The sequence below is a fragment of the Neptunicoccus cionae genome, assembly GCF_002860325.1.
Taxonomy (GTDB): domain Bacteria; phylum Pseudomonadota; class Alphaproteobacteria; order Rhodobacterales; family Rhodobacteraceae; genus Amylibacter; species Amylibacter lutimaris.
Genome location: NZ_PKOJ01000004.1, coordinates 115,344 through 172,180 on the forward strand (window position 1 = coordinate 115,344; position 56,837 = coordinate 172,180).

57 protein-coding genes (2 of these 57 cut by a window edge) are annotated in these 56,837 nt (G+C 57.4%); 32 read left to right on the forward strand and 25 right to left on the reverse strand.

The window, feature by feature from the left end; genetic code table 11:
• Both C0U40_RS11260 and C0U40_RS11265 read right to left on the reverse strand, forming a co-directional pair.
• Positions 1–528, reverse strand: the 5' portion of a protein-coding gene (locus C0U40_RS11260) for a thiamine pyrophosphate-dependent dehydrogenase E1 component subunit alpha (RefSeq protein WP_219619784.1). 468 nt of this gene lie to the left of the window's left edge; only the first 528 of its 996 coding nucleotides appear in the window; the start codon lies at positions 526–528; its stop codon lies off the left edge, out of view.
• Entirely contained in the window at positions 525–1,304 is a 780-nt protein-coding gene (locus C0U40_RS11265) for an IclR family transcriptional regulator (RefSeq protein WP_101655888.1), read from the reverse strand. The genes C0U40_RS11260 and C0U40_RS11265 overlap by 4 nt, the downstream gene beginning before the upstream one ends.
• Positions 1,305–1,396: 92 nt before the next feature.
• Between C0U40_RS11265 and C0U40_RS11270 the strand changes: the two genes are divergently transcribed.
• Complete coding sequence (locus C0U40_RS11270; RefSeq protein WP_101655889.1) at positions 1,397–2,188, forward strand: hypothetical protein; 792 nt, start codon at positions 1,397–1,399, stop codon at positions 2,186–2,188.
• Here C0U40_RS11270 and C0U40_RS11275 read toward each other — a convergent pair.
• Genes C0U40_RS11275 through C0U40_RS11300 form a run of 6 tightly spaced genes read right to left on the reverse strand, consistent with a single transcriptional unit; the run spans position 2,185 to position 7,532 of the window.
• Positions 2,185–2,964 carry an aldolase/citrate lyase family protein gene (locus C0U40_RS11275; RefSeq protein ID WP_101655890.1) on the reverse strand — a complete coding sequence of 260 codons (780 nt, stop codon included), beginning with the start codon at positions 2,962–2,964 and terminating at the stop codon, positions 2,185–2,187. The genes C0U40_RS11270 and C0U40_RS11275 overlap by 4 nt on opposite strands.
• 10 nt (positions 2,965–2,974) lie before the next feature.
• A complete protein-coding gene (gene hpaH / locus C0U40_RS11280; protein ID WP_101655891.1) occupies positions 2,975–3,775 on the reverse strand; it encodes a 2-oxo-hept-4-ene-1,7-dioate hydratase in 801 nt (266 codons plus the stop codon).
• Positions 3,772–4,626 (reverse strand): fumarylacetoacetate hydrolase family protein, encoded by an 855-nt coding sequence (locus C0U40_RS11285; RefSeq protein ID WP_101655892.1) that lies wholly within the window; start codon positions 4,624–4,626, stop codon positions 3,772–3,774. The genes hpaH and C0U40_RS11285 overlap by 4 nt, the downstream gene beginning before the upstream one ends.
• A gap of 11 nt (positions 4,627–4,637) precedes the next feature.
• Positions 4,638–5,621 carry a 3,4-dihydroxyphenylacetate 2,3-dioxygenase gene (gene hpaD, locus C0U40_RS11290; RefSeq protein WP_101655893.1) on the reverse strand — a complete coding sequence of 328 codons (984 nt, stop codon included), beginning with the start codon at positions 5,619–5,621 and terminating at the stop codon, positions 4,638–4,640.
• A complete protein-coding gene (gene hpaE, locus C0U40_RS11295; protein ID WP_101655894.1) occupies positions 5,621–7,132 on the reverse strand; it encodes a 5-carboxymethyl-2-hydroxymuconate semialdehyde dehydrogenase in 1,512 nt (503 codons plus the stop codon). The genes hpaD and hpaE overlap by 1 nt, the downstream gene beginning before the upstream one ends.
• Before the next feature lie 10 nt (positions 7,133–7,142).
• On the reverse strand, positions 7,143–7,532 hold the full coding sequence (locus C0U40_RS11300; protein ID WP_101655895.1) for a 5-carboxymethyl-2-hydroxymuconate Delta-isomerase: 390 nt from the start codon (positions 7,530–7,532) through the stop codon (positions 7,143–7,145).
• Positions 7,533–8,187: 655 nt separating this feature from the next.
• On the opposite strand from C0U40_RS11300, the gene C0U40_RS11310 reads away from it, so the two are divergent.
• The 4 genes from C0U40_RS11310 (at position 8,188) to arsJ (ending at position 12,537) form a co-directional block, all read left to right on the forward strand.
• Complete coding sequence (locus C0U40_RS11310; protein ID WP_101655897.1) at positions 8,188–9,612, forward strand: multicopper oxidase family protein; 1,425 nt, start codon at positions 8,188–8,190, stop codon at positions 9,610–9,612.
• Between the two features lie 63 nt (positions 9,613–9,675).
• Positions 9,676–10,155 (forward strand): DUF411 domain-containing protein, encoded by a 480-nt coding sequence (locus C0U40_RS11315; RefSeq protein WP_101655898.1) that lies wholly within the window; start codon positions 9,676–9,678, stop codon positions 10,153–10,155.
• A gap of 121 nt (positions 10,156–10,276) precedes the next feature.
• On the forward strand, positions 10,277–11,275 hold the full coding sequence (locus C0U40_RS11320; RefSeq protein WP_101655899.1) for an ArsJ-associated glyceraldehyde-3-phosphate dehydrogenase: 999 nt from the start codon (positions 10,277–10,279) through the stop codon (positions 11,273–11,275).
• Positions 11,272–12,537, forward strand: coding sequence for an organoarsenical effux MFS transporter ArsJ (arsJ, locus tag C0U40_RS11325; protein ID WP_101655900.1), 1,266 nt, complete (start codon positions 11,272–11,274; stop codon positions 12,535–12,537). Before C0U40_RS11320 ends, arsJ begins: the two co-directional genes overlap by 4 nt.
• 21 nt (positions 12,538–12,558) lie before the next feature.
• Here arsJ and C0U40_RS11330 read toward each other — a convergent pair whose 3' ends face one another.
• Together C0U40_RS11330 and C0U40_RS11335 are read right to left on the reverse strand one after the other, a co-directional pair.
• On the reverse strand, positions 12,559–13,344 hold the full coding sequence (locus tag C0U40_RS11330; protein WP_101655901.1) for a 2-keto-4-pentenoate hydratase: 786 nt from the start codon (positions 13,342–13,344) through the stop codon (positions 12,559–12,561).
• Positions 13,341–14,120, reverse strand: a complete 780-nt coding sequence (locus tag C0U40_RS11335; protein ID WP_101655902.1) for a hydroxypyruvate isomerase family protein — start codon at positions 14,118–14,120, stop codon at positions 13,341–13,343. The genes C0U40_RS11330 and C0U40_RS11335 overlap by 4 nt, the downstream gene beginning before the upstream one ends.
• 98 nt (positions 14,121–14,218) lie before the next feature.
• Here C0U40_RS11335 and ilvD point away from each other — a divergent pair, with 98 nt between their 5' ends.
• The 6 genes from ilvD to C0U40_RS11365 all read left to right on the forward strand — a co-directional run bounded on the left by ilvD (position 14,219) and on the right by C0U40_RS11365 (position 20,350).
• On the forward strand, positions 14,219–15,943 hold the full coding sequence (gene ilvD, locus C0U40_RS11340) for a dihydroxy-acid dehydratase (RefSeq protein ID WP_101655903.1): 1,725 nt from the start codon (positions 14,219–14,221) through the stop codon (positions 15,941–15,943).
• A complete protein-coding gene (locus C0U40_RS11345; RefSeq protein WP_180957679.1) occupies positions 15,943–16,830 on the forward strand; it encodes an NAD(P)-dependent oxidoreductase in 888 nt (295 codons plus the stop codon). Before ilvD ends, C0U40_RS11345 begins: the two co-directional genes overlap by 1 nt.
• Positions 16,831–16,897: 67 nt before the next feature.
• Positions 16,898–17,944, forward strand: coding sequence for a TRAP transporter substrate-binding protein (locus C0U40_RS11350; RefSeq protein WP_101655905.1), 1,047 nt, complete (start codon positions 16,898–16,900; stop codon positions 17,942–17,944).
• A gap of 62 nt (positions 17,945–18,006) precedes the next feature.
• Positions 18,007–18,519 carry a TRAP transporter small permease gene (locus tag C0U40_RS11355; RefSeq protein ID WP_101655906.1) on the forward strand — a complete coding sequence of 171 codons (513 nt, stop codon included), beginning with the start codon at positions 18,007–18,009 and terminating at the stop codon, positions 18,517–18,519.
• Positions 18,519–19,820 (forward strand): TRAP transporter large permease, encoded by a 1,302-nt coding sequence (locus C0U40_RS11360; RefSeq protein ID WP_101655907.1) that lies wholly within the window; start codon positions 18,519–18,521, stop codon positions 19,818–19,820. Before C0U40_RS11355 ends, C0U40_RS11360 begins: the two co-directional genes overlap by 1 nt.
• A gap of 2 nt (positions 19,821–19,822) precedes the next feature.
• Positions 19,823–20,350, forward strand: coding sequence for a MarR family winged helix-turn-helix transcriptional regulator (locus tag C0U40_RS11365; RefSeq protein WP_101655908.1), 528 nt, complete (start codon positions 19,823–19,825; stop codon positions 20,348–20,350).
• 42 nt (positions 20,351–20,392) lie between these two features.
• Here C0U40_RS11365 and C0U40_RS11370 read toward each other — a convergent pair whose 3' ends face one another.
• The 6 genes from C0U40_RS11370 to C0U40_RS11395 all read right to left on the reverse strand — a co-directional run bounded on the left by C0U40_RS11370 (position 20,393) and on the right by C0U40_RS11395 (position 27,333).
• Positions 20,393–21,520, reverse strand: coding sequence for a RuBisCO large subunit C-terminal-like domain-containing protein (locus tag C0U40_RS11370; protein ID WP_101655909.1), 1,128 nt, complete (start codon positions 21,518–21,520; stop codon positions 20,393–20,395).
• Positions 21,520–22,524 carry a transketolase family protein gene (locus tag C0U40_RS11375; protein ID WP_101655910.1) on the reverse strand — a complete coding sequence of 335 codons (1,005 nt, stop codon included), beginning with the start codon at positions 22,522–22,524 and terminating at the stop codon, positions 21,520–21,522. Before C0U40_RS11375 ends, C0U40_RS11370 begins: the two co-directional genes overlap by 1 nt.
• A gap of 14 nt (positions 22,525–22,538) precedes the next feature.
• Positions 22,539–23,465: a transketolase gene (locus C0U40_RS11380; RefSeq protein WP_101656123.1), complete on the reverse strand. Its 927-nt coding sequence runs from the start codon at positions 23,463–23,465 to the stop codon at positions 22,539–22,541.
• Between the two features lie 276 nt (positions 23,466–23,741).
• On the reverse strand, positions 23,742–24,782 hold the full coding sequence (locus C0U40_RS11385; protein ID WP_101655911.1) for a substrate-binding domain-containing protein: 1,041 nt from the start codon (positions 24,780–24,782) through the stop codon (positions 23,742–23,744).
• Between the two features lie 23 nt (positions 24,783–24,805).
• Positions 24,806–25,822, reverse strand: coding sequence for an ABC transporter permease (locus C0U40_RS11390; RefSeq protein ID WP_101655912.1), 1,017 nt, complete (start codon positions 25,820–25,822; stop codon positions 24,806–24,808).
• Between the two features lie 2 nt (positions 25,823–25,824).
• Positions 25,825–27,333: a sugar ABC transporter ATP-binding protein gene (locus C0U40_RS11395; protein ID WP_101655913.1), complete on the reverse strand. Its 1,509-nt coding sequence runs from the start codon at positions 27,331–27,333 to the stop codon at positions 25,825–25,827.
• Between the two features lie 148 nt (positions 27,334–27,481).
• On the opposite strand from C0U40_RS11395, the gene mtnK reads away from it, so the two are divergent.
• The 4 genes from mtnK to C0U40_RS11415 are packed head-to-tail and all read left to right on the forward strand — an operon-like array spanning position 27,482 to position 31,486.
• Positions 27,482–28,738, forward strand: a complete 1,257-nt coding sequence (gene mtnK / locus C0U40_RS11400) for an S-methyl-5-thioribose kinase (RefSeq protein ID WP_101655914.1) — start codon at positions 27,482–27,484, stop codon at positions 28,736–28,738.
• A complete protein-coding gene (gene mtnA / locus C0U40_RS11405; RefSeq protein ID WP_101655915.1) occupies positions 28,735–29,832 on the forward strand; it encodes an S-methyl-5-thioribose-1-phosphate isomerase in 1,098 nt (365 codons plus the stop codon). The genes mtnK and mtnA overlap by 4 nt, the downstream gene beginning before the upstream one ends.
• 2 nt (positions 29,833–29,834) lie before the next feature.
• The gene (locus tag C0U40_RS11410; protein WP_101655916.1) at positions 29,835–30,830 is read left to right on the forward strand and encodes a sugar-binding transcriptional regulator; all 996 of its coding nucleotides are present in this window, start codon (positions 29,835–29,837) and stop codon (positions 30,828–30,830) included.
• Positions 30,827–31,486: a class II aldolase/adducin family protein gene (locus C0U40_RS11415; RefSeq protein WP_101655917.1), complete on the forward strand. Its 660-nt coding sequence runs from the start codon at positions 30,827–30,829 to the stop codon at positions 31,484–31,486. The genes C0U40_RS11410 and C0U40_RS11415 overlap by 4 nt, the downstream gene beginning before the upstream one ends.
• Positions 31,487–31,502: 16 nt before the next feature.
• Here C0U40_RS11415 and C0U40_RS11420 read toward each other — a convergent pair whose 3' ends face one another.
• Entirely contained in the window at positions 31,503–32,576 is a 1,074-nt protein-coding gene (locus C0U40_RS11420) for a serine hydrolase domain-containing protein (RefSeq protein WP_101655918.1), read from the reverse strand.
• 325 nt (positions 32,577–32,901) lie between these two features.
• Between C0U40_RS11420 and dctP the strand changes: the two genes are divergently transcribed.
• The 6 genes from dctP (at position 32,902) to C0U40_RS11450 (ending at position 38,940) form a co-directional block, all read left to right on the forward strand.
• A complete protein-coding gene (gene dctP, locus C0U40_RS11425; RefSeq protein WP_101655919.1) occupies positions 32,902–33,912 on the forward strand; it encodes a TRAP transporter substrate-binding protein DctP in 1,011 nt (336 codons plus the stop codon).
• 10 nt (positions 33,913–33,922) lie between these two features.
• Complete coding sequence (locus tag C0U40_RS11430; RefSeq protein WP_286134926.1) at positions 33,923–34,456, forward strand: TRAP transporter small permease; 534 nt, start codon at positions 33,923–33,925, stop codon at positions 34,454–34,456.
• Complete coding sequence (locus tag C0U40_RS11435; protein WP_101655921.1) at positions 34,456–35,748, forward strand: TRAP transporter large permease; 1,293 nt, start codon at positions 34,456–34,458, stop codon at positions 35,746–35,748. The genes C0U40_RS11430 and C0U40_RS11435 overlap by 1 nt, the downstream gene beginning before the upstream one ends.
• A 12-nt stretch (positions 35,749–35,760) precedes the next feature.
• A complete protein-coding gene (locus C0U40_RS11440; protein WP_101655922.1) occupies positions 35,761–36,165 on the forward strand; it encodes an OsmC family protein in 405 nt (134 codons plus the stop codon).
• A gap of 35 nt (positions 36,166–36,200) precedes the next feature.
• A complete protein-coding gene (locus tag C0U40_RS11445) occupies positions 36,201–37,385 on the forward strand; it encodes a cytochrome P450 (protein ID WP_101655923.1) in 1,185 nt (394 codons plus the stop codon).
• Positions 37,386–37,503: 118 nt separating this feature from the next.
• Entirely contained in the window at positions 37,504–38,940 is a 1,437-nt protein-coding gene (locus tag C0U40_RS11450) for an aminotransferase class V-fold PLP-dependent enzyme (protein ID WP_101655924.1), read from the forward strand.
• Here the strand turns inward: C0U40_RS11450 and C0U40_RS11455 are convergent.
• Both C0U40_RS11455 and C0U40_RS11460 read right to left on the reverse strand, forming a co-directional pair.
• A complete protein-coding gene (locus C0U40_RS11455) occupies positions 38,937–39,386 on the reverse strand; it encodes an Lrp/AsnC family transcriptional regulator (protein WP_101655925.1) in 450 nt (149 codons plus the stop codon). The two genes, C0U40_RS11450 and C0U40_RS11455, sit on opposite strands and share 4 nt — an antisense overlap.
• A 129-nt stretch (positions 39,387–39,515) precedes the next feature.
• Entirely contained in the window at positions 39,516–40,661 is a 1,146-nt protein-coding gene (locus C0U40_RS11460) for a metal ABC transporter solute-binding protein, Zn/Mn family (protein ID WP_101656124.1), read from the reverse strand.
• A gap of 56 nt (positions 40,662–40,717) precedes the next feature.
• Between C0U40_RS11460 and C0U40_RS11465 the strand changes: the two genes are divergently transcribed.
• The 3 genes from C0U40_RS11465 to C0U40_RS11475 are packed head-to-tail and all read left to right on the forward strand — an operon-like array spanning position 40,718 to position 42,803.
• On the forward strand, positions 40,718–41,236 hold the full coding sequence (locus tag C0U40_RS11465; RefSeq protein ID WP_101655926.1) for a Fur family transcriptional regulator: 519 nt from the start codon (positions 40,718–40,720) through the stop codon (positions 41,234–41,236).
• Positions 41,233–42,012 carry an ATP-binding cassette domain-containing protein gene (locus C0U40_RS11470; protein ID WP_101655927.1) on the forward strand — a complete coding sequence of 260 codons (780 nt, stop codon included), beginning with the start codon at positions 41,233–41,235 and terminating at the stop codon, positions 42,010–42,012. Before C0U40_RS11465 ends, C0U40_RS11470 begins: the two co-directional genes overlap by 4 nt.
• Entirely contained in the window at positions 42,012–42,803 is a 792-nt protein-coding gene (locus C0U40_RS11475) for a metal ABC transporter permease (RefSeq protein WP_101655928.1), read from the forward strand. Before C0U40_RS11470 ends, C0U40_RS11475 begins: the two co-directional genes overlap by 1 nt.
• A gap of 16 nt (positions 42,804–42,819) precedes the next feature.
• Here C0U40_RS11475 and C0U40_RS11480 read toward each other — a convergent pair whose 3' ends face one another.
• Positions 42,820–43,668, reverse strand: a complete 849-nt coding sequence (locus C0U40_RS11480; RefSeq protein ID WP_101655929.1) for an IclR family transcriptional regulator — start codon at positions 43,666–43,668, stop codon at positions 42,820–42,822.
• On the reverse strand, positions 43,665–44,879 hold the full coding sequence (locus C0U40_RS11485; RefSeq protein ID WP_101655930.1) for a CaiB/BaiF CoA transferase family protein: 1,215 nt from the start codon (positions 44,877–44,879) through the stop codon (positions 43,665–43,667). The genes C0U40_RS11480 and C0U40_RS11485 overlap by 4 nt, the downstream gene beginning before the upstream one ends.
• A gap of 93 nt (positions 44,880–44,972) precedes the next feature.
• Here C0U40_RS11485 and C0U40_RS11490 point away from each other — a divergent pair, with 93 nt between their 5' ends.
• The 8 genes from C0U40_RS11490 (at position 44,973) to C0U40_RS11525 (ending at position 54,481) form a co-directional block, all read left to right on the forward strand.
• Positions 44,973–46,244 (forward strand): acyl-CoA dehydrogenase family protein, encoded by a 1,272-nt coding sequence (locus tag C0U40_RS11490; RefSeq protein WP_101655931.1) that lies wholly within the window; start codon positions 44,973–44,975, stop codon positions 46,242–46,244.
• Positions 46,245–46,246: 2 nt separating this feature from the next.
• A complete protein-coding gene (locus C0U40_RS11495) occupies positions 46,247–48,166 on the forward strand; it encodes a TRAP transporter permease (RefSeq protein WP_180957681.1) in 1,920 nt (639 codons plus the stop codon).
• A gap of 14 nt (positions 48,167–48,180) precedes the next feature.
• Entirely contained in the window at positions 48,181–49,206 is a 1,026-nt protein-coding gene (locus C0U40_RS11500; RefSeq protein WP_101655933.1) for a TAXI family TRAP transporter solute-binding subunit, read from the forward strand.
• An 84-nt stretch (positions 49,207–49,290) separates the two neighbouring features.
• Positions 49,291–50,469 carry an acyl-CoA dehydrogenase family protein gene (locus C0U40_RS11505; protein WP_101655934.1) on the forward strand — a complete coding sequence of 393 codons (1,179 nt, stop codon included), beginning with the start codon at positions 49,291–49,293 and terminating at the stop codon, positions 50,467–50,469.
• Positions 50,470–50,479: 10 nt separating this feature from the next.
• On the forward strand, positions 50,480–51,526 hold the full coding sequence (locus C0U40_RS11510) for an acyl-CoA dehydrogenase family protein (RefSeq protein ID WP_180957682.1): 1,047 nt from the start codon (positions 50,480–50,482) through the stop codon (positions 51,524–51,526).
• A gap of 2 nt (positions 51,527–51,528) precedes the next feature.
• Complete coding sequence (locus tag C0U40_RS11515; protein WP_101655936.1) at positions 51,529–52,329, forward strand: oxepin-CoA hydrolase, alternative type; 801 nt, start codon at positions 51,529–51,531, stop codon at positions 52,327–52,329.
• Positions 52,330–52,341: 12 nt separating this feature from the next.
• Positions 52,342–53,511: an acyl-CoA dehydrogenase family protein gene (locus C0U40_RS11520; RefSeq protein ID WP_101655937.1), complete on the forward strand. Its 1,170-nt coding sequence runs from the start codon at positions 52,342–52,344 to the stop codon at positions 53,509–53,511.
• 43 nt (positions 53,512–53,554) lie between these two features.
• Positions 53,555–54,481, forward strand: coding sequence for an AEC family transporter (locus C0U40_RS11525; protein WP_101655938.1), 927 nt, complete (start codon positions 53,555–53,557; stop codon positions 54,479–54,481).
• Here the strand turns inward: C0U40_RS11525 and C0U40_RS11530 are convergent.
• From C0U40_RS11530 to C0U40_RS11545, 4 genes are all read right to left on the reverse strand, one after another.
• A complete protein-coding gene (locus C0U40_RS11530) occupies positions 54,478–55,017 on the reverse strand; it encodes a carboxymuconolactone decarboxylase family protein (RefSeq protein WP_101655939.1) in 540 nt (179 codons plus the stop codon). The two genes, C0U40_RS11525 and C0U40_RS11530, sit on opposite strands and share 4 nt — an antisense overlap.
• Positions 55,018–55,088: 71 nt before the next feature.
• Positions 55,089–56,042 (reverse strand): ornithine cyclodeaminase family protein, encoded by a 954-nt coding sequence (locus C0U40_RS11535; RefSeq protein WP_101655940.1) that lies wholly within the window; start codon positions 56,040–56,042, stop codon positions 55,089–55,091.
• On the reverse strand, positions 56,042–56,539 hold the full coding sequence (locus C0U40_RS11540) for a TRAP transporter small permease (RefSeq protein ID WP_101655941.1): 498 nt from the start codon (positions 56,537–56,539) through the stop codon (positions 56,042–56,044). Before C0U40_RS11540 ends, C0U40_RS11535 begins: the two co-directional genes overlap by 1 nt.
• Positions 56,536–56,837: the 3' end of a TRAP transporter substrate-binding protein gene (locus C0U40_RS11545; protein WP_101655942.1), read on the reverse strand. 679 nt of this gene lie beyond the right edge of the window; only the last 302 of its 981 coding nucleotides appear in the window; its start codon lies off the right edge, out of view; the stop codon is at positions 56,536–56,538. The genes C0U40_RS11540 and C0U40_RS11545 overlap by 4 nt, the downstream gene beginning before the upstream one ends.

Here is a 56,837-nt window from a genome sequence, read left to right on the forward strand (position 1 = left end):
CTCACAGACAAACAGGATCGGCAGTTGGAACACCCCCGCCCAGTTCACGCCTTCCAGAAACGGCCCCCGATTAGAGGCCCCGTCCCCGAAGAAGCAGACCACGATCTGATCCCCGCCAAGCAGTTTGATCCCGTGGGCCGCCCCCGCCGCGATGGTGATATTGGCGCCGACCACACCGTTTGCGCCCAGCATCCGCACCCCGAAATCCGCGATATGCATGGAACCGCCCTTGCCGCCACAACAGCCGCCTTCACGGCCCAGCAGTTCCTTCATCATCGCATCTGCCTGCGCACCTTTGGCCAGCGTATGGCCGTGGCCGCGGTGGGTGGACAGGATGTAATCGTCGCGCCGCAGGTTTTCGATAATCCCTGTCGCCACCGCCTCTTGTCCGATGGACAGATGGATCGCCCCAAGTACCAGTTCCTCGTCTATTGCAGCGCGGCGGGCGGTTTCCTCAAAGGCGCGTATGCGCTCCATCATGTGCAGACGCCGCAGCCCTGCGTCCTGATCGAAATTTGACAGGTTCAAAATAACCCCTCCTGATCCAATATCGTAAATTTATCGGACAACACCTCTACCTCGCGGCGCAGCAACGGGATCAATTCCCCCTCAATACGCGCCGTGCTCATCCGTTCGTTAATTGCGCCGATGCCAAATGCCGCACAAATCCGCCCGCTTTTGGTAACAATCGGCAGGCCGACCGCGCTCATGCCCGGGACCGGAATGGACGGGTTCAGCGCATAGCCTCTGGTGTGGAAATCTTCAGCAAGCTGTTCGGCTTTTTCAGGTGTGTAATTGTACTCTGCCATCCAGGCCACATTGGCCCGAGCTGCTGCGCGGCGTTTGGGTTTGTCTGTCACCGCATAAAGCGCCTGACCCGATGCACCGACCCCGAGGGGAACGCGGCTGCCTGCGTCCAGTGTCAGGACGCGGATCGGAAATGCACCCAACTCGCGGCATACACAGATGGAGGCGGCACCTTCAGGGGCGGACAAGAACACCGTGTCCTCACAGGCATCGGCAATGCGGCGCATGCTGCGTTTGGCCAGTGCCGCCAGATCGGACCGGTTTGCCATCCGCGCCAGTGACGCCAGCGCATGGCCAAGGTGATATTTCCGCGTGTCGGGATCCTGATAGACGTAGTTGACCGCCTGAAGCGATGCGAGCACGCGGTGCGTGGTGGTTTTAGTGAATTCGGTCTGCGCCATAATTTCGGTCAGGCTCGCCCCGAGTGGCTGGGACGCCAAAGCACCAAGCACATTTCGTGCACGCGCAATCGAGCCTACCGGCGCTTCCGTTGTCACTTTAAATCCTCCCTCATTCCTTTTATCGGAACGTTTATTTTGATAGTAGGAACATATTGCGGGCAGCTGTCAAACAAAATATCGTTAACGGCATGACTTCAGAGCTTCGATTCTATGACTCGATCACCGATGCGGATGCTGATGCGCGGGGGCATATCGGGATCAGCGGTTCGCACGGCGGACTGTTTGCCGCCGCTTGCGCATCCCGTGCTGGGTTGCGGGCTGTTGTGCTGAATGATGCGGGTATCGGCCTGCATGACGCAGGTATTGCAGGGGTGCGGGCGCTGGCGGATCAGGGTATGGCAGCCTGTGCCGTAGACTGTATGAGCGCGGAAATCGGAGCGGCGCGGGACAGTTTCGAAAATGGTATAGTTTCTTATGCCAATCCACTTGCAATGAGTCTGGGGGTACACACCGGACAGTCGGTGAATGACGCTGCTACATTACTCGCCCAAGCGCCGGAGCCTACGGGAGTTATGGCCGCTGTTCCCGAATCAAGAAACCTAATCAAGGTCGGAGATTTGGAGGTTTTGAGCGTTGATTCCGCCTCTCTGATCACGCCAGAGGATGCAAGCCGCATCATCGTCACAGGATCACACGGCGGGTTGATCGGGGGTAATCCGGCGCGGGCCTGCAAAGCTGCCGCACGGTTCGTCAGCTTTTCGGACGCAGGAATCGGTAAGAACGACATCGGGCTGTCCCGCCTGCCAGCACTCGACATAAGGGGCATTGCAGCAGTGACACTTGATCGCAAGACTTGCGAGATTGGCAACAGTGCTTCCGCGCTGAAAACCGGAATTGTAAGCGCCACCAACCGCACGGCAGAGGCCCTTGGAATAAAGCGCGGGATGCCCCTGATTGACGCGATCCATCTGTTAGCCTAACCGTCCCGCAGATTAGCTCCGGCTTGCGCACTTGCCCGCATGTTCCGCGCAAACAGGGTCACGTCTATTTCGGTCGCGATAAAGGTAGCGCCCAGATCACGGCATTGCTGCTGCAACTCTTTATCCAGTGTCAGGATGCCGGCGGCCTTACCGCTCGCCACGATCCGTTCCATCGCATCCAGCACAGCCGCTTTCACAGCTGGCGCACCGGCCTGCCCGATATACCCCATATCCGCTGCCAAATCGGACGGGCCGATGAACACGCCGTCCAGTCCCTCAACCGCCAGAATATCATCCAGCGCCTCCATGCCTTTCTGGTTCTCTACCTGTGCGAGCAGGCAAATTTCATCCCGCGCAGTGGTCAGATAATCCGCAATCCCCGAAAAATCCGAGGCACGGGCCAGTGCGGAACCCACCCCGCGCAGCCCGTGGGGCGGATAGGTCACAGCGGCCACAAGTTCGCGCGCCTGCTCCGCCGTTTCCACCATCGGGACCAGCAAGCTTTGTGCGCCCGCGTCCAGAAGCTGCTTGATCATCCAGACCTCACCAATGGGCGGGCGGACGACCGGATGGGCGGGCCGCCCGGCAATCACCTGCAACTGCGCCACAATAGAGCGCAGGTCGTTTGGCGCATGTTCCCCGTCTATCAAAAGCCAGTCAAACCCCGCCCCTGCGCTGATCTCGGCAATATAAGGGTCGGCCAGACCGAGCCAGCAACCGACTTGCGGTTTGCCGTCTTTCAGGGCTTGTTTAAACCTATTCGTTGGGGCTGGCATGGATCATTTCCTATTCGAATGAGATGCTGACAGAGCCGAATCCGGCGAAATCGGCTGTTATCTTAGACCCTGACGGGCATTCAACAGGCCGGATAAAACTGCCTGACAGGATGATCTGGCCCGGCTCAAGACTTTGCCCGTATTGCGCCATGCGGCGGGCCAGCCAGACAACGCTTTCTACCGGGTCGTTAAGAACCCCTGCGCCAAGCCCTGTTTCCTCTACCTCTGCATTGCGTGAAGTGATCGCCCCGACCCAGCGCAAATCAAAGGCGTCCACCTTGTGGCGCTGCGCCCCGAGCACAACACCCGCGTTGGCGGCGTTGTCGCTGATGGTATCAAATACCTTTCGGGTCTGTCCTGTTTCAGGGTCCGCCCGCAGGATGCGCGTATCAAGGATTTCAAGCGCAGGGGCAACATAATCAGTTGCCGCCAGCACGTCGGCTCGGGTCACATCTGCACCACCGATTGCGGTGTTCAAAACAAAGGCGATTTCCGTTTCGATACGGGGCTGGATAAACCGGCCCTTAGGCACTGTTGCGCCGTCCGCAAAAACCATATCGTCAAACAGAATTCCGCTGTCGGGAATGTCGATGTTCAACGCGGATTGCATCGCTTTCGATGTCAGTCCGATTTTCCACCCGACAACCGAACGCCCCTGTTCCAGCTTGGCCCGATAAATCGCGCTCTGGATGGCATAGGCGTCGTCCATTCCCATTTCGGGAAAGGCTTTGGTCAGCAGGCCAATCTGTTTACCTGTCGCTTCGGCCTGCAAAAGGTCGGCCGCGGCCTGTGCGTGATCTTCGGGGGTCATACCACTTCGTCCTCAATCGTGTTGCGCAGGGTTCCGATGGTGTTCACCTCCACCTCTACCACATCGCCGGGTTTCAGGAATTGCGGCGGGTCGAGCCGTGCGCCTGATCCAGTCGGCGTTCCGGTGACGATAATATCGCCGGGCTGCAAGGTCATGAAGGTCGAGATATATTCGATCTCGCGCCGGATCGGGTGCATCATGCGGGACAGCACATCGTCCTGTCTGACCTCTCCGTTGACGCGGGTGACGATGCGGGCGTCATCCAGTTGTGCGGCATCGGCAAACGGCACGATCCACGGTCCGATAGCGCCGGAATTGTCCCAGTTCTTGCCTTGGGTCACATTGAACTTCGCATGGCGCACCCAGTCACGGATGGTGCCTTCGTTACAGATGGTGAGGGCTGCGATATGGTCGTAGGCATCGGCCTGCGCGATCCGGCGACCGCCCTTGCCGATGACAATGGCGACTTCGCCTTCGTAATCAAGTTGCGGGCTTTCGGGCGGGCGGATCAGCGGGCGGTTGTGGCCTGTGAAACCGCTGGCAAAGCGGGGAAACAGCGACATGTATTTCGGCTGCTCGGACCCGTCTTTATATTCCGCGTTCCGGTCGGGGAAGTTCACCCCGACACAGAGGATACGCGGCGCATTGGGCAGCACCATTTCGAACTGGTAATCGGTATGGGTCGCCGTTGTTCCTTCGGCAGCAGCGGCTAGCTGATCCAGCCCGTTCGCTTTCACCGCATCAAGCAGGGTCGGCCAGTCAGGGAAAGACCCGTTTAGCGGGATCATGCCGTCGTCCGTGACCGCACCGTAATATGTCCCGCCATCGGCAGAGTAGGTTGCAAAACGCATGATGTTATTCCTTATGGCGCGATGATCGGGCTGGCTTGGATCTCGGAGTCGCGCGTGTCGGCGCCGACAAAATTCGTGCCATGCTCGAACCAGCTGCGCGGTGCGGCAGCGCCCCAAAGCGTCTGGCGCTGCGGATCTTTGAGATCCCATTTGATCGCTTCATGGTCTGGATCAACGGTCTGGTAGTCCGAACAGTATATCTCGATCCGGTGCCCGTCGGGGTCAAGAATATACAGGAAGAACGCATTGGAAATTCCGTGCCGCCCCGGCCCCCGTTCGATGTTGTCGACATACCCAGTGGTCGCCATCAGGTCGAGCAGGTCAATAATGTTGAGCGGTGTGGGTACCCAGAAGGCAACATGGTGCATGCGCGGGCCTGTGCCATTGGTAAATGCCATATCATGCACGCCCCCCTTGCGGTGCATCCATGCCGCCCAGAGTTTTTTGCTCTCGTCGTCTTCGGTGTATTCAGTCACGCGAAAGCCGAAATCGTTATAAAACGCAACCGATGCGTCCACATCCGGCGAGAAGCAGTTGAAATGGTCGATGCGCAGCGGCTTCACCCCGCGATAAAGCGCATATTTCTGATGGATCGGCTCCAGACGGTCCATCTTGTGATAGAACTCCAGCGGGATGCCGATGTTGTCAGAGGTCAGCAGGGTGCGACCCTGATAGGGGCGCTCCACCCATTCGGTCGGGCGGCCTTTCGCCTTGAAATAGGTTTCTGCCTTGTCGAGATCGTCCTCGTCAAAGGTTTTGAATCCCATCACTTCGACCGTGCCGGGCTGGTCGGATTTTTGCAGGATGATGCAGTGATGCCCCCGTTCTTCCATCGCACGCAGATAAACGTGGGTGTCGGTCTCATCCGTCACCTGAAGGCCGAGGATTTCGGTGTAGAAGGTCTTGGACGCCGCCAGATCCTTCACGTTCAGACAGGCATGGGAAAGACGGATGGTGTTGAAATCGGGGTAGAGATTTGGTGCAGGTACAGGCATCAGTTTGCTCCCAGTTTGGTGATTTTATGCTGTCCGGTGGCGAAACCGATGTGCTTTTGTTCCATGTAGAATTCAAACGACCAATCGCCGCCATCGCGCCCGATGCCGCTGGCCTTTACACCACCAAACGGGGTTGGCAGGTGGCGCACGTTTTCAGAATTTACCCAGATCATGCCCGCCTCCAGTCTGTCAGTAAACCGCAGGGCGCGGGTCAGGTCGTTGGTCCAGACATAGCCGGTCAGACCGTATGGAATGTCATTGGCGATTTGTAGGGCTTCTTCTTCGGTGGTGAACGGAATGGAGGTCAGGACGGGGCCGAAGATTTCCTCCTGCGCGATCCGCATCCCGTTATCTGCATTGGTGAACAGGGTCGGACGCACGAAATAGCCTTCATCGCCCACAACCTCTCCGCCCGCAGCCACGGTCGCGCCATCCTGTTTGGCAATCTCGAAGTAGCTGGTGACCTTGTTGAAATGTTCCTCTGTCACCAGAGGCCCGATTTCTGTTGCGGGATCAAGCGGGTGGCCCACTTTGATCCGGTCCACCCGCTCGACCAGTTTGGCCTCAAAGTCTTCACGGATTGTGTCCTGAACAAGGAGACGAGAGGAGGACGTGCAGCGTTCGCCGTTGATCGAGTAGATCATGAAAATCGCCGCGTCGAGCGCGCGTTCCAGATCCGCATCGTCAAAGACAATCACAGGGTTTTTGCCGCCCAGTTCCAGATGGTTGCGTTTGAGCGTATCCGCCCCCTGTTTGGTGATCAGGCTTCCGGTGCGGCTTTCGCCCACAAATGCAATCGCCTTGATCTTGGAATGTTCGCACAGGGCCTTGCCTGCATCCTCGCCAAAACCGTTAACCGTGTTCAGAACACCCGCAGGCAGTCCCGCTTCTTCTGCGATTTCCACCAGCAAACGGGCAGTCAGCGGCGAGGCTTCGGCAGGTTTATGCACCACCGTACAGCCTGCGGCCAGCGCCGGTGCAATCTTCCATGTGGACAGCATGAACGGCGTGTTCCACGGGGTAATCACCCCCACCGGACCGATCGGAACGCGGGTGGTGATGTTCATCAGCGTCGGGGATTTCAGGTGTTGCCCGTCCCGCGCCTGTACCACCTGATCGGCAAAATAACGGAAGTTTTCGGCCCCGCGCAGGGCGGCCTTGGACATGAATTTATAGGCTTGTCCCGTGTCCCAACATTCGCACAGCGCGATTTCCTCGGCCCGTGCCTCAATCCCTTCGGCGATGCGGATCAGGATCTTCTTGCGTTCCAGTGCAGGCAGGTCGCGCCAGCCCGCAAAGGCATCATGGGCTGCGTTTGCCGCTTTATCTATATCCTCACTGGTGCCATGGGCCACGTCACAGATCACGCTTTTGTCCACGGGAGAGGTGGACTGGAACACGCCACCACTTCCAGCGGTGTCCTGTCCGGCAATCCGGTTGGCAATGCCGCCTTCGCGAAAACGTTTCAGATAGCCGTCAAGTTTCCGGATATTGTCTTCAAGCACACTCATGTCAGTTCCTTCAGTCGGCTGCGGTCAGATGGTCGCGGATGGTCCCGCATTTCGGAGAGAGCGCAGCATCTATATCGCGCATCTCGGCAGAAAGGGCGATGGAACGGGTTGCCATCGCAGGGGCAAGAAAATCTTTCATCGTCTCAAAAATTCGCGCAATTGCGTCCTGTTTTACGTCCGGTGCGCGACCTTCCCGAAGGCGCACGGAAAGATCGACAAACCCGTGTTTGGCATTCCCGTCCGCAATCGCGTAATGGTCTACGCGGGTGGCCCGCACACGAATACCCGCCATCGGGAAAGTCTCGATTTGTGCTGCAGCGGCACGGATCGCTTCGCAAAGGGCGCCCAAATCAACGACGCCTTCCAGATTACCAGAGTACTCTATGTGAAAATGGGGCATGTTTGTCCTTAATGCGTTAATGATTGCGTTGTTAATTAATTCGCGCTTAGCTGTCAACCCTTCGACCGTCAACTCCAGCCACTAGACAGCAGTGCTGACAGCCGCTCGCGCCGCTCTGCGACAAAATTTCCCTGCGCCAGAGCTAAAATAATCCCTGAACACCTTGACCCTCCCCCACTGGAAGCCACCATATCACTCCCATGAAACAGGTGATCTGCCTCATACTCAGCCTTGTGCTTGCCTTGACGGCCTTTTCAGCCCCGACGGAGCTGCGCGCATCTGTGCCCGACGCAGAAATGGCGCAGATGGCCCATCCGGCACCAATGAATAGCAGTGATAGCGGTGCAGACTGTATTGGCTGTGATCCGGCGGACGCGAATACGATAGCGGGTTGCAACGATGCCTGTCCGGTAAATTGTATGGCTGGCAACAGTGGAGCCTGCACTCTTGTTGATGTGATGTCCGTTAACATCTTATTCCAACAGACGCTGGCACATGCAATGGACAAGCCTTTGCTATCCGGCATGGCCGCCCCGCCGGAACCTTTCCCCCCGAAACAACTTCTTTGAATCTGACGCTGCCATCCCATCGGGTGGCCCCCTTGTGCGGCTTTAACCCTGAAGCCGCGCACCCCCGACAGTTCAAGGACGAACAAATGTTTCAAACCCCATTCCTAAACCGGCGGCAGTTTCTTGCCTCCGGTGCAGCACTGGCTGCTTCTACAAAAATCGGCGCAGCGAACACGCCCGCACCCGTTAACCCCCCTATCAAACTGTCCGCAGGTACCGGTCAGGCCGCGCTTCGCCCTGCGCCATTCGGACTGACACCGGTCTGGCAATATAACGGCTCGGTACCGGGAGCAGAAATCCGTATCCGTCAGGGCGAGAGGTTGCGCATCGAAGCCCACAACAATCTGCCCGAAGACACTACGATTCACTGGCATGGCATTCGCACGCCTAACGCGATGGATGGCGTGCCGGAGTTGACCCAAAACGCGATACGGGCAGGAGAAACATTCCTCTATGAATTTGATGTGCTTGATGCAGGTACCTTCTGGTATCACCCGCACCATAACAGTTCACAACAGGTGGGGCGCGGTCTCTACGGACCTTTGATCGTAGAGGAACACGATCCTGTAAAAGTAGACCGTGACATCACATGGATGCTCGATGACTGGCGCCTGACCGAAGAAGGCGACATCGCTGGGGGTTTTGGCTCCATGCATGACGCCGTGCACGGCGGGCGGATGGGGAATACGGTGACGATCAACGGCAAGATGCCGGACCGGATGGCCGTCAAATCCGGTGAACGCATCCGTCTGAGGCTGATCAACGCCGCGAATGCGCGGATCTTCGGTCTGGACTTTGGCGCGCTGTCACCCGTTGTCATCGCACTGGACGGGCAACCGGTAACGCCTCATGCCCCCGACAGTGGAGTTGTCGTTATCGGACCTGCAATGCGGGTGGATCTGATAATCGATCTGACAGGCAAACCCGGAGAAGTGATGCCGGTAAAGGACATTTATTATAACCGGATGGAATACACGCTGGTTGATCTGGTTCATGAGGCTACGCCATTGCGGGCTGCCGTGCCGGACTGGCCGATGGAGCTACCGCCCAATCCTTTGTCCGAGCCGGACCTGAAAGCGGCGACGCGACATGAGATCATTTTCAACGGCGGGATGATGGGTCAAGGAATGATGGGCGGCGGCATGATGTCTATGATGAACCAGATGCGTCAGGGCAATATGTGGTTCATCAACGGAGTCGCAGCCACGGGGCCGGTAAAAGAGCCGTTCCTGACTCTGACGCAGGGAACGACTCATATCCTGAATATGGAAAACCGTACCTCGTGGCCCCATCCGATCCATTTCCACGGTCACAGTTTCCGTGTGATCGCCCGAAACGGGCAACCGACGCGCTTTCAGGAATGGCAGGATACCGTAATGATGGCGCCCGAAGAAAAAGTAGACATCGCCTTTGTTGCAGACAATCCGGGGGAGTGGATGTTCCACTGTCACATTCTGGAACATCAGGCCGCGGGGATGATGGGTGTCATCCGTGTAACCACGCAGGCTTAGTCCGTCTCAATCCAGACCTACCAATCGCCGGCGCGTTCCGGCAAAACCGAAGGAAACACTCAAATGACCATTAAGTTTAATAAGACCCGAAAACTGGCCGCACTGGGAACAGCGGCTGCAACGCTCGCAGTTTTTGCGGCTGTATCCCTTGGCAGCGGCCCTGCTGCTGTCTCTGCTCAGGAAGTCAAACTCTACAAGGACCCATCCTGTGGATGTTGCGAAGTTCACGGGGAATACTTGCGAGAGCACGGGTTTGATGTAGAGATCATTCCCACCCACGATCTGAGCGAGATCAACCGCAAGGCTGGTATCGCGGAAGGTTTGCAAGGCTGCCATACCGCCCTGATCGGAGACTATGCCGTCAGCGGACATGTTCCGGTAAGCGTGATCGAAAAGATGTTGGCAGAAAAGCCGGACATCGCGGCTATTTCCCTGCCCGGTATGCCACAAGGATCTCCGGGGATGGGCGGAAGCAAGCAGGAACCCTTCACAGTTTACAGCATGAAGGCGGGCAGCGCCCCGCAGGTTTACGCGGTGGAATAAACACAAAGCGTACCGGCGCGGCATTGGCGGCGGTACGCGACAACGCCTTGTCTGTCATAATAGTTTTACATACCCATGCAATATCCCGCGCGCGCGGCTTGCAGAGAAATGGAATAAAACGATGACAACTTATGCAATCAACGGCCTCGGCCGGATGGGTAAACTGGCGTTGCGCCCCTTGCTGGAACGGGGCGCTGATATCGCTTTCGTAAATGATGCCACAGGTGATCCGGCAATGCATGCGCATCTGCTGGAATTTGACTCTGTTCACGGCCGTTGGCCCGCTGCATTTTCCGCGGACGACGCGTCAATCACGATTGACGGCACCCGCATCCCCGTGACAAAAACACGCTCTCTTGAAGATCTTCCGCTGGATGGCGTCGATGTAATGATCGACTGTACCGGCGCATTCAAAACCGAGGCCAAGCTCGCACCGTATTTCGAAGCCGGCGTCAAAAAAGTTGTCGTCTCTGCTCCGGTCAAAGACGGTCCGACTGCCAACATCGTCTACGGCGTGAACAATGACACCTATGATCCGGAAGCGCACAGCATCATAACCGCTGCAAGTTGCACGACCAACTGTCTTGCACCCGTCGTCAAGGTTCTGCTGGAAGGGATCGGGATCAAACACGGTTCAATCACAACAATCCACGATGTGACAAACACCCAGACCATAGTGGATCGCCCCGCCAAAGACTTGCGGCGGGCACGTTCTGCCCTGACCAATCTTATTCCGACGACCACCGGTTCCGCCACTGCGATCACACTGATTTATCCCGAATTGAAAGGGAAGTTGAACGGTCATGCCGTCAGGGTGCCGCTGCTGAATGCCTCCATTACCGATTGCGTGTTCGAGATGGCGCGTGAAACCACAGTGGAAGAAGTGAACACCCTGTTTCAGGTGGCCGCCGAGGGTCCGCTCAAGGATATTCTGGGGTATGAAACACGCCCGTTGGTCTCTTGTGACTATACCAATGACCCGCGCAGTTCGGTGATCGATGCACCTTCAACTATGGTAGTAAACGGCACCCAAGTGAAGGTCTATGCCTGGTATGACAATGAATACGGCTATGCCCATCGCCTGGTGGATGTGGCGCAGATGGTAGGCGCTTCGTTATGACCCGGGCGGCGGGATTTTCCGCCTACGTTACTGTAACGGCGGCGTATTGGGCGTTCATGCTAACCGATGGCGCGTTGCGGATGCTGGTGCTGCTGCACTTCCATACGCTCGGCTTTTCACCTGTGCAACTGGCCTATCTGTTTGTGCTCTACGAGATTGCAGGGGTTGTTACCAACCTGTCTGCGGGCTGGATCGCGGCCCGCTTCGGGCTGACCTCCACCCTATACGCTGGCTTGGCTTTGCAAGTGGTCGCCCTGCTTGCTCTAACACAACTGTCTCCGGCCTGGTCAATTACGGCTTCGGTGGTTTTTGTAATGCTGGTGCAGGGTCTGTCCGGGGTGGCCAAAGACCTCTCGAAGATGAGCGCAAAGAGTGCGGTCAAAGTGCTGGCACCCGAAGGCGACAACAGCCTCTTCCGCTGGGTCGCGCTGCTGACAGGATCGAAGAACGCAATTAAGGGCGCGGGGTTCCTGCTTGGGGCAGCCTTGCTGGGGCTGGCCGGATTTACGGCTTCGGTATTGGCAATGGCGCTGATCCTTTTTGTCATTCTGATCGCAGTCCTGCTGGCCATGCCCAAAGGTCTGCCAGCGGGGCGCCGCGATGCAAAATTCCGCGAGGTTTTTTCCAAGAACCGCAACATTAACTGGCTGAGCGCGGCCCGTCTGTGCCTGTTCGGGGCCAGAGATGTCTGGTTCGTGGTCGGCATTCCGATCTATTTTTACGCAGTTCTGTCCGACGGAACCGAAGCGGGAAATCGCGCCGCCTTTTTTACCATCGGCAGCTTTATGGCGCTTTGGACTATTCTTTACGGTGCCGTGCAAGGCAGCGCGCCGCGTATCCTTAATGCCTCTACCCGCAGCAGATCCGAACTGCTGGTTCTGGCGCAGAAATGGGTCGGAATGTTATGTGTGGTGCCTGCAATACTCGCGCTTGTGCTTTGGCTGGCGAAAGAACCAACACCGCTTCTGACAACGACCGTCGTGCTCGGACTGCTCGCTTTTGGGTCGATTTTTGCGGTGAACTCGGCCCTGCACTCGTTCCTCATCCTCGGCTTTACCGATACACAACGGGTGACCATGGATGTGGGCTTCTACTATATGGCCAATGCGGGCGGACGGCTGGTGGGCACGGTGCTCTCCGGTTTGACTTACCAGCTTGGCGGCATTGCAATGTGTCTTGGCACCGCTGCGGTGATGCTGGTCCTAAGCTGGCTGGCAACCAGACAATTGCGTGACGAACAAACGGAACAGGCGGTCTCTTAGGACCGCCTGACTGTCTGACCTCTAGACGAGCTTTGCCGTTACACTGCCAAGGCCGGACATGGACACTTCGATCTCTCCGGTGCCTTCGTGATACCAGATCGGGCTGTGAGTGCCGCACATTACGACCTGTCCGGCCTCAAGCGCAAAACCCCGCGATGCCAGATGGTTTGCAAGCCATGTTACGGCTGTCAGGGGATCTTGCGGCGCGGCACCGGTCACATCGTGTTGCACTTCTCCGTTGATGCGCAAAACGGTGCGGATCGCGGCAGTATCAAGTGCTTCGGGCGGAACGCCCGGCCCGCCGGTCACAGCACCCACGTTCGAGATATTTTGCGCAATTGCATCGGGAATATGGGTATTCGGCATATCCGTATGCCGCATGTCCAGTAGTTCCAATCCCGGTACAAACCGGTCAATCGCTGCGGCAACCTGCTTGGCTGTGAAGGGCGTATCACCGGGTAAAAGCGTATCTTTCATGACCGCGACGATTTCCGGCTCAAAGGCGAACTGGGTATAATTTGATGCTTTCAGGTCCACCCCGGATTCCTGACGCTGCTTGCTGAACACCCGTCCGGTGGCCGGTTCTTTCAGCTTGAATCGCTCCATCAGCGCAACAGAATTTGCGGCGATCTTCCATCCTGCAACCGGCCCACGCACATCGGAAGTTTCCAAACGGCGGGTCAGCAGGTCTTGGATCTCGTAAGCGGCCTCTACCGTGCGAAGCGGCGTTTCGCTATAGGGTTTGAACGGTGCGCCGGACTGTACATCTTCTAAAATATTCTGCGCTACTTTTTCGCTCAGTGTCATGTCAGCATCCTTTTAAATTCGGGCATCCAGTCCAGCCCTGCTGTCGTTCCGTTTGCAGGGTTATACTCTGCCGAGACTTCGCCGTCATAGCCTGTTTCGCCAAGCGTTTTTAGCGCCGCAGCAAAGTCTACGCTGCCGGTGCCCGGCTCATGGCGCCCCGGCGTGTCCGCAAATTGAACATGACCGATCCGCGCACCCGCCTGTCTGACCGCTTCGGTCAGGTCCGGTTCGGTGATCGCCATGTGATAGAAATCAAACTGCAATGCGAGATTGGGATGGGACAACTCTGCCAACAGAGCGAGCGGTTCGGCAAGGCCGGTAAGGAAAAAGCCCGGCACATCAGTGCGGTTGACCGGCTCTATCATCACCCTTACGCCGATCTCTGACATAGCATCAGCAGTGTAAAGCAGGTTGCTTTTAAGAACCTCCATACACGCGGCCCGAGACGCGCCTTCCGGTGGTCTTCCGGACAAGACGTTTACCTTGCGCACTTTCAGAGCCTCAGCCTGTTTTGCACAGAATTGCACCGCGTCGCGGAATGCCTCTTGCTGGTCTGGCAGACAGGCAAGCCCCACCGCGTCTCCTGTTCCGCGCGGCACGTTTATCAATGTAACCGGCATTCCGCATGCTGCACTTGCAGCGGCAATTTCAGAGACTTCTTCTGCGGCGGGGAACTGGATTTCCACCCCTTCAAACCCTGCCTGCGCAGCGGCGGCCAGCCGGTCTGGCAATGGCAGTTCGGTGAACATCATGGAGATGTTGGCGATCAGTTTCATGGCAAATCCTCGAATTCAATATTGACACAAAACGGGATTCGGGTGTCTTGTTCAAGAATAAACCTTCTACTTTGCAACTTTCTTTGAGGTTCCTTCCCATGGCGTCCACACCCAAAAAGCCCCTTCGATCGCGTATTACGACCGACGGTCTGGACCGCAGCCCGCATCGGGCTTTCATGCACGCGATGGGGCTGGATGATGCGGCCATTGCCAAACCCATGGTCGGGGTTGTCAGTCAGAAAGGGGAAACGACCCCTTGCAACATGACCCATTACACGCAAGTCGAATACGCCAAGGAAGGTGTGACGATGGCTGGCGGTACACCACGGGAATTTACCACGATTTCCGTGTCCGATGGCGTAGGCATGAACCACGAAGGTATGAAATTCAGCCTTGTCAGCCGCGAATTGATTGCCGACAGCATCGAGGCTGTGATCCACGGCCATGCCTATGACGGGGTGGTCGGCTATGGCGGTTGCGACAAGACATTGCCCGGCGTGATCATGGGCATGGTGCGCTGTAATGTGCCTTCGGTGTTTGTTTATGGCGGATCGGCGTTGCCGGGCCGTTTTCAGGGCCGCGATGTCAGCGTTCTTGACACTTATGAAGCCGTTGGCGCGGTGCAGGCCGGCACCATGACAGAAGACGAATTGACCCAGTTGGAAGAGGCCTGCAAACCCACGATCGGGTCCTGTGCGGGGCAATTTACCGCCAACACAATGGCAATGGTGTCCGAGGCTTTGGGCCTGACTGTGCCCAATTCCTCCATGATCCCCGGTGTCTATTCCGAACGCAAGGGCGTCGGGCACCGCGCAGGCGCATTGGTGATGGATATGATCGAACGGGGCGGTCCCCTGCCCCGCGATATTGTCACCCGTAAGGCGCTTGAAAACGCTTGCGCCATTGTGGCAGCGACCGGTGGGTCCACCAATACTGCCCTACACATCCCCGCTATTGCAAACGAAGCAGGCATTCCCTTTACCGCAGATGATGTGGCCGAGGTGCTGCAACGCACGCCCTTTATCGGCAACCTGCGGCCGGGTGGCAAATATCACGCCAAGGATGTTTACGAAATCGGCGGCGCACATGTGGTGATCAAGGAACTGATCGCCAACGGCTTTATGCACGGCGACACGCTGACCGTGACGGGCCGCACCCTTGCCGAAGAGGTTCAAGACGCCCCTGCACCGGACGGGGAGGTCATTCGTCCGGTTAAGGATGCGATTATGGAGTCCGGTGGTGTCGTGGTGCTGAAAGGCAACCTTTGTCCAGACGGTGCCTTGTTAAAGGTGGCCGGATTAAAATCCCTCACCTTCACAGGAACCGCCCGCGTGTTTGAAAGCGAAGACGATGCCGTGGAGGCGGTTCATACCCGCGACTATAAAGAAGGCGAAGTCCTGATCGTACGCAATGAGGGCCCTGTTGGCGGTCCTGGCATGCGCGAAATGCTCGGGCTGACTGCGCTGATTTATGGTCAGGGCATGGGCGAGAAAGTGGCGCTGCTGACGGACGGACGGTTCTCGGGCGCAACGCGGGGCATGTGCATCGGCCACGCCGCCCCCGAAGCCGCAACAGGCGGGCCGATGGGGCTAGTTCAGAACGGGGACACAATCACCATCGACGGTGCAGCCGCAACCATCACATTGGATGTTTCGGACGCCGAACTGGAAGAACGCCGCCAAAACTGGCGCGCACCTGAAACCCGTCATAAGGCAGGTCTGCTGTCAAAATATGCAGCGACGGTGGGACAGGCTCACAAGGGGGCCGTGACCCATGCAGGAAACGCGCAATGGCCGGAATCCCGCAGGAAAGGAATGGAATAATGCAGCATACGCCAACAGTCGGATATATCGGAACCGGATTGATGGGTGCGCCTATGGCAACCCGCCTGATTGATGCGGGCTACGAGGTGACGGTCTGGAACCGCACCGCAGCCAAGGCACAGCCCTTGGTTGATAGGGGCGCAAAGCTTGGCAAGAACGCAGCGGATGTGGCAGCCCAGTCAGACATTGTTTTCATGTGTCTCACAGACACCAAAGCGGTTGAGGCCGCGGTGTTCGGGGAAAATGGCGTGGCAAGCGGCGCGAAATCCGGCTCGGTTCTGGTAGATTTCTCTTCCATCCAACCCGAAGCCACCCGCACTATGGGCAAACGGCTGAAGGACGAGGCCGGAATGGACTGGATTGACGCACCTGTGTCAGGCGGTGTTCCGGGTGCCGAAGCAGGCACGCTGGCGATCATGGCCGGTGGCGAACAGGAGGTCTTTGACCGCGTTGAAGATGTAGTGCTGAAAATGGCCGCGCGGTTTACCCTGATGGGACCGGCAGGTGCAGGGCAGACAACCAAACTGTGCAATCAGGTGATTGTCGGTTGCACCATGAACATTCTGGCAGAGGCCGCACGGCTCGCCACAAATGCAGGGGTAGATGCGAACCGCCTGCCCGAAGCGCTCGCCGGTGGGTTTGCGGATAGCAAACCCTTGCAAATATTCATGCCGCGCATGGTCAACGCCCAGCACGAACCGCCCCTTGGCCATGTGGAAACAATGTTGAAAGATCTTGATTCCGTTTGCGAATTGGCGAAATCATGTGGTTCGCCGGTTCTGTTCTCGGCACTGGCAGCGGAACAGTTCCGTCTGCTCAGCGCACGGGGCGGAAAAGAGGCCGACGCGCTGGAGATTTATAAACTGACAGGGCCGAGCAAGCTTTAACGACAAAACAAAACAGGCAAAACTGAAACTAAAAAAATAATACTAGAACCCAACACCGGAGACTGTAATGAAAAGATTAGCAACCATGGGGCTGGCGCTTGTGCTAGCAGCTGGCTCCCTTCCTGCCATAGCGCAAGATACAAAGACATTGCGTATCGGTAACTGGCTGCCGCCCCACCATCTGATTGTTGCCGATATCATCAAACCTTGGGCTGCCGCGATCGAGGACGAAACCGGCGGATCCCTGAAGTTTGAAATCATGACATCCGCGCTTGGCCCGCCGCCTGCCCAGTTCGATCTGCTGCTGGATCAGGCTTTCGATGTGGGTTACGGTGTTTCCGGTCACAACGCGGGCCGTTTCCCGATGACGCAGGTTATGGACCTGCCGTTCATGTCAGCTGATCCATGGACCGGTTCGGCTGCGGCTTGGCTGACGTATGAAAAATACGGCGCTGACTATGGCGAACACACCGGTGTGCATGTTGCAGGCCTGTTTACCCACTCCACCCCGAACATTAACATGGCAAAGGGCCGTGTCGAAACGCTCGATGACCTGAAAGGTAAGACTATTCGTGTCGGCGGAAACGTCACGGGCAGAATGATGTCCGAACTGGGCGCTTCCCCTGTCCAACTGCCCCCGACCGAAGCCCAGACCGCCATGTCGCGCGGTGTAGCCGACGGGATCACTTTCCCGCCGGAGTCGATCGACTTTTTCGGCATCACGCCGGTCATTACATCTATCACCCGCATTCCTGACGGCCTGTATACAGATACCTTCTGGGTGGCATTCAACGAAGAAGTCTGGGACGGATTGAGTGAGACGGAACAAGCTGCGATCAACAAGCACTCGGGGATAGCTATTGCAATGTTGGCAGGTTTTGCCTGGAGCAATGCAGACATTGTCGCCGAAGCTAAAATGATCGAACAGGGTGTCGAGTTCATCGATCTGCCAGCCGATGATATTACAAAGGCCAAGGAAACCCTGAAGCCGCTGGAAACAGAGTGGCTGGCACAAGCCAAAGAGAAGGGTTTTGACGGAGAGGAAATTCTGTCTTACGCCCGCGCCATGGCAGAGCATTATCTCGCCGCATCCGCGCCGGCAATGGCCAAGTAAATCCTTACAGGCGGGACGATAGTATACGTTCCGCCTGATCCCCTCCCCAAGCCGAGATAGCGATGTCACCAGCAATATCCGTCTTCGACAGGCTTTGCCTTGCCCTTGCATGGCTTTCCGGCCTGATCGCCTTTTTTGTCATGTCCGTAACGTTTGTCGGTGTCGTCATGCGATACGGATTGCGTAGCCCGCTGGCAGGCGGCTTCGAGATGATCGAGATCGGCATGGGCCTGATCGTTTTCACTGCCCTGCCATTCATGATCCGGCGGCGCAGCAACATAACGGTGACAATTCTGGTCGATCGGTTTCCCCCTGCCCTGCTGCGGGCAACCGGATTTGTGTCCGATGCCATCGGCGCGGCGCTGATGGGCTTCATCGCATGGCGGGTCTGGTTACAGGGAGAACGATTGCTGCGATACAACGAAGTGACAATGGAACTGCGTGTTCCAAAAGGACTGATCGCGCAAGGCATGTCGGTTTTGCTCGTGATCGCCGCTCTGGCATTTTTACTCTGCGCGGTTGAGGCCTTCATGCGCAACCGTCCCGCAACAAGCAATCGTCCGGGGAGCCTGTAATGGGAGTTTGGGAAATAGCAGCCATCTCCTTTGGCGGGGTCTTTGTATTGATGATGGGCGGGATGCCCATTGCGCTGGCCATGCTGCTGGTGGGGCTTTCGGGCATCTGGATAAACCTGTCCGAACGCACGGCCATGGGGATGATCGGGCAACTGCCGATCAACGCCACCATGTCTTATGAACTTTCGGTACTGCCGATGTTCATCCTGATGGGCGTATTCGTAACACGGGCCCGCATGTCCGAAGATCTCTACCGTTTGTGTCACGGCTTCGTCGGCCATATGCGCGGCGGGCTGGCGGCGGCAACAATCCTTGCCTGCGGCGGGTTTTCCGCGCTGAGCGGATCATCCCTTGCCACCGCTGCAACCATGGCCAAAGTGGCTGTGCCAGAGATGCGGCGCTACGGCTACAAGGACGGGTTCGCTGCTTCGGCTGTGGCGGCGGGCGGGACACTTGGCATTCTTATTCCGCCTTCTGTGGTTCTCGTTCTTTACGGCATTGCCACAGGCACGGATATTGGCTCGCTCTTTATCGCCGGGATCATTCCGGGCATTCTGGCAATCCTGCTGTACCTGGCTGCGATCCGCGTTGCGGCCCAAATGGATCCGGAACGCGCCCCTGCTGCACCCCGAGTAGGATGGGAAGTACGCCTGCGATACCTGCGCAGTGTTGGCCCGATCCTGCTGTTGTTTATCGGAATCATTGGTGGCCTGTACAAAGGCGTTTTCACCCCGACGGAAGCAGGGGGGGTCGGGGCTACCGGCGCGCTGGCCTTTGCGCTTTGGCGGCGATCCTTGTCTTGGCGCGATATGGTGGATTCGCTTGTGGAAACGGTCCAGACCACGGCCAGCCTGTTTCTGGTGTTGATTGGCGCTTTGGTGTTCTCCAACTACATGAACCTGATCGGCCTGCCGTCTGCCCTGTCCGACCTGATTACCTCGCTGGGGTTGGGACCGACCGCGGTGATTCTTTCGATCCTTGTGGTCTATCTGTTTCTCGGTATGTTCATGGAGAGCCTTTCCATGATCCTGCTGACGATCCCGATTTTCTTTCCCATTGTCACACAACTCGGATTTGATCCGGTCTGGTTCGGCATCTTTGCAGTGATGGTGACAGAACTCTCGCTGATTACGCCGCCAGTCGGTTTGAACCTGTTCGTGATCAAATCCGTTATCGAAGATCTGTCAGTCGGGGAAATGTACAAAGGGATCCTGCCCTTCGTACTGGCGGACCTTTTGCGCATCATCATCATAATCGGCTTTCCGTGGATCGTCATGGTTCTGCCGGAACTGGCGCGTTAGACATGCCTAAACAGAACAAGACGACGGCCCCACAGGATGCCCCGCTGGAATACGGATCAGAAGTTGCGCCCGACAGTGACTCGATTGATCAGGGCATGTTGCAGGATTTCATGGGAATGTATCTGCGCCGCGCCTATGAGGTCGCCTATGAGGATTTTCGCAGGCGGCTTGGCAAAGATGCCATGCAGCCCGGATATTTCACGATCCTGACGCTGATTGTGCGGAACCCCCGCATCAGCCAGACCCAGATCGGCGCGGCCTCGGCGCGGGACAAATCCAGCGTCACCAAGGCGCTGCGGGCAATGGAGGATGCAGGGTTGATCCAGCGGCTGCGCTCTGCCAGCGACAGACGCATTCATTTGAGTGTTGCGACAGAAGAAGGCATCGCAATGCAAAAGCAGATGGAACTAAAAGCCGCCGCCCACGTGCAAGCCCTGCACGACGCCGTCGGAGCAGAGCGTTACGAAGGTTTTCTGGATACCATGAAAGATATGATCCGCACGTTGGAGCAATCGGCCTGTGAAAAATAGGAAAAGTACGATCCGGCCTGTTCGCCGGATCGTATAAAACTCTTACGCCGATAAAGCACTGCGCATTTCGCGGATTGCGTCGCCAATGTTTTCTCCGTAGCGCAGCAGGCTGCCGCCAAGCAGATAGACGCAATCCTCGCCATAATGGGCCATCATATCCCCCAGCCGGTCAAGTGACATACCTCCCCCCGGACTGGGCAGGATAGCCGGGCCGACACCGGAGCCCGCACGACAGGCATCCACGATCGCGCTGCATTCCTCTTTTGAGAAGCCGAAACGCCCGCCGTAGTTCGGAAAGACAGAAATATCTGCCCCCGCCAGCCGCATCAACTGGCCGAACAGCATCCCGTGGCTGTACCCGTGATCCGGCGACAGCACATAAGGCCCCAAGTGGCTTGGGTGGGCCATGATCGGCAGATCGAAATCCCTATCCTGCGCAAGACGGTTCATGGCGTCAAAACCGAACAGGCCGGGGATCAGCAGGATACCACCGGCACCTGCCTCTTTGGCATAATAGGCCAGATCGCGAACCTGATCCCCGTGACCGCCAATGCTGGCAAAGTAGAGCGCGCGGGTAGTGTCCCCCTGATCCGCCCTTTCCCGGTTTGCCCTCTGAACCGCTGCGGCACAGGCTTTCACCCGTTCTTTAAACGGGGCAGCATCCTGATTGGACAGTCCGTGGTCCTCTTTCACGATATCCGCGCCCGCCACAGCCGTCAGATAGCACAGCCGCGCCAGTGTTTCGGACGAACTGCCCTGTGGTTTGATCACGGGACAGACATAGCCCCCGGATTTCCGCCCCGTCAGTTCGCGCAAACCCGCAGCGCCAAAGCGTGCGCCGGGAAACCGCGCTGATAAATCGGCATTCACGCTCAGATCAATAGCTTTAACACCACGCAGGATTGAAGCGTTACCGAGGATCACGTTCAGCAGTTGGGGCAGTTCATGCCCCACCGCATCCACATGATACCCGATCCGCCCGACCCAGACTCCGTTGCCACAGTCCGTAACCGCTTCGACCTGACCCAGCACAGTGTCTTCTACATAGCCCGCTGGGACAACATCGCGGGGGATCTCAACCGTGTCTTCCAACGCGATTGCTTCGGCGCGGGCCATTGCATCGGCATCATCTTCCGCAACAATCCTGTAGGTTACGGTGAAACGCTCCATCAGAGGCCCTCCGCCTTGGCCAGCGAGTGGACGGCGTCAACGCGGGCTTCCGCCAGATCGGCTTCGCTAATGCCGAGTTTCTTTCCCAGCAGATCCTCAACCCCTTGGGTCAGCGCCAGCGCATCCAGCCCGTAATAGCGCATCAGATAGGCGCGGCTGCCACCATGGGCATAAGTGTCCTTCAAACCCAGACGGCGCAGTTTCTTGCCAACACCATTGTCCGCCATGACCTCTGCCACCAGCGAGCCGATACCCCCTTCGGTAACGTGGTTTTCCAGCGTGATCACCCCGCCTTTGACCGCGTTGATATGGTCAAGGATTGCCTCGGCATTAAACGGTTTGATGGTGTGCAGGTGCAAATGGCGCACGGAAACGCCCGCCGCTTCCAGCGCTTTGGTTGCACGCATGGCTTCTTCGGTGGTGATGCCGGCAGTGACGATCAAGACGTCATTGCCAAGGCTGAGTTCGCGCATCTCTCCGACTTTGATCGGCGTGTCGAACAGGCGCGGCATGGAACCGCGCAGGACGCGGCAATATACCGGACCGTCAATGCTGTCAGCCGCTTCACAGATGCTCTCCACCTCGGTCGCATCGCCGGTTTCAAGGATGGTCATATTCGGCATCGAGCGCATGACCGAAATATCCTCGATCGCCTGATGGGTCATGCCCCCCGGCGTGGTGATACCGGGCAAAAAGCCCATGATCCGAACCTTGCGCCGTGGATAGGCAATAGACGCCATCAACTGGTCATAGGGACGACGATAAGTGAAGACCCCGAAGGTGTGGATAAAGGGGCGATACCCCGCAAGACCAAGCCCGCCGCAGAAGCTCATCATGTTCTGTTCAGCCATCCCCATCGAGAGGAACTGGTCAGGGTGGTTGTCGCGGAATTTGTCGATTTCACAAGACGATGTCAGATCCGCAGAGATACACAGAACCTCGGGATTGGCGAGTGCGTGTTTTTCAAAAGCCCGCTCGTAGGGGCGGCTTACCATTTCTACCATTTTAACGGCTCCGGTCAGTGGGCGTAGTCGATGGGGTCAACACCCAAAGATTCAGCGATTGAGATGTTCATGCGGGCGCGTTCGTCTTCGGATTTGAAACGCACGTAGTGGAGGCGCGGGAAGCGCTCTTCCAGAATCGGCATGGCGTGGAACGGGTTGGAATTGGCCAGAATGATCAAGGGCTTGCCTTCGTGTTTCGTTTTGGCAGCCTCGCGCATATCATTAACGTTGTGGGCGTCTACCTCGACCACTACAGCGCCGAAGTTTTCCATCTTGGTCTTGATGTCACCCACTTCCATAACGGAATCCATCGCCCCGTCACATTGCTGGCGGTTCACATCCATAATCGCTTTGACGTTGTCGATGCGGTGGTGCGCACAGCATTGGATCGCCTCCCATGTCTGGCCTTCCTGCACTTCGCCGTCGGACATATAGACCCAGACACGGCCCTTTTCGCCCTTGCGTTTGCGCGCCCAAGCCAGACCTGCGGCTGTAGACAGACCGATGCCAAGCGTGCCGTTATGCACCTCCATGCCCGGGCTGTGCTCTGCGCCGATCATCTCAACGCTGGACCCGTCCTTGTTGAACATCTCCAGACCTTCAGCCGCCATACGGCCCGTTTCGATCAGCGTCGCATAGGCCACCAGCGCATAGTGGGCAGGGGCGATAAACAGACGGTCAAAATCGGGTTCGAACGGGCCGTTGTAACCGGCCCCTGTGTGATAATCCGGATTGTCCGCATGGGGCACACCGCCGAAAGGCTTCGGGATCATCGGCAGGGTTGGCGCGCCAAGGTTCAGCTCCTCGTTATAGAGCCACGCCAGTTGTTCGGCAGAGGAGCAGGCTTGCGACAGATACCCGCCATTGTTGCGCATCGCATGTTCAAACACGCGGCGGCGAATTCCCAGGGCGATGTCTTCGGTGGTTCGTTCGTTCTTCACGGCAATATTCCACATTGGCCGGCGCGGGGGCCGACAGGTTAAAGGAGGACCGGTTGGTCGGTTTCGGGGCGAAAGGCGCGGTTAGACCGTCACATCCTTTCGCGAAAGAAATCGGGTGAGGGGCGCAATGAAAGACATTCCGGAACAGCGGGCTGTTGGCCGGTTCGGATACAGAATGCGGGGTGCGACAGGCTGTGCATGACAGTTTCCCTCGGGGATAAAGTGCGTTCGGGGCATCGACCGGCCTGCATGAAAAGCGGGCCGGTCGAACAAGATTTAGCGTTTGGGCAATGGCATCCAGTCAGCCATTGCAACGTCTGCATGCTGGAATTGCGGCATCTTGGCGCCCAGTTCTTCCATGTTGCTGACGTCCTGTTCATTCAGAAAATCCTGCGTGATCAGGGTCGGTGGAACCACAACGGAGTTGCCCGGGTTTTCACCGGTCAGCAGCAGCGCAAGCGTCCGTACAGAAACCTCACCCACTACGGCAGGATTGGTAGCAACTGTCGCCACCCAAGCGGAATCCGGTTCACGCATGGCAGAAATATCCGCGGTAGAGACATCGGCGGAATAGATTTTGATGTCTTGCGACAGGCCTGCTTCATCTACTGCAATCTTCACGCCTTTGGCGAATTCGTCAAAAGGTGCGAACATTACATTAATGGTCGGATTGGCTTGCAGAATAGAACGGGCCTGATTTGCAACCGCATTGGCAATCGGGTTGTCGAGCGTTCCGAAAACCGCCGCTTCCTTGATGCCCGGGTTGGCCTGTTTCACTTCTTCCCACGCCACATCACGACGGTCCAGCGGCGCGATGCCCGGAACATAGACGTAACCGGCCGTGAAATCGGTGCCGTTGTCTGCAATCGCCTGATCCAGAGCCAGTTTGCCCAGCAGATAATCCGACTGTTCGATCTGCGGGATGGCTTCGTTTTCCACATCCACGTCAAAGGCAACGACCTTGATGCCTGCATCAACAGCGCGCTGTGCGGCGTCTTTCATGGATTCGGTCAGACCGTGCTGGATGATGATCCCGTCCACACCAAGGGCGATGGCCTGATCCACCATGTCCGCCTGCAAAGCCGCGTCCTGACGGCTGTCAAACACCCGCAGATCCATGCCGATTGCCGCAGCCTGTGCTTCCACACCCGACAGGTATGACTGGAAGAAATCACCGGTGGACAGATACCGAACCAGTGCGATTTTCACGTCCGCAGGTTTGTCCAGCGGTGCAGGCATTTCCGCAAATGCGGCGCTACCCAGACCTGTCGCAAGGGCTGCAAGCCCGGCGAATTTTATAAAATGACGTCTCAACATGATTTTTTCCTCCCATCAGTTGATTAGGTTTTTCCACCCGCGCCACGCTTGGCGCTCAGGTAGAAGGTAAAGACGAGCGCAATCACCAGAACCGCGCCTTTGACGAAATCTTGGGTGTAATACGGGGCGTTCATCATGGTCAGCCCTTGCAGAAGAATGCCCACGAAAAGCGCGCCAACTGCTGTACCGAAAGCATTGGGGCGGGCCGCGCCAAGCACAGCGAAACCGATCAATGCCGCCGCCACACTGTCCAGCAACAGGTTGTTTCCGCTGGCAATGTCGCCGCGCCCCAACCGCGCCGCCAGCAAGATGCCACCGATAGAGGCTGTCACACCGGAGATCATATAAGCGGCGATCTTGTAACGGTTTACATTTGCTCCAACCAGTGCGGCTGCACGCTCGTTGGAGCCGATCGCGTACATCAGGCGGCCATGGCGTGTCAGTTCAAGAAACACATAGATGGCAAGGGCTGTCACAAGGAAGATCACAACCGGAACCGGAACCAGACGCTCCACCACCAGATCGAAACGGTGCCGACCGAGCCACAGGAAGGCTTGGGAAAATGCGCCTTCCGCCACGCTGCCATCGGGCAGTTTCATGCCGGTTGCGATGGAATTTCCCTGTGTGGGAATCCGCTGCAGGCCGATCAGCAAGAACATCATCCCCAAGGTGGCCAGCAGGTCCGGCACTTTGAACTTCACGATCAGCAGGCCGTTGATCAATCCCACCACAGCGCCCATCAAAAGGCACAGCATCACAGCGGAAAAGGCCGACATTTCAAGGATCACCATCGCATAGGCCGAGAGCATCAACGAAGTTGTCGCAACCGATCCGATTGACAGGTCAAACCCGTCCACCACCAGCGTACAGGTCACGCCAAGTGCCAGAATACCCGTGATGGCAACGGATTGCAGAATGAAAGCCGCAGAACGGGGCGAAGCGAAACCGCTTGCAGAGAGGCTGAAGTACAGCACCAGCCCTAACAACAGGATCAAAAAGCCGAAGCGGATCGCAAAGTTCAGGATTTTCTCGTTCTTCATAGTCAGTTCGCCTGTATTCGGGCGTCTTTCGCCCCTGAGACCTGCGCAATTAGTGCATCAAGGTCGATGTTTGAATTTTCATGGGTGCCGACGATGGCACCTTCGTGCAGCACGATGATCCGGTCTGCGATTTCCAGCGCTTCGTCCAGTTCGGCAGCAAAGACCAGCGTAGCACGGCCCTTGGCAGTGGCGCGGATATGGCGGCCGATGTCCCGCCGCGCACCGATGTCCACGCCTTGAAACGGTTCATCCAGCAGCAAGACGCGGCTGTCTTCCAACAGCCAGCGACCGATCATGACCTTCTGCTGGTTGCCTCCGGACAGTGTGCCGATCCCGTCCTGATCGGACTGGCACTTCACACCTATCTGTTTGATCATATCTGTTGCCGCCCCGCGCTGTCTGGTTTTGCTCAGCAGGGACAGGCGGCTGAAACTGCCCAGAAACGGCAGTGTCATATTGTTCGCTATGTCGAAGTCGGGAATAACTGCATTGGTGCTTCGATCCTTGGAGGACATGAAAACCCCCGCAGCCACCGCTTGGGCTGCCGAAGCCGGTGCATAGGGCTGGCCGTCCAGACGCAATTGCCCCGCCCGCACAGGTTTCTGCCCGAAGATCATATCTGCAAGCTGGCTTTTTCCGCTACCCAGCAAACCGGTAATGGCAACAACCTCGCCATCACGGGCAGTAAAGCTGACCGGAGTATCGCTGCCATCCAGCAGCACCTGATCCACTTCCAGAATAGCCGGCCCGCCGGAGACGACTTCAATATCCACTTCGGTCATCTTGTGCCCGAGCATCGCCGTAACCGCACCGTCATAATCCAGCGGCGCCTGATCAAAGACACCGGAAATCTTGCCATCGCGCATGCAAACAATCCGGTCCGCAATACGACGGATATCAGACATCCGGTGGGAAATATAAAGGATGGCCACACCTTGTTCGCGCAACCGGTCCAGCAGGGCAAACAGCCGGTCCGCTTCGGAAGCCGAAAGCGACGATGTCGGTTCGTCCAGAATAAGAATTTTAGGGTCATAAGCCATTGCGCGGGCTATGGCGATCATCTGGCGGTCGGCGACAGACAAATCAGAAACCCGCGCCCGCACATCAAGATCAAGCCCCATATTGTCGGCCACCTTACGGGCCGCAATCCGAAGCGCACGATCACGCACCATCAAACCTGCACCCGGTTCTGTCAGGCGGTTCAGCATCAGGTTCGTTGCGACATCGAGATCGGGAATTACACCGTCATCAATGGACTGGTGCACTGTCACCACCCCGCAGGAAATGGCATCCGCAGCGTCTGTGGGACTATAAGGCTGACCCTCCAGCTTCATGGTTCCCGCATTTGCGCCCTGAAACCCGCAGAGGATTTTCACCAGTGTCGATTTACCCGCACCATTGGCTCCCATCAGGACGGTCACTTCGCCCGCGCCCAGATCAAGATCTATGCCGCGCAATACATGATTGCGGCCGAAAGACTTCTCCAGGCCTCTGATTTCACAGGCTTTCATGTTTTTTCCCAGATCTTGTTTTTTAGTCCGCCCAACAAGGGCGCGCCCCTTCGATAGTAAGCATTTCAACAGTTGTCAAATCATTTGTCTATTGACTAGATCGCTCCCCATCGCGATAAACACCGCAGGAATAACGGGAGACTTCGGGATGGAGAACGCGAATTATACGGCCCTCACGCCAGAGACACTTTCGACACGGCTGGGCGCACTTCCCGCCGTCACGGAACGGATCGGATCTGATTCTTCGAACTGGCAGGTCAAGGAAGTTGGTGATGGCAATCTAAACCTTGTTTTCATCGTGCAAAGCGAACAGGGCAGCATCATCGTTAAGCAGGCGCTGCCCTATGTGCGCCTTGTGGGGGACAGCTGGCCGCTGCCGCTCTATCGTGCCTATTTCGAGTATCACGCCCTGACCCGTCAGGCCGCCCGCGACCCCGGATCGGTGCCCGAGGTTTACCACTTTGACGAAGAGCAGGCACTGATCGTGATGGAGTTCCTGTCGCCCCATGTGATCCTGCGCAACAAGCTGATCGCCGGTGAAAAAGTGGACGGGCTTGGTCAATTCTGCGGCAAGCATTGCGCGCGCATGGCGTTTCGCGGCTCCGAGCTTTCGATGAAATCGGCGGATAAAAAGGCTGATGTCGGGTTGTTCGCGGGTAATGTGGAGATACCGGCAATCACCGAAGGGCTGGTGTTTACCGATCCCTATTTCGACGCGGAGATGAACAACTACACACCGGGGTTGGAACCGGTGATTAAGGATTTGCGCGACAACGTAGAATTAAAGCGCATGGCGCAAGTGATGCTGATGAAATTCGCCTCTAACACGGAAACAATGGTGCACGGCGATCTGCATTCCGGTTCCATCATGGCGACGGACACAGAAATCCGCGTAATTGATCCCGAGTTTGCACAATATGCGCCGATGGGGTTTGATATCGGGATGCTGACTGCAAACTACCTCATGGCCTATTTCAGCCAGCCCGCCCATAGGGACAGCGATCTTGACAGCTATCAGGACTGGATCCTCAGTGTGATCACCGAAACATGGTCCAGCTTTGAAGCCGAGTTCCGCCACCTCTGGAATACGGAACGCACCGGCATGTTGTTTCCGAAATCCCTGTTCGAAGATCAGGGCCACAGTTCTGCAAGCGCCTGTGACGGCGTTCTGGCCAACATCTGGCAGGATGCACTTCGGTTCTGTGGCATAGAAATGCACCGCCGCTGCCTGTCTCTCGCCCATAACGCGGATTTTGAAACCATCGAGGACACAACGGTCCGCGCGCCATTGGAAGCCCGCAATCTCCATATGGGCGCGGAACTGGTGCTGAACACCGACACACTGAAAGATGCCAGCGCACTGACCGCACTGGCCCGCACAATCAACGCAAGGAACATCCTATGAAAGTAAACGGCACCCATTACCGCTCTTTGTGGTGGAATGCACAGGATGAGGTTTTGGAAATCATCGACCAGCGGTCGCTGCCTTACGAATTCATTACCCAGCAGGTGAAGACGCTGGAAGATTTCGAGGCGGCAATTGTAGAGATGCGCGTGCGCGGCGCGCCCCTGATCGGGGCTACCGCCGCCTATGGCATGGCGCTGGCAATGAAACTGGACCCGTCGGACAGCCATATGGATGCCGCATGGGAGCGGTTGAACGAAACCCGCCCCACAGCGATCAACCTCCGCTGGGCATTGAACCGCTGCCGCGAGGCCATGCGCCCGCTGCCCGAAGCCGAACGGGCCGCAGCAGCTTTGCAACTGGCCCACGACATCGCAGACGAGGACGTGGAAATCTGCCGTCAGATCGGGGAACACGGGTTAAAACTGATCCAGGAGATCGCAGCGAAAAAACCGGCGGGAGAGCCTGTCCGGCTGCTGACCCATTGCAACGCAGGCTGGATTGCGACCGTGGATTGGGGCACCGCCACCAGCCCGATGTACCACGCTCATGACGCGGGAATTCCGTTGCACGTCTGGGTCGATGAAACCCGCCCGCGCAATCAAGGGGCATTGACCTCTTGGGAATTGGGCAGCCACGGTGTACCACATACCTATGTGACAGATAACGCCGGAGGCCATTTGATGCAGCACGGACAGGTCGATATGGTGATTGTCGGCACCGACCGCACCACGCGGCGGGGCGATGTCTGCAACAAGATCGGAACCTATCTGAAGGCGCTGGCGGCCCATGACAACGGCGTTCCCTTTTACGTGGCCCTGCCTTCCCCGACGATTGACTGGACAGTGGATGACGGCGTTGCCGAAATCCCGATTGAAGAACGCAGCCCGCGCGAGACCACCCATATCCAAGGGACGATGGAAGACGGCTCAATCGGGGTGGTTCAAGTCACGCCCGAAGGCACGCCGGGGGGCAACCCAGCTTTTGACGTGACACCGAACCGCTTGGTTACTGGTCTGATCACAGAGCGCGGTGTTTGCGCGGCGACACCCGAAGGGCTCGCCGCATTGTTCCCCGAAATGGCAGGCGCTTAAGAGTGGCACCCGCCTCTGCCTCCTCTGCGCGTCCGGGCGTTGATTCAGCCGGACGCGGCTCGCGGCAGGACGATCTTATCATCGAAACCGCTTGGCTGTATTTCCATGACGGGTTGAACCAGAATGAAATCGCCAAGCGGCTCGATGTCAGCCGTGCCTCTGTCGTCAATTACCTCGCAGAGGCACGACGCCGGGATTATGTGCGGATCACGCTGGACAGCGATGTATTTCGCAACAACCGTCTGGCGTCCGAGTTGCGTGAAAAATTCGGACTGGTGGATGTGCTTGTTGTCCCCGAAGACAGCAGCTCTGCGCAACGTTCGGCAGAGCGGGTGATCCGTGCTGCATCAGACTGGCTACCCCATCTGCTGGAACCGGGGGACCATCTGGGCATCGCTTGGGGGGAAACCATTTACCGGCTGGCGCAGATCGCTCCGAAACTGATGATGGAGGATCTGACCATCGTTCAGCTGCTGGGTTCCAAACCGTCCGACATCGGTTTCGCCGCCGAAAACTGCGCTGCTACGCTGGCGCAACGGTTCGGGGCCTATTGTGCCAACCTGCATGTACCCTTGATGCTATCCACGTCCCAACTATGCGAAGACCTGAAGGCCGAACCGATGGTGGCGGCGCAATTGCAAATGGTGGCGGATTGCAAAAAGGTCATCTTTGCCGCCGGAACAACCGATCCGGACAGCCACATCGCGATGACAGGTCTTCTGGACGCAGCGACCTTGTCACAGATGCGCAAGGACGGGGCTGCGGCTGTTATTTGCGGCCGTGTGATTGACCATGAAGGCACCCCCATGCCCGCACCGAACGAGGACCGGTTGATCGGCGTCACACTCGAACAGATGCGCGCCAAAGACATGGGCATCCTTGTCTCGGCAGGACTGGACCGCGTCGGCGCGGCGGCAGCCGCCATTCGCGGCAACTATGTGACGCATTTCATTACATGCTCGGCCTCAGCCGAAAGACTACTGGAAGATAAAATATGACCCCCGCACAAGACACGGCCCTGCGCCAGAGCATCATAGACGGGTGCCTGTGGATGAAAAACAGCGGGTTGAACCAAGGCACTTCGGGCAATATTTCGGTGCGCTACAGGGACGGAATGCTGATTACCCCCTCCGGTGTTCCTTACGAAAAAATGCGGCCCAACATGCTGTGCTACATGCCCCTTGAAGGCGAACCGGACCTGTCAGGCGATATCCGGCCTTCGACAGAGTGGCGTTTCCATCAGTCGATCCTGCGCAGCAAGCCGGATGTGACGGCTGTGGTACATGCCCATCCGGTCCACGCCACCGCCATAGCCGTACAACGCCGCCCGATCCCCGCCTGCCATTATATGATCGCGGCTTTTGGGGGGAACGATGTACCGCTGGTGGATTACGCATTGTTTGGAAGTGATGAACTTGCCCGAATGGTTGCTGATGCAATGTCAAAAAGGACCGCTTGCATCATGGCCAATCACGGCGCGGTCGTGGCGGGAGAGTCCCTTGATCGTGCGCTCTGGCGGATGGAAGAACTGGACAATCTGGCGCGTGTCTATCTACTGGCCCTGTCCACCGGAACACCCGAAATACTGACGGATGCCCAGATGGAAGAGGTAGTCGCCGCCTTCGGGAACTACGGTCCCAAAGACATGGACTGAAACCCGCGCCACAGGCTCAGGTGCGGATCGCTTCAACCAGCTTCTCCAGAAACTCCGGCTGGTATGCAGAATTCAGCCAGCGCATCACCGCAACGATACCATCATCAGGACTGATCCAGATCGCGTTCCCTCCCGCCCCCAAGGCGTTATAGGCGTTTTCCGGCAGTTTGGGATTGGCGTCCGGCCCTCGGTTCAGCCACCAAAGGAAACCGTATTTTTCCAGCGTCGGACTTGGCGTCAACGACTGTGCCATCCAGTCTTCAGGCAGGATCTGTTGTCCCTCCCAATTACCATTCCGGCTGATGAACAAACCGAAACGCGCGTGATCTCTGGAACTGATCACCATGCCGCCACCCCAATGGCCGCCCCCTGTCACAGACTGCACCTGCTGCCCGTCGAGATCGATCCAGGAGGTTGAATATCCGTCCCAGCGCCAGGTGTCTGACGCGCCGATCGGGTCCATGATCCGCTCTTTCAGAACTTGCGGCAGCGGCCGCTTGAACCTGCGCAATAGCGCATAAGCCAGCGCGTTCACACGCACATCGTTGTATTCATAGTGACTGCCCGGCGCACCCACTGTGCGTAACTGTCCCTTGCGGTTGTTATCACCACTCGGGCCGATTTCCCGATTATGGTCGATCTGGTCGTCCTTGCCAAACAACACACCGCGCCATTCGCTGTTCATCTGCAACATATGCCGCCACGTGATGCCCGCATTCTGGTCAGAGGAAAAATGCGGCCCGTCAACGGTCCGGCTGATCGGTTCATCCAGATCTGCGATCAAGCCATCTTTGACTGCCAGACCGGCCAGCACCGACAGATAGCTTTTGGCAATGGAAAACGTCATGTCAGGCCGGTCGGGATCACCCCATTCGGCTACTGTTTCGCCGTGATGCAGGATCACCCCAGCCGGACCACCCCGTGCCGTTACAGGACCAACAACTTCGGCCCATGGTCCGGTTTCCTTCCATTCATAGCTGCCGGCATATGCACCGTTTTCATGAAACATGCTGCGCGGCCAGCCGGTTTCGTGCGAGAGAGCAAAATCGACCACACCTTGGAGAGCAGGGATCGTATTCGGAAGTGTCATGGCAAAGCCTTTGGTCTTGTTATTTAGGTCGTTTTCGCTGGCATGATATGGCACCGCTGCGGCGGTGCAACTGCGTTCCCTTACCAATAGAGGAGAAGTTGGGCAGATGCGAATTTACCTATGGTTGCGCGCAGCCTTGGCACTCTTAAAATTTCTCCACGTCAATCCGCGAAAACCTGTGGTTAATATTTTGATTTCTCCCCGACTCTTGGTTCATAACCTGTTACAAACACAAAAAAACCGATAGGTTTTGGATTAAAATTTGACGTGAGCGCCAGTAGGGTTTTCGCTAATGCGCTGACACAGCCTCAACAGGAGAAAAAAGATGAAAAAACTGATTCAAACGCTCGCACTTGGTGTGACGGCTCTCGGGACATCCCTGTCAGGGGTCAGCGCGGAAGAATGGCGGCTGAACAACTTCCTTCCGGAAACCCGCCCCGAAACGGCCGAGATCGAGCAGTTCGTTAAAGACGTTAACGCCACTGTTGAAGGCGATTTCGAACTCAAGCTTTACAGCGGCGGTTCCCTTGGCCTGCCCAACACCGACACGCTGCGCTTCCTTCCCAAAGGCGCGGTTGAGATGAGCCTGATGTGGGCGAATTATCTGGGCCGCGATGCACCCGCGCTGAGTTCCGTTGTCGTGCAAGGCACTATCGGATCTATCGACGAATTTGAAAAAGCGATTCCGGCCGTTCAGGAAATCTATGAAGAGGAATTCGCTGACTGGGATGTGACCTCTGTCGGCTATGTCGCCATTCCGATGCTTTCGGTTTCCGTTTTCTGCCGTGATGAACCTGTGCGCACCATCGAAGACCTGAAGTCAAAGAAACTGCGGGTTTGGGCACGGGATCAGGTGGAAACCTTCACCCGTCTTGGTGTTGCTGCACAAATTATTCCGCAGGAAGAAATGTATGTGGCGATGAAAACCGGCGTTGTGGATTGTGCGCTGTATCCCGCGCTTTATGCCCACACCGTTTCCCTGCAGGAAGTGGCAAGCCACGCGGCGTTTCTCTACCCGATGGCATCCGGTCCCTATGTGATCGGTGTGGCCACCGACCGTTGGGAAGAGACTGACGAAAACATCAAATCCGCCATTACCAAAGCCGCAGACGATCTTTGGAACCGTACAAACCAGTACGAAGACGATCAGGCCCGCGAAATGGAGGCCCGTGAAAAGCTGGCCGAGCAAGGCGTAACATGGGCCGAGGATTTCTCTGATGCGGACCGCGAGTTGTTCGTCTCCTCCGTGACCGAAACATGGGCAATGCTGGCCGAGGAAGCCGGTGGCAATGCCCCTGCCTACCGCGAACGGGTTCTGAAAGCTCTGGGTCGCTAAGTCCGGACTGATGCAGAAGATCAAACACATTATTGCGCAGGGGCTGAACGGTTTGGCCCTTGCCTGTGCCAGTACGGCTGCACTCGGGATGGTGTCTATCGTGGGCATCATCATGTACTCCGTCCTGATGCGCAAGTTTGCCAATTCGCCGGTTCATATCACCGAAGAAGTGGTCGGGCTGTTGCTGAGCGTTTCGCTGTTTCTGGGCCTTCCCATGGTGACGTTGAAAGCGAAACACGTGCGGGTTGCGCTACTGGCAGACCGGCTGAAAGGCTCCCTGCAGACCGGCATCCAGATCGCCGCCCTGCTGGTTGGCATCGTGTTCTTTTCATGGCTCATCTACGAGACGATCCCGTGGTTCGAATTTGCGTTCAAACGCAGCCTCAAAACCGAAACCTCGCGGATTTTGTTGTACCCATGGATGGCGCTAATGCCGCTGTCCCTGTTTCTGACGCTGGTTATTTTCGTGGCGCGGTTGTTCGGAATTATTGACCGGATACCAAAGTCCGACCCCGACCACCCCATTAGCGGATCAGCACACTGATGTCTTTCTGGCTTACCTTGATCGGCGGGCTTCTGGCCACCGCCAGCACCGGCGTGGCTTTGGGCGTGGCCCTTGGCCTGACCGGCCTGACCATCCTGCACTTCTTCTCGAACGGCGCTACATCGCTGGCGATTGACGCGATCTGGAATGTGTTCAATTCCTTTACGCTTAGCGCAGTGCCGATGTTCATCCTGCTTGGGGAAATCCTGCTGCGCAGCGGCATCAGCCAGAAAGCATATGCCGCGTTTTCACCGCTGTTCCGCAGGGTGCCGGGTGGATTGTTGCACACCAATATCGCCGTCTGCACCTTGTTTGGCGCAGTCAGCGGGTCGAGCCTGTCGACCGCCGCATCCGTCGGGCTTGTCGCCTATCCGGAAATGACAAAGCGGGGATATGACAAGGACACCATCACTGGCAGTCTGGCAGGGGGCGGCACCCTTGGCCTGCTGATCCCGCCAAGCCTGTCGTTCCTGATTTACGGTGCGCTGACTGAAACCTCAATCGGGCGTCTGTTCGCGGCGGGCATCATTCCGGGCCTGCTCGCCGGTCTGCTGTTCATGGCTTATCTGCTGGTGAAAAGCATCCGCAATCCCCATATCGCACCGCGGGATGACACTCCTGTGGGGTTTTGGCTGGCACTGCGCGGCTTCCGCCAGATCTGGCCGCTGCTGGCGCTGATCTTCGCGGTGATCGGCAGCATAGTTGCCGGACTTGCCACCCCCACCGAAGCCGCCGGTGTGGGCGTTGTCCTTGCGGTGATCATCTCGTCCATCTGGGGCGATCTGACGTTCGGAAAACTGATCGAAGCAGTTTATCAGTCGGTTTTGCTGTTTACGTCGGTCGGGTTTCTGGTGCTTGGCGCCACAATCCTCGCCCAATCGGTCAGCGTTCTGGGCATCCCCCAGCAGATTCTGGCCACTGTGGCGGATAGCGGGCTGGGCACTTATAGCGTTCTGCTGATCGTCGTGCTGGTTTATCTTATTCTCGGCTGTTTCTTTGACGGCCTGTCCCTGATGATCATGACCCTGCCTGTGGTGTTCCCGCTTTTGACCGGTCTTGGCTTTGATGCCATCTGGATTGGCGTCGTGATTACGATTGTGATCGAAATCGGCCAGATAACCCCGCCTGTGGGGCTGAACCTGTCAGTGCTAAGCGCGCTCACCAACGGGCAGGTCAGTCTTGGCCGCGTTGCCATTGCTACCGTGCCTTACTGGATTATCCACCTGTTCATGATCTTCATCCTGACCCTGTTTCCGGTGCTCGCACTCTTCCTTCCCGACCTGTTGTTTTAGAAAGACCTACTCATGGCTTTGAAAATGAAACCGAAACCCTTTGGCCCTGTTTTTGTCATCTTTGATGGTAGTGACGCGTTTCAATATGCGTACAAAGATGTGACAAATGCCACGCCCTACCCGCCGGTGAATTCTCCGGTGGATACAATGCTCGCTTCGCTCGGTTCCTGCATTGTGAAGTCCGTGCAATGGGCGGCAGACCAGCAGAAGGTCACTCCGCAGCCGTTTCAGGTGAAAGTAGAAGGGTTAAAATCCATCGACTTACCCGGACGCGTGGAAACCGCGACGATTACCGTTCAGGGCGAGATTGTAGATGATGCACAGCTTGCAGAGAAGATCGTCAAACAGGCAAAATCCGTTTGCACCGTCAGCAATTCCCTGACCACCACTGTCGAGATCGTATTAGACGCAGGATAAACCAAACCTGCCCTTTCTAAGACCAGAGGCCGCCTTTGACACAAGTCAACCAAACTGTCCCGATTGACACAACGACCACGCCAGAAATGCTCGACCGTGATCCCCAATCGGTTTATCGGCGGTTGCGCCGTGATATGCCCATCGCGCGGATTGCCTCAATCGACCGCATTATCCTGACCAAGGCGGATGACACTTATCTTGCGAAAACCGATACGCAGCATTTCGGCTCCAGCGATACAACAACGCCGATGCAGCGGGCCTTTGGCGGGCATACTTTGATGCGCAAGGACGGCGAGGCCCACCAGGTGGAACGCGCCGCAATGACGGAAACCTTCCGCATTTCCGCCGCGCGCAGCCACTGGCAAGGCGTCTTTGATAAAATCGCACAGCAGTCGGTAGGCGCGCTGCCGCAAGGGGAAACCGTAGACCTGCGCAGCGCCCTTGCCGTGCCCATGACGGTGGCGTTTCTGAAACAGGTTCTTGGTATTGAACCGGAACCGGACGGGCAGTTGTTTGACTGGGCCAATGCGCTGATCACAGGGGCGATGAACGCCGGTTTCTCTGAAGATGTGTTCGCGGTCAGTGATCGGGCCAACGACGAGATGAACGCCTGTTTTGACCGGATGATCGAACAGCACCGTGCCGATCCCAATCCTTCGGTGCTGGCGGTCATGGCCAATGCGCGGGATACGCTACCGCGCAGCCAGATCCGCACCAATATGAAAATCTGCATTGGCGGGGCGGTGGTAGAAACCCGCGATGCGCTGCTCAGCACATTACACGGCCTGCTGGAAAACCCTGATCAGATCCGCTATTGTCAGGAAACCGGCCACTGGGATCTGGCGACCGAAGAGGGCTTGCGCTGGGTCGCGCCGATCCAGACCAGCCCGCGCATCGTACTAAGGGATTACACCCTGCGCGGCGTCACCCTGCCCGCCGGTGAAACCGTCCTCGTCAGTCAGTCCTCTGCCAATTATGATGAGGATTACTGGCACGAACCGGAGCGTTTCGACATTCACCGCACAGGCCCTGCGAACCAGACCTTCGGACTGGGGCCACACCGCTGCATGGGCGGGGACATCTATCGCCAGTTTATCAGCAGATCGGTTCTTCCGGCGCTGTTTGATCGCTTCCCTCAGATGCATCCTGTTGCCGGGAAAAAGGTAGAATTCCGCGGCTTTGGTTTCAGAGGCCCGACCTCCCTGCCAGTGCAACTGTAGATTTGATCGACATCTAGCCTCTCCAATCAATGGATGACACATAGATAGCCCGTCGGCGCGGTGTATTTGGGTCAAACTTCGCCAAATGCTTGGGTATTTTACCCAAAAGAGGTGCCCCATGTCCTTATCTACATTCCGCGATGCCCTGAACTGCGACGATCTGGTCGCCAAACTGCGTGACAGCGTGATCGGGGATGGCATAAAAATTCCCGGCCTGTTCGCGGATGTATCGCTGGTTTATGCAGATTACGTGGCATCGGGACGCGCGCTCGCGCCGGTAGAGGATTACATCCGCGATCACGTCCTGCCCTATTACGCCAACTCCCACACCGAGGCGTCCTATTGCGGCGCCTACATGACCCGTTTGCGCGCTGAAGCGCGGGCCGAAATTGCGCGGCTGACCCATGCAGACAATTGTAGCGTGATCTTTACCGGTTCCGGCGCGACCGCTGGATTGAACCGGTTGGTGTCCCTTTTCGGGGTGAATACCGCAAAAAAAGCGGTGGCGTTTGTTGGGCCTTATGAACATCACTCCAATCTGCTGCCGTGGCGCGAGAGCAATGCCGAAATCGTGGAAATCCCGGAAACCGCGCAGGGTGGACCGGATCTGGCGGTGCTAGAGGCAGAACTGCTGGCCCGCGGCGATGCGGATCTTAAAATCGGCAGTTTCTCTGCCGCAAGTAACGTCACGGGCATTGTGACCGACCCTGTAGAAACCACCCGTTTGTTAAAAGCCCACGGCGCTTTGTCGGTTTGGGATTATGCAGGCGGTGGGCCTTATCTTCCGATTGATATGAACAGCACGGCGGAGTGTTTGATCGACGCGGTGGTTGTTTCCACCCACAAATTTCCCGGCGGACCGGGGGGCAGCGGTGTTCTGATCGTGCGGGATACATCCGTTGTACGGGACACCCCCACTTGGCCAGGTGGCGGCACTGTGACCTTTGTTTCCCCGTGGGAGCACGCCTATTCCTCCAGCATCAGCGCACGGGAGGAAGCCGGAACCCCCAACGTGATTGGCGACATTCGCGCGGCTCTGGCCTTTATGGTAAAAGATGCCATCGGGCAGGATTTCATCACACGGCGGGAAGCGGAACTGAACCGTATGGCCTTTGACGGGTGGCGCGACAATCCGCAATTGTCCCTGCTGGCCGCTGACCAGCAAGAGCGTCTGCCGATCTTTTCCTTCCTCGTGCGCCGCGCAGATGGCACCCCGTTTCACCACCAGTTGTTCACCCGAATGCTTAGCGACGTTTACGGCATCCAGACCCGTGGCGGCTGTGCCTGTGCCGGTCCTTACGGACATCGTCTGTTGAAAATCGCGCAAGCGGAATCACAAAGCCTGTTCAACGATCTGCGAGCGGGTAAGGAAATGCGCAAGCCCGGCTGGGTACGGTTGAACTTCAGCTATCTGATGGATGACGCGCAAGTCCGCTATGTTCTGGACAGTGTGAACGAATTAACCACCCGTCTGGAAGAACTGGAACAGCACTATACCGTCGATGCCGCGACCGCACGCTTCTCTATCAAACCGGACAGCCTTGCCGTTGCCTAGAGCGGTAAGGCGCGGTTGTTGGCGATGGCTTCCATTGTGATCAGCGAGGTGACGGATTCGAGCGCCTCGTCCACGATAAGCTTCTGATACACCCGATCAAAATCGGAAATATCCGAAGCAACGACCTTTAGCATATAGTCGTACTCTCCGGCGATCCGGAAGAAATCAACCACGTTGGGGATCAAAAGCACGCGCCGGCGAAAATCCTGCAGCCAGGTAACCGAGTGTTGCCGCGTTTTCAGCATCACAAACACCGTCAAACCCATGCCCAGCTTGGCCGGATCAAGCCGTACAGTTTCCCCGACGATCACCCCTGAATCCTTCATCGCCTTGATGCGCCGCCAGCAGGCGTTTTGCGACAGGCCGATTTGATCCGCCAGTTCCCGTTGCGGAATAGAAGAGTCTTCTTGCAGCTTTTGCAGTATTTTCTGGTCAATATGATCCATGGCACGCCCCTTTTTCAGGGCTTTATACACAAAATGACCAGATTGTCGGGTCATTTATTTTAAGAGACATAAATTTTTGCAAGGTATGTTGCGCCGCCGGAGGAAATCACCAGCAGCGCAATCCGCCGGTCACAGGCAGCCCGCCAGAGCTTTGGCAAGGTTGCGCAGCACATCAGGGTAAAGGGCAGCGCCGGGTTCCAGATCCGCGCCGAGCGGGTCAAGCACGCCGGTTTTTGCCTCGGAGCCGTCCATCACAGCACGAATTATACCAGGGTTGAACTGGGGTTCGCTCAGCACACAAGTTACGTTTTGTTCAGCAACGCGGTTTTGTACCTCTGTAATGCGGGCAGGACTGGGATCGGATGCATCCGACAGGGAAATGGCACCGGAAGCGGGAAATTCGAAAGACTTTTCAAAGTACTGGTAGGCATCATGGAAGACGATAAAATTACGGCCCCGCACCGGTTCGAGGATGCCGGAAATTTCGGCTTTGAGCGCGTCAAGTTCCGCCTGCCCTTCTTGCGCATTTGCTTGATAAGCGCCTGCGTTTTCGGGATCGACTTCTGACAGGCGCGCCGCAATCACGTCCAGCCAATGGGCGCCGTTCTCGATGGAAAGCCATGCATGGGGGTCTTCATCACCGTGCGCGTGCCCGTCGTGGCCACCTTCTGCGTGGTCGTCATGACCTTCTTCGTGGTCATGCCCTTCATGATCCTTGTGAGCCTCTTCGTGGTCATGGTCAGCATGGTTTTCATGATCATGGCCCGCGTGATCATCGTGTTCACCATGCTCTTCATGATCATGCTCATGTTCGGCGTGGTCATCTTGATCATGCTCGTGTTCTTTGGCATCGTGGTCGTGATTATCATGCCCGTCATGGCCGCCATGCCCCATTTCTTCCCCGTGATCATGAGAGAAGAGAGCGCTTTGACGAAACGGCAATTGCAGCGTCCCTTCTGTTTCCAGAAGCTCTACCACGGCGGCATCCGTTGCCAGAGTTTTCACCCCGTCTTCCATCCACGGCGTCATTCCCCGGCTGACCCAAAACACGACATCGGCCTCTTGCAAGGCCCGTGCCTGAGAGGGCCGGAGACTATATTCATGGGGGCTCGCCCCGGGGGTGACGATCAGGGCCGGTGTGCCGACGCCTTCCATAACCCGCGTCACAAGGGAATGAACCGGCGCAATATCAACTGCCACATTGGGTACATCGGCAAATGCTGCACCTGCGGGTATCAAAGCAGTCAGGACAAGGGGAAAGAGGTTTCTGGACATCGGCGGCTCCATGTGATTTTATTACATTACAAGTCGAGTAGTGGAAATGTAATAACATGACAAGTGCGGTGCCGCAAAAAAACACGATTGGTTCGGAAACGGTCGGGTTCAAAAACCATGATCACAGTCACTGCATCAACGAGGCTGTGGCTGCGGCAGAGACCCATTGCGCCGAGAAGGGACTGCGATTTACTCCCGCCCGCCGCAAGTCCTTGGAGATACTTTTGCAGGAACACCGCGCGCTTGGTGCCTATGAAATGCTCGACCGTTTGCGCGATGCAGGATTCGGGTCACAACCCCCTGTTGCCTACCGTGCGCTGGAATTCCTTGTTGCGAACGGCTTTGCCCACAAGATCGAGCAACTGAACGCATTCATCGCTTGCGCCCACCCCGGCGCAAACCACACGCCGGCCTTTATGATCTGCCGATTGTGCCAGTCCGTGGCCGAGGCGAAATCAACACCGGCGCGGGGGTCCCTTGGTGATGCTGCACGTGCAGCCGGATTTCAGATCGAACGCACCGTAGTGGAAGCCGAAGGCATATGCCCGTCCTGCGTTGAGAAAGACCCTGCATGAGCCTTGTATCTGTCGAAAATGTTAGCGTCGGCTACGGCGCGAATACGGTGTTGCGCAATGTATCGTTCGCCGTCACCCCGAAAGAAATCGTTACCATTGTCGGGCCGAACGGGTCGGGGAAGACCACCCTGTTGCGCACCCTGATCGGGGCGGTGCGACCTTCCACAGGACGAATTCATCAAAAACCCGGCCTGCGGATCGGCTACGTCCCCCAGAAACTGCACATCGATCCGACGCTGCCAATCACTGTTGACCGGTTCCTGCGTCTGCCAAACAACAAGGCAGACCGGAAAGCCTGCGCCGCTGCCCTGGAACGTGCAGGTGTTCCCGACCTGACGAACCGCCAGATGTCCGCTTTGTCAGGGGGCCAGTTACAGCGGGTTCTGCTGGCCCGCGCCCTTATCAACACTCCGGACCTGTTGTTGCTGGATGAGGCCACCCAAGGACTGGACCAACCCGGTTCTGCCGCGTTCTACCGCCAAATCGAAGAGGTCCGCCGGGACACCGGCTGTGCGGTGGTGATGATCAGCCACGAACTTCATGTGGTGATGAGCGCCTCTGACAGGGTAATCTGCCTTAACGGTCACGTATGTTGCGAGGGCACACCGGAAATCGTCTCGGCCGCGCCAGAATATCGCGCGTTGTTTGGAACAGGTACCGGCGGGGCGCTGGCACTATACCGCCATGATCACGACCACGCGCATGACGAAAATTGCGACCACGACCATGTGCACAACCACCAGAATGAACAGACACCGACAGAGGCCGCCGAATAATGCTCGATGATTTTATGACACGCGCCGCACTTGCCGGCGTTGGCGTGGCCTGTGCTGCTGCCCCTTTGGGCAGTTTTGTTGTCTGGCGCCGCATGGCCTATTTCGGTGATGCGACTGCCCACGCAGCGATTTTGGGGGTGGCCCTGTCACTGGCGCTGCAAATGTCCATCTTTGCGGGGGCAATGGCAGTCGCCCTTGGAATGGCACTGACCGTGACGGTGCTGGCGGGGCGCGGTTTTGGTATGGATACGCTTCTGGGCGTGCTCGCACATTCTGCACTGGCTTTCGGACTGGTAGCTGTGTCCTTCCTGTCTGGCATCCGGATTGATCTGATGGCTTACCTGTTTGGCGACATTCTGGCAGTTTCCCGAGGTGACCTGCTGGTGATCTGGGGGGGCGCGCTGGTGGTGGTCGGCCTGATTGCCTGGCGCTGGTCTGCCCTGCTCACAGCCACACTGAGCGAGGAACTCGCCTATGCGAGTGGCATTGACCCCAAGCGGGAGCAGTTGATCCTGACCCTGTCCTTGGCAGTAACGGTTGCTGTTGCCATCAAGGTAGTGGGCGCGCTGTTGATTGCTGCCATGTTGATCATTCCGGCCGCAGCAGCCCGCCCGTTGGCGAGAACCCCTGAACAAATGGCTTTTGCAGCCGCGCTCACAGGGGGGGCTTCGGCGGTAATCGGGATGCAGGCGGCTTTTGCACTTGATACGCCAGCTGGCCCGACAATCGTGTGCGTGGCCGCCATACTGTTTAGCCTGACCAGCCTGCTGCGCCCTTTTCTCAGATCCTGAATAGTTGCCTGCGCTGCTATTTCAGAAAAAAGGGCGACTCGAACAAGCCGGTCATTCGGATCGAATCTGCAGCTTTGGCCATACGCGGACCAAGATCATTCTCGACATAATCCTCCCGTGCACTGAAACGGGGTAGACCGCAGGCAAGCGCCACATAAAGACCGTCAGACGTCTTCCCCAACGGTGTACCCAATGCGACGATATTAGGACGCCAGTCCCCGTAGGATGCACAGAATCCTTCGGTACGACACCGTGTGATCGCATCTGCTGTCAAACTGGAGTGTTCCTCGAATTCATCGGGGAAGTTGTGGCGAAGATTGGCCAGCATATCGTATAGATCCTGCCCTTCCAGCAAGGACAACAACGCCCGCCCGCTCGCAGACCGATGTAGCGGGCCGGTGATGCCCGGTTCGGGAACGTGGGGAAAGCTGGTCGGGTTCCCGACCGAATAGACCTGCACAAACTGGTCGCCCGAAATCACTGCCAGTGTGCAGTTCCCCGAGCTCATCTCCGCGATTTCCCGCATCGGCCCGACGAGCTGGTGCCGCCAGCGGGTGGCCGACAGCACCGGATAGGACAAAGCCAGAATGCGCGGTGCCAGCAGGAACTGCCCCTTCGGATCACGCCGCAGATACCCCATGTGGATCAGGGTTTTGCACAGCCGCGACACCGTCGCGCGGTTCAACCCCAACTGACGGGCAATTTCCGCATTTGAAAGACGATCCACACTGTCGTTGAACAGGGCCAGAATCTCCAGCCCGCGCATCAAAGTGGACGAAAGCGCATGATCGACTGCATAAGATGCTTCCGGCTCTACCTCGCCTTCATCCGCCCATTGGTTGAGGATCGTCTTGCTGTCCGTCAAAGGATTTCTTGCTCCCGATATTTCTCTATTTCCTGTTCGGTCAGGTTCAACAACCTATTATAGATGTAATCATTGTCTGCTCCCAGCGATTTCGCAGCCCAGCGGATTTCTCCGGGGGCATTTCGGAACCGTGGCACAAGTCCTTGCATGCGGACCTCTCCGAAATCCTCGTCCTCAACCGGAACGATTGCATTGCGGGCCTTGAACTGGGCATCCTCGAAAATCTGGTCGATGCTGTATATAGGGGCAATGGTGCCGTTAGCCTTGTGAAACGCGGCCAGAACCTCTTCCAGTGAATGGGATGCAATCCAGCCGCCAAAAATCCGGTCCAGCTCTGCCGTATGGGCAACGCGGGCCGCATTCGTAGCAAAGCGTTCGTCGTCAACCAGCTCGGGCTGACCGATCGCAGTTGCGTTGTAGCGGAAAGTGCGATTGGTCGATCCGGCGAGAGAAACATAACGCTTGTCCGCTGTCATATAGACATCCGAAGGTGCGGAATAGGTGTTCTTGTTTCCCACCCTTTCGCGCACATCGCCCAGTTGGTCGTATTCGATCGCCAGTGATTCGAGCGTGCGCAAAACAGCCTCTGTCAGCGCGAGATCAATCTCTTCGCCTTCGTCCTTGTCCGACAGCTTTACCTTCAGAAGCGCTGCACAGATGGAAAAAGCACCGAAGATTCCGCCGATGGAATCGGCCAGCGGATAACCGGTGTGGACAGGCGCACGATCCGGATCGCCGGTGATATGGGTCAGCCCGCCCATAGCCTCGAAGATACGCGCGAATCCGGGTTGGGTGGCATTGGGTCCATCCTGCCCGTAGCCGCTTACGCGAAGAACCACCAGTTTGGGGTTGGCCTTCCACAGTGTATCAATATCAAGCCCCCAGCGCGCCAATGTGCCGGGGCGGAAATTTTCAATCAGAACATCACTTTGCGCCACCAGTTCAAGGAACAGCTTCGCCCCGTCCGGCTTGCGCAGATCAAGCGTGCCGTGGCGTTTGCCGCGGTTCGTTACCTTCCACCACAGGGATTTGTTTTCCTTGAACGGAGGAAAGCCGCGCAGACCGTCGCCAACTCCGGGGAGTTCGAGCTTTACCACTTCAGCGCCAAAATCCGCCATAAGAGACCCCGCCATAGGACCGGCAATAATCGTGGCAATATCAAGAATGCGAAGACCGGAGAGCGGCCCGGACCCTTTTTCAGTAGTCGTCATTTCTTTCCTCCAAATGAAACGTATTTGACAAACGTTACGATATTTGAAATATATAGGTCAAGAAGTACGAATATTAAACCTTGGGAGGGGGCTGTGAACTTCGAACATTCTCAGAAAACGCTTGATTTTCAGGAGCGCGTTACGCGATTCTTCAACGCAGAGGTCCTGCCCCGCCACGGGGATTGGGTCCAACAGGTGATCCGCGAGGGCAGAGAAGCCGATTTCCTCCCGGAATTGCGCCGCAAAGCCCGCGCCGAAGGTTTGTGGAACCTCGCCCTTCCCGAACTCGCGGAAACCGAGCCGGGCAACCGCCTGAGCAATCTGGAATTTGCACCACTGGCCGAAATCATGGGCAAACTGCCCTGGGGGTCACAAGTCTTTAACTGTCAGGCCCCTGATGTGCCCAATATGGTGATGCTGCAATCTCTGGCGACACCCGCGCAAAAACGCCGTTGGCTGGATCCTTTGCTGGAAGGCACCACCCGTTCCGCCTTTGCCATGACCGAACCGGATGTAGCCTCTTCGGATGCCTCAAACATCGGTACACGGATGGAGTTTGAGGGGGATAAGATCCGGATAAGCGGGCGCAAGTGGTTTGCCACAGGCGGCGGCCATCCTGACTGCTCCTTCCTGATCGTCATGGGGGTCAGCGATTCCGATGCGGCCCGCACTGCGCGGCAAAGCATGGTGATTGTTCCGACCGACACGCCGGGCGTAAATATCACCCGCAACCTGCGCTATCTTGGCTGGGAGGACCACGTCGCCCCCATCGCGCAGATCGAACTTGAAAACGTTGTAGTTCCTGCAAGCAACCTGCTTGGCGAACGGGGCAAAGGGTTCAAAGGGGCGCAAGTTCGCCTTGGGCCGGCGCGGGTTCATCATGCCATGCGCTGCATCGGTATGGCAGAAATGCTGGTTGAACTGATGATTGCCCGCGCACGGGAGCGCACAGCCTTCGGGCGCAGCGTTATTGATTACGACACGACCCAGCGCTGGATCGGAGAAGCGCGGGTTGAAATCGATATGAACAGGCTGGCCGTGCAACACGCTGCTTGGCTGCTGGATCAGGGCGGCGAAAAGGCAAGCTGGCGGCCCGTTTCCATGATCAAGGTTTCGGTCCCCAACATGCTTCAGAAAATTGCCGACCGCGCCTTGCAGATTTTCGGAGCCATGGGCGGCGTGGATGATGTGCCGATCCACCACGCCTTTACCTATGCCCGCTGGTTCCGCATCGGTGACGGGCCGGACGAAGTCCACCTGCGCCAGATCTTTCGCACCGAACCGCAGCCGGACTGGACCATCGCGACCAGTCCCTATGTTACAGTCCCCGAGATTGCAAAAGCACAGATGAAAGCGGCGGAATGACCATGACCAGATCCCTAACCCCCAGAAAAATCGCCCTGTTCATTGCAGCCATTCTATCGGCACTGCTCGCAGCCCAATCCGTCTATGTTGCCTATGCCGGCCCGTGGGACATCGCATTCGGGCGCAACATGCTGCTTGGGGCAGCGGTCGTGATTACGCTTCTCGCCAATCCGCTGTTTACAGAACCGGACGCCCCAAAAGCCAAACGCATCTTCGGGGGCGTTATCGATATGGCGCTTATCGCGCTGGTCATTGTGGCTGCGATACGCTTCACCGAAGTAGAGCGACTGACCGCTCTGACCTTTTATATCTTCACGCCTTATGACGCATGGATCGCTCTTGGCGGTTGCGTTGTGCTGCTAGAGGCAACCCGCAGGCTGTTCGGTCTGCCGATCGTCATTATTGCCGCGCTGATGCTGGCCTATTGTTTTTACGGCTATGTCTTGCCCGGTTTCCTGAACCACGCGGGCGTGGATGTGAACCGTGCCATGCAGAATATCTGGTACGGCTATCAAGGTGTCTTTGGCATGCCGACCGGCGTTGTGATCCGTGTGGTGCTGGTCTTTGTGGTCTTCGGTCTGATCCTTGAAGGTACCGGCGCCAGCGATGCGCTGATCCGCACCTCTGTCGCGCTGACAGGTGGCACACGCGGCGGTCCGGCACATTCCGCAGTTGTTGCCAGTGCGCTGTTCGGGTCCATGTCCGGCAGTGTAACGGCCAATGTTGTCGGCTCCGGGTCCTTTACCATCCCGATGATCAAGCGGCGCGGGTTTTCTCCGGCGATGGCCGGCGGAATTGAAGCCGCTGCCTCTACCGGCGGGCAAATAGTTCCACCGGTCATGGGCGCAGCGGCCTTTCTTATGGCCGATCTGACGGGCGAGCTTTACGTGACAATCGCGCTCGCCGCGTTGATCCCGGCGCTGTTTTTCTACGGTTCCCTGTTTGCAGCGATTTCGGTGCAGGCGGCGGCTTACGGCATCCAGCCGATCCCGAAAGAAGAACGCATCCGCCTGAACCGCGCCGATTACATCGCGTCCCTGCAATTTGCCCTGCCGATCCTTGCGATTGTGGCTGTGCTGGTGACGGGACGTTCCCCTGCAATGGCCGGTTTCGTTGCGGTGATCCTTGCGCTCGTGCTCGGACTGTTTCGCAAGGACAACCGCCGCGACCTGACGCGCTATTTCCAGATTGCGGCTAAGGCAGGCAAGTCCTGCGCGGCCATTCTGGTAGCAGTTGGCTGTATCGGCATCATCCTTGGCGTACTGAACCTGACTGGGCTTGGCCTGACCTTTGCCTCTATCATCTCAACCTTCAGTGAGACATGGTTGTTCGGTTCCCTCCTCGTCACCGCATTTGCTTGCCTTGTGCTTGGGATGGGGATGCCGACCCTGCCCGCCTATCTGATTATTGTGCTGGTGCTTGGACCTGTCATGACCAAACTCGGCGCAGAGACACTGGCCGTGCATATGTTCGTCTTTTATTTTGGCGTGCTCTCCGCGATCACACCGCCGGTGGCAATCGGCGCCTTTGCGGCGGCCCCGATTGCGCAATCCAATCCGATGCGCACCGCATTTGTGGCGGTCCGCCTTGCACTGGTCGGCTTTGTGATCCCGTTTATCTTTGTCTACGAACCGTCGCTTCTGCTGATCGGGGAGTTTGATCCCGTCGGTTTCCTGCGGGTCTGCGTGGCACTGGCCCTTGCAATCTGGCTGTTGAACACCGGCCTCGTCGGTTTCGCCGCCGAGCGCCTGACACCGGCCAGTCGTATCCTGCGCATCGCAATCGCCGCCGGTCTGGTGGTGCAGATACCACTTCTTCAATACGCGCTGATCCTGATCGCCATCGGGGTGCTGGTTCTGCCAGGGCGCATCGGCACCAATGGGAACGGTGCCGCAGTTTCAACATCTAACATCAAATCCTAGGGAGGAATTTAAGGATGAAACATACGATCAAAACCACAGCGATGGCGGTGGCCACCGGAGCGGGTCTGCTGCTCGCCGGTGTCGCGGCTCAGGCGGAAACCCTGCGCATGGCGTCACTCGGGCAGGCTTCGCCAACGACAGTGTTCTCTATCGCTGCATCGCAGATCATCAAAAAAGAACACGGATATTCAACACAGCTTTCGACAGGATCGTCTGCAGTCCGTCAGGCTGTAGAGGCCGCAAACCAGCAGCTTGAACTGTTCGTAACGGCGGTATCCATCAACGGCTACCTGAAAAACGGGACGCGGATGTATAAGGACATGGCGAACGCGCCAGAGCTCTTTGGCAACCTGCGCAGCATCATGAACTATCCGCTTGGCGCCTATCACGGGATCACCTGGGCGGATTCCGGCATCAACAGCATGCAGGATATTAAAGGCAAGAAAGTCTTTATCGGCCCGCCTTCCAGTGCAGGCCGCACCGTGATCACGCAAGTCATCGAAGGTGTAACAGGGTTTAAGGAAAATGCCGATTTCGAACCGGTGAACCTTGACTGGGCTTCTGCCGAGCAGGCCTTTCAGGACCGTCAGCTTGATGTCTACTTTGTACCTACCCCGATCCCGAGTTCGGAACTGCAGCAGTTGTCCGCCCTTGGCAAATTCCGTGTGCTTGGCATTCCGGACGACAAGATCGAAAGTGACGGAGTGAAAGCCGCCTCTAACGTTCCGGGACGGGAGTTCGACTTTCTTCAGCCGGGCACATATTCCGGTCAGGTGAACGAGGAACCGGTGCGAATGGTCAGCTCCATCGTTGGGCTTGGCACCAACAAATGGATGTCCGAGGAAGTTGCCTACAACATCACAAAATCCATCTTTGAAAACAGCGCCGATCTGGTTGCTGCAGCCAAATGGATGGAAATCATCACCCCGGAAAACGCGCTGAACCAGATGAATGCGCCTCTGCATGTGGGTGCACTGAAATACTACCGCGAAATCGGTGTCGAGGTTCCCGAAGACCTGATCCCGCCGGAAGCGAAATAATACCTCTCCCCGCAATTCATCCCTGTGGCGCAGTCTGTGCCACAGGAACCCTTTGACCGCCCCAAGCCTGCTGAAAGACCGGACATGGAACTTTTCTACACCAAAGCGGATATCGCGTTTCGCGATGAAGTCCGCGCCTTTCTGGACACCCACCTGCCACAGGAACTGTCGGATACTTTTTTCAACTTCAAGCGTCACAGCTGGGAACAGATGATCCGCTGGCACAAAATCCTTGCGAATAAAGGTTGGGTCGCGGCCCACTGGCCGGTTGAACATGGCGGCACCGGCTGGACGCCAATGCAACAATATATATTTGACTCCGAAGCGATGATGGCCGGCGCCCCGCGTCTGCGCCCCTTCGGACTGAAGATGATCGGTCCCGTTCTGATGCGCTTTGGTACGGACGCACAGAAAGAAAGGTTCCTGCCCCGCATCCTTTCTGCCGAAGATTACTGGTGTCAGGGGTTTTCCGAACCCGGCGCCGGTTCCGATCTGGCAAGCCTCAAAACCCGCGCCGTGCGGGACGGTGATGATTACATCGTGAACGGTCAGAAAACATGGACGACGACAGCACAACACGCCAACTGGATGTTCACGCTGGTGCGCACCGACCCGCAGGCGGAAAAACCCCAAGCCGGAATTTCGATGCTGTTGATCGACCTCAGCAGCCCCGGTGTAACCGTGCGCCCGATCCGCACCATCGATGGCGATCATCACGTGAACGAAGTCTTTCTTGAGGACGTGCGAGTCCCCACAAATCTTTTGGTCGGGGAAGAGAACAGGGGCTGGACCTGTGCGAAGTTCCTGCTGGGCAATGAGCGGGTCAGCATCGCCAATGTCGGGCAGAGCAAGGCCGAAATGTCCCTCCTTAAACGGCTGGCGCGGGATCGAAAAATTGACGGCGTGGCTTTGATTGACGATCCGGTATTCGGTGCGAAACTGGCCGATCTGGAAGCGGATTTTCTGGCGCAGGAAGTCACCAACCTGCGCATGCTGGCCGGTATCAAACCGGGAGGAGAGGTCGGCCCGCTGTCGTCCCTGCTCAAACTGCGCGGCTCTGAAATCCAGCAGCGGATTCAGGAACTGGCAATGGAAGCAGCCGGTGCCGATGCCGCCCCGTGGCGGGCGGATCGTGCTGCAGGCGGCGGAAACGGGGACGATTACGGCATACACGGCTGGCTGACCTCCCGCGCCTTCACAATCTTTGGCGGTTCCAGCGAGGTGATGAAAAACATCGTCGCCAAACAGACACTCGGGCTTTGAGGAGAGCATGATGGATTTTGCACCCAACAGCGAACAACAAATGATTGCAGACAGCTTCGCCAAAGTGTTTGCCGCCGCCGGTGAACCGCGCAGCGTTTGGGAGGAACTGGGCGAACTAGAACTGTTGCGCCTGACATGGCCTGAAGACTTGGGCGGATTCGGCGCGGGTTGCTCCGATCTGGTTGCGGTTCTTTCGGAAGCCGGTGCCAGCGGCGCCCCCGAACCGCTGATCGGTGCCGCCGCCCTGCCCGGTCTGGCCCTGACCCGCGCTGGCGCCGCGGCCCCAACTGTGCCGGACGGCGAAATTTGCCTCGCTCTTGCGGATACCAACTTGCACCTCGCAGACGGAAGGTTGACCGGCTCCGTCAACGTCGTGCCCGGCGCTGATGTGGCGGACACACTGCTGTTGTGTCTTCCCGATGATCGCCTTGTTGCCCTACCTGTTGACGCCAAGGGATTGTCGCTTGAGGTTTATGAACTGCTTGACGGGCGCGGTGCGGCAGATCTTCACTTTCAGCAGGTAGAATTGTCGCAAGGGTCCGTCGGCGGACCAACTCCCGGCCTGCACGCATGGCTTTGTGATGCAGCCGCGATGGCATTTGCGGCAGATGCACTGGGCGCAATCTGCGCGATTCGGGACATGACGCAAGAGTATCTGAAAACCCGCAAGCAGTTCGGCAAAACCCTGTGCAGCTTTCAGGCTTTGCAACACGCGATGGTGGATATTTACCACGACACCGAGCATTTTCTGTCTCTGGTCCATCTGGCTGCGAAAACCTGTGACAGTGACGATGTCGCGATGCGGATGCGAGCTGTTTCATCCGTGAAACGTTATCTTGGCGGGCGGATGCGGGATTGTATTGCCTCGGCCATACAGCTTCACGGCGGCATCGGTGTGACCGAAGAATATCCGCTTGGTGCGTTGGCCAAACGGGTGATTGTGGCGGACCTTCTGAACGGCAGTAGCGCCAGCCATGGCGCAAGGCTTGCACGATTGATCGCAGAAGAAACACGTGCGGAACTGAATATAACAGGACAAGAAAAGGACGTCGCCTGAACATGAGCACCCCACCCGAAACCGAAGTCCGCACCGAACGGAACGGCAGCGTTCTGATCCTGTCTCTGGACGGCGCAAAAACCCGAAACAGCATCTCGCCACCGGTTTATAAGGCGCTGCAAACAGAAATTATCAATGCTGGCACCGATAATAGCGTTCGCGCGATCGTGCTGACCGGACTCCACGGGTTTTTCTGCTCCGGTGGCAATATCGCCAACCTGCGCAAAAGCGCTGAAAGCAGCCTTGCGGATGTGTCCCGCAACACGGATGCGCTGAATTCGATGATCCTGTCGATCCGCCACTGCCCCACACCTGTTATCGCCGCGGTTGAAGGCGGTGCGGCGGGGGCGGGGGCCTCACTTGCGCTGGCTTGTGACATGATCGTTGCAGCAGAGGACGCCAAATTCACTGTGGCCTATGTCAAGGTCGGGCTGGCACCGGATGGCGGCGTCACCCATTTCCTGAGCGAAGGCCTGCCCCGTCAGCTTGTTTCTGAAATGTGCCTCACGGGGCGCCCTGTGGAGGCGACCCGTCTGCATGATCTCGGCCTCGTAAACAGTATTGCCCCAACGGGCGGCGCGCTGGAGGCCGCAACGAAACTGGCCACTTCACTGGCCGCAGGCGCGGTTGGAGCGATGGCGGTTATCAAGGCGGAAATCGCCGCCGCACCCCATAACGATCTTGCCAGTCAACTGGTGCTGGAAGCCAAAGGCATCAACGCCGCCCGCTACGGGGATGAAGCCGCCGAAGGTTTGGCTGCATTTCTGGAAAAGCGGAAACCGGATTTTGCAGGTCAGGGATAACAGGGGGCGAATATGATTACCGACACGGAAAAGCTCGACAGGTTGCTGGCAGATGTTCACGCTTGGGTGCGCGATGTGGCCCATCCGAACGAAGACCGCGTGGCAGAGGCCAATGAAGTCCCCGCTGAAATTGTGGCAGACATGGCAGAACGCGGCTTTTTCGGCTGGTCCATCCCGAAAGAATATGGCGGCTTGGGCCTGACCACCGAGGAACTGGTCATGGGCGCGATGGAACTGTCCCAATGTGCCGTGGCCTACCGCGCCCGCGTTGGCACCAACACAGGGATCGGCTCTGAAGCACTGGTTGCGGATGGGACGGATGCGCAGAAAGAAAAATACCTGCCCGCTATGGCGCGAGGGGAACTGACGGGCTGTCTGGCGCTGACCGAACCAAACGCCGGTTCAGAGGCAAGCAACATCGAAACCACTGCGCGGCGTGTCGGGGATCATTACGTGCTGAACGGCATGAAACGCTACATCACCAACGCCCCGATTGCGGATGTGTTCACTGTATTCGCGCGCACCGATCCGGACAGCAAGGGCGCAAAAGGCGTGTCTGCCTTCATTGTGGAACGAGGCTTTGAAGGCCTGTCCACAGGTGCGCCTTACAAGATGATGGGGCAGAGCGGATCGCCCGTTGGCGAGGTCTATTTCAAGGACTGCATCGTGCCCGCAGAAAACCTGTTGGGGGAAACCGAAGGCACCGGATTCAAGACTGCGATGAAAGTGCTGAACAAACAGCGCATCCATCTGGCAGCCCTTTGTACCGGCCCTGCGATCCGGATGCTGGATATGGCGATGGATCATGCCTGCACCCGTCAGCAATCGGGCCAGAAGATCGTCGATTTCCAACTGGTTGCAGCCCTGCTGGCCGATTGCCGCGCCGAGATTGAGGCCGCCCGTCAACTGGTCCTGTCAACTGCACGGGCGCGGGACGAAGGCAAGGATATCGCGCTTGAGGCGTCTATTTGTAAATATTTTGCATCAGAGATGTGCGGACGGGTTGCAGACCGCTGCGTTCAGGTGTTTGGTGGCGCCGGATATGTCGCCGACCACAGTTCCATAGAACGCTATTACCGCGACGTGCGCCTGTTCCGTCTTTATGAAGGTACAAGCCAGATCCATCAGTTGAATATCGTGCGCCAGATGCAGCGCAGGCGTAAAGAAGACAGTGTAGCGTGACGACAAGACTTCCCCATGGCAGGCCAACCCACCGAGGTATGATGTGAGCGAACTGGCCCTAGCCATCGCACCGGTCTTTGTACTGGTCATCATGGGGAACCTGCTGCGGCGGATCAATCTTGTGGAAGAGTCCTTCTGGAAACACGGGGCGCGGCTTGGCTATTGGGTACTGATACCGTCCCTGCTGTTTTACAAGCTGTCCACCGCCGACATTGATATCGGTCTGATGGTGCCGTTTTCCATCACGCTTTGTGGGGCATTTTTCATCGTAGGTGCGATTATTCTGGTAATCACCCGCTGGCTGCGGACCCCCGCCCCGACACGCGGGTCCGCCTTACAAGGGGCCGTTCGGCACAATTCATTCATGGCGCTTGCTCTGGCAGAAAACCTCTACGGTACTGAGGGGCTGTCACTGGCCGCGCTGGCCTCGGCGGTTTTGGCAATGGTTACAAACCTGTCGATCGTTCCGGCATTGCTGATGCTAAAGGCCGACACGAAAGAACATTCCATGATGAAACAGGTCTGCCGCGACCTGCTGCACAATCCGTTCATCTTGTCTATCAGTGCCGGTCTGGCGGTCAATTTTCTGGTGGAAGACCGGATTCCGATCCTGCACGATACAACGGCTATGCTCGGCGCGGTGGCCCTACCGCTTATGCTGCTGTGTGTCGGGGCCGGTTTGCGGGTGCGCGGGTTGCGCGCGGGCATCGCTCCACTTGGTCTGTCGATCGTCGGACGGTTTGTCCTGTTCCCGCTGTTTGTCCTGCTGATGCCCTTCGGGCTCGGCTTTCAGGAGATGATGATCCTGCTGCTCTTTGCTGCGGTACCGACAGCGCCCTCCTCGGTTGCTTTGGCCACAGAGACTGGTGGCGATGTGCCAGTGATGAACGCAATCATCACCGTGCAAACCGCGCTGGCATTTTTCACCATTCCCCTGACCCTGGCGATCGGCGCTATGGTACTGAATTAGTCCAGCGGATAATGGGCCATTTCCGCGGCGATTTCATCGTCGATCGGCGTATCATAAGTCTGCAAAAGATAGCCTAGAACCGAATAGAATCCGACGGTCGCGATCAGATCGATCACCGCCTTGCGCCCGATTACCTCTGCCAGTTCAGCCTCTTGCGCCGGAGACAGTTTTTTATCGTCGATCAAGGCATCCACTGCACGCACGATCAAGCCATCTTCCCCTTGGGGCATATCGCGGATCGCAGCGATGCGGGCGTCTTCCATGCCAAGCGCGCGGGCGCGGCTGACGTGATGGGCCCATTCGTAATCCGAACCAAGCCGCACACCGGTGCGCAGGATCACCACCTCGGAACGAACCGGCCCGAGGTGGCTGTCCTTTACCACGTGCTGACGTAACGGCGCCCAAGCCGCGAGCAGTTCGGGATGATGGGCCATGGTACGATAGACGTTCAGCTTACCTGCAAAATCCTCCCTCAGATCGGCAATTTCTTCAGGCCAGTCCGCGTCCGGAACAGGGGGGCAGGGCGAATGTGTCATGGGTCTACCTTTCGTCGTCCGACCGCAGTCCTACCGCGGATTGCAGCCAAGTAAAATGCGATGTTTCGAAGTTAGGAGCTGTTGCGTTTGTAGGCTGCGTAAGCGGCAACCAGATCCTGCACGATCAACCCGTGGGACTTGTAGGCGGTGATTTCTGCATCGTTTCTCCGCCCTTCCGCTTTCCCGTCCAGTACCGCTCCGATTTCGGTAATGCGGTAACTCTCATCAATCACGCCCGCCTGACGGGCACCAATGAATTCACCTGCTTCACGGCTGGCACTTTCGCAAGAATCCGTGAAAGCGTTCAATCGCGCCACGGCCGCATCGTCAATCTCGCGACTGTCTGCAAGGCTCGCCCCGACAAGGTTGATATGTTGTCCGGCTTCCAGAAGGTCGCCCGACAAAAACGGAGTACGGGAGGCCGTCGTCGTGTGTATTACATCGGCGCCCCTGATTGCCTCTGACAGATCGGTGATAACATTGATCCGGCCGGACTGGCCTGAGAACCGTTCGGAGAGGGCACGCGCTTTTTCCACCCGTCGAGCCCAGATGCGAATGTTTGCTCCACTGAAACAGTGCAAAGATGTACGAACGTGCCATTCGGCCTGCTCGCCCGCCCCACAAACAGTAATAACCTTTGGGTCAGGTCGCGCCAAGGCGCGGGTGGCAACCATTGACATGGCGGCAGTGCGCATCGCGGTGATCCGGTCCGCATCACAGATGACCAGAGGACTGCCGGTTTCGCTGTCAAAGAGGGAGACAAATCCCTGATGGCTCGACAAGCCCATTGCGGGGGCTTCCGGAAACAGGCTGAGGATCTTTGCCCCGTGCACCGCAGGTGTCCCGAGGCTGCCATACATCACCCCGATGCGCCCCTTCTCATTGACGGGTGCTGCAAAACGGGGGGGATGGCTGGCCGCCCCGCGCGACACAGAGATCATCGCTTTCTCCAGCGGATTAAACAGATCCGCAAAGGTGATCAACTGCGCGAGCTTTTGCGCGTCGAGAAACACAGGACTGGCCATTAGCGTTGTTTTCTTTCGGTTATTTGGGCGAGTAGGTGTAAAAGGATGATCCCGCAGCTTAACGGAACAACACTGCCCACCAATGCCATGTTCACCCCGAGGCCGGGGGAAAAACGGTTGCTGCTGCGCCACAGAAAACCCCGTTCAAAGTTCATATTCGGCCCGTAAAAGGAATAATAGAGCACCGGCAGCAGAAAAATTCCGATAGCCAGTGCAGAGATGCCAAGTCGGGTCCAACGTAGAGTGGCCGAGCCTGTTTCTTTTGGCGTCACCACCCGGGGATCGAGTTTGCGTTTGAACGCACAGGTTGCACCAAGCAATCCCGCCCAGATCATCAGATAGCGGGCAAGTTCCTCGGTCCACGTGAAGGGAAAGTCAAACCCGTAACGCGCCCAGATTTGCAACAAAACGGTCACAACCATCGCCCCGAGAGCAAGTTTGGCAAGGGTCAGGCAAACGCGGTCTACTGCCGCGCTTGCCTGTTCTATCGCTTTCATTGACGGGTCGACTCTGCCAGTGCGCGGAAATCGTCGACCGATCCCGCAGGCATCAAAGCTTCATAGGCTTCGGCGCTGCGCTTCTTCAGGTCGGCGTAGGCCTCGGGCTCCAGTTCGGAAACGGTCACGCCTGCTTTTTTCAGGCCTTCCAGCTCACCGGCGGCGGCTTTGATGGTCCATTCACGGTTCTTGGCATTGGCTGTTGCGACAGCCGTGTCTACCTTGGCGCGGGTTTCGTCATCCAGATCCGCATACCAGTCTGCCGACATCAGCGCAGAACGGAACGGCGTACCTGCAC

Coding starts and splice junctions, on each gene's coding strand:
- C0U40_RS11475 (WP_101655928.1), top strand. CDS start 42,012: ATGCTCGATGATTTTATGACACGCGCCGCACTTGCCGGCGTTGGCGTG.
- C0U40_RS11505 (WP_101655934.1), top strand. CDS start 49,291: ATGGAACTTTTCTACACCAAAGCGGATATCGCGTTTCGCGATGAAGTC.
- C0U40_RS11450 (WP_101655924.1), top strand. CDS start 37,504: ATGTCCTTATCTACATTCCGCGATGCCCTGAACTGCGACGATCTGGTC.
- C0U40_RS11320 (WP_101655899.1), top strand. CDS start 10,277: ATGACAACTTATGCAATCAACGGCCTCGGCCGGATGGGTAAACTGGCG.
- mtnA (WP_101655915.1), top strand. CDS start 28,735: ATGAAAGTAAACGGCACCCATTACCGCTCTTTGTGGTGGAATGCACAG.
- C0U40_RS11430 (WP_286134926.1), top strand. CDS start 33,923: ATGCAGAAGATCAAACACATTATTGCGCAGGGGCTGAACGGTTTGGCC.
- C0U40_RS11385 (WP_101655911.1), bottom strand. CDS start 24,782: ATGTTGAGACGTCATTTTATAAAATTCGCCGGGCTTGCAGCCCTTGCG.
- C0U40_RS11355 (WP_101655906.1), top strand. CDS start 18,007: ATGTCACCAGCAATATCCGTCTTCGACAGGCTTTGCCTTGCCCTTGCA.
- C0U40_RS11315 (WP_101655898.1), top strand. CDS start 9,676: ATGACCATTAAGTTTAATAAGACCCGAAAACTGGCCGCACTGGGAACA.
- hpaH (WP_101655891.1), bottom strand. CDS start 3,775: ATGACCCCCGAAGATCACGCACAGGCCGCGGCCGACCTTTTGCAGGCC.
- C0U40_RS11310 (WP_101655897.1), top strand. CDS start 8,188: ATGTTTCAAACCCCATTCCTAAACCGGCGGCAGTTTCTTGCCTCCGGT.
- C0U40_RS11455 (WP_101655925.1), bottom strand. CDS start 39,386: ATGGATCATATTGACCAGAAAATACTGCAAAAGCTGCAAGAAGACTCT.
- arsJ (WP_101655900.1), top strand. CDS start 11,272: ATGACCCGGGCGGCGGGATTTTCCGCCTACGTTACTGTAACGGCGGCG.
- C0U40_RS11390 (WP_101655912.1), bottom strand. CDS start 25,822: ATGAAGAACGAGAAAATCCTGAACTTTGCGATCCGCTTCGGCTTTTTG.
- C0U40_RS11510 (WP_180957682.1), top strand. CDS start 50,480: ATGGATTTTGCACCCAACAGCGAACAACAAATGATTGCAGACAGCTTC.
- hpaE (WP_101655894.1), bottom strand. CDS start 7,132: ATGAGTGTGCTTGAAGACAATATCCGGAAACTTGACGGCTATCTGAAA.
- hpaD (WP_101655893.1), bottom strand. CDS start 5,621: ATGCCTGTACCTGCACCAAATCTCTACCCCGATTTCAACACCATCCGT.
- C0U40_RS11500 (WP_101655933.1), top strand. CDS start 48,181: ATGAAACATACGATCAAAACCACAGCGATGGCGGTGGCCACCGGAGCG.
- C0U40_RS11470 (WP_101655927.1), top strand. CDS start 41,233: ATGAGCCTTGTATCTGTCGAAAATGTTAGCGTCGGCTACGGCGCGAAT.
- C0U40_RS11460 (WP_101656124.1), bottom strand. CDS start 40,661: ATGTCCAGAAACCTCTTTCCCCTTGTCCTGACTGCTTTGATACCCGCA.
- C0U40_RS11285 (WP_101655892.1), bottom strand. CDS start 4,626: ATGCGTTTTGCAACCTACTCTGCCGATGGCGGGACATATTACGGTGCG.
- C0U40_RS11485 (WP_101655930.1), bottom strand. CDS start 44,879: ATGACGACTACTGAAAAAGGGTCCGGGCCGCTCTCCGGTCTTCGCATT.
- C0U40_RS11365 (WP_101655908.1), top strand. CDS start 19,823: ATGCCTAAACAGAACAAGACGACGGCCCCACAGGATGCCCCGCTGGAA.
- C0U40_RS11275 (WP_101655890.1), bottom strand. CDS start 2,964: ATGCCAGCCCCAACGAATAGGTTTAAACAAGCCCTGAAAGACGGCAAA.
- C0U40_RS11300 (WP_101655895.1), bottom strand. CDS start 7,532: ATGCCCCATTTTCACATAGAGTACTCTGGTAATCTGGAAGGCGTCGTT.
- C0U40_RS11370 (WP_101655909.1), bottom strand. CDS start 21,520: ATGGAGCGTTTCACCGTAACCTACAGGATTGTTGCGGAAGATGATGCC.
- C0U40_RS11465 (WP_101655926.1), top strand. CDS start 40,718: ATGACAAGTGCGGTGCCGCAAAAAAACACGATTGGTTCGGAAACGGTC.
- C0U40_RS11530 (WP_101655939.1), bottom strand. CDS start 55,017: ATGACACATTCGCCCTGCCCCCCTGTTCCGGACGCGGACTGGCCTGAA.
- C0U40_RS11360 (WP_101655907.1), top strand. CDS start 18,519: ATGGGAGTTTGGGAAATAGCAGCCATCTCCTTTGGCGGGGTCTTTGTA.
- C0U40_RS11535 (WP_101655940.1), bottom strand. CDS start 56,042: ATGGCCAGTCCTGTGTTTCTCGACGCGCAAAAGCTCGCGCAGTTGATC.
- mtnK (WP_101655914.1), top strand. CDS start 27,482: ATGGAGAACGCGAATTATACGGCCCTCACGCCAGAGACACTTTCGACA.
- C0U40_RS11415 (WP_101655917.1), top strand. CDS start 30,827: ATGACCCCCGCACAAGACACGGCCCTGCGCCAGAGCATCATAGACGGG.
- C0U40_RS11540 (WP_101655941.1), bottom strand. CDS start 56,539: ATGAAAGCGATAGAACAGGCAAGCGCGGCAGTAGACCGCGTTTGCCTG.
- C0U40_RS11520 (WP_101655937.1), top strand. CDS start 52,342: ATGATTACCGACACGGAAAAGCTCGACAGGTTGCTGGCAGATGTTCAC.
- C0U40_RS11375 (WP_101655910.1), bottom strand. CDS start 22,524: ATGGTAGAAATGGTAAGCCGCCCCTACGAGCGGGCTTTTGAAAAACAC.
- C0U40_RS11420 (WP_101655918.1), bottom strand. CDS start 32,576: ATGACACTTCCGAATACGATCCCTGCTCTCCAAGGTGTGGTCGATTTT.
- C0U40_RS11435 (WP_101655921.1), top strand. CDS start 34,456: ATGTCTTTCTGGCTTACCTTGATCGGCGGGCTTCTGGCCACCGCCAGC.
- C0U40_RS11350 (WP_101655905.1), top strand. CDS start 16,898: ATGAAAAGATTAGCAACCATGGGGCTGGCGCTTGTGCTAGCAGCTGGC.
- C0U40_RS11330 (WP_101655901.1), bottom strand. CDS start 13,344: ATGACACTGAGCGAAAAAGTAGCGCAGAATATTTTAGAAGATGTACAG.
- C0U40_RS11270 (WP_101655889.1), top strand. CDS start 1,397: ATGACTTCAGAGCTTCGATTCTATGACTCGATCACCGATGCGGATGCT.
- C0U40_RS11440 (WP_101655922.1), top strand. CDS start 35,761: ATGGCTTTGAAAATGAAACCGAAACCCTTTGGCCCTGTTTTTGTCATC.
- dctP (WP_101655919.1), top strand. CDS start 32,902: ATGAAAAAACTGATTCAAACGCTCGCACTTGGTGTGACGGCTCTCGGG.
- C0U40_RS11395 (WP_101655913.1), bottom strand. CDS start 27,333: ATGAAAGCCTGTGAAATCAGAGGCCTGGAGAAGTCTTTCGGCCGCAAT.
- C0U40_RS11335 (WP_101655902.1), bottom strand. CDS start 14,120: ATGAAACTGATCGCCAACATCTCCATGATGTTCACCGAACTGCCATTG.
- C0U40_RS11495 (WP_180957681.1), top strand. CDS start 46,247: ATGACCAGATCCCTAACCCCCAGAAAAATCGCCCTGTTCATTGCAGCC.
- ilvD (WP_101655903.1), top strand. CDS start 14,219: ATGGCGTCCACACCCAAAAAGCCCCTTCGATCGCGTATTACGACCGAC.
- C0U40_RS11345 (WP_180957679.1), top strand. CDS start 15,943: ATGCAGCATACGCCAACAGTCGGATATATCGGAACCGGATTGATGGGT.
- C0U40_RS11515 (WP_101655936.1), top strand. CDS start 51,529: ATGAGCACCCCACCCGAAACCGAAGTCCGCACCGAACGGAACGGCAGC.